The organism is Jatrophihabitans sp. (genome assembly GCF_035474675.1).
Classification (GTDB): Bacteria; Actinomycetota; Actinomycetes; order Mycobacteriales; family Jatrophihabitantaceae; genus Jatrophihabitans_A.
Genome location: NZ_DATINC010000140.1, coordinates 1 through 55,551 on the forward strand (window position 1 = coordinate 1; position 55,551 = coordinate 55,551).

Sequence of the window (55,551 nt, forward strand, 5' to 3'; positions counted from 1 at the left end):
CAGCAGGAGCGCGAGCTGGGCGTCTTCTTCGACACGATCATCGTGTGCTCGGTGACCTCGCGCAGGGCCAGCTCCCAGCTCTCCTTGAACCCGATCCCGAACCCGGCCCGCACCAGCCGTACGTCCGCGCCGGCCAGCCGGCTGAGCAGGATGTTGCCGACCCGGTCGTTGACCGAGTCGGGCCAGTCCACCCAGCTCTCCTGGACGAGCCGGGCCTGCAGCCCGAGCTTGGCCGCGACCGCCGCGACCTGGCGGGTGTGGTTGGACTGCACGCCGCCGATCGAGACCAGGTGGGTGGCGCCCTGGGCCAGCGCGTCGGGAACCAGGTACTCCAGCTTGCGGGTCTTGTTGCCGCCGAAGGCCAGGCCCGAGTTGCAGTCCTCCCGCTTGGCCCACACCTGCGCCCCGCCCAGGTGCGCAGACAGCCGCTCCAGCGGGTGCACCGGGCTCGGGCCGAACAGCAGCGGGTAACGGGGGAAGTCGGACAGGGCCATCGGACGGCCTCCTCGGATGCGGATTGCGGGCCGGGTCGCGCATCGGCGCTGACAGGGCACAGCCTAGGTGCCCCGCATGGGATGCTCAGCCGGTGGCTGAGATCGTGTTCTCCTCCGACCTGGACGACGTCGACTGGGCAGCGCTCAAAGACGCCCTGGTGGCCGACGACTTCGACAACCTGCGGACTCCCGACCAGTACCGGCGCTCGCACGAGAACTCGCACGCCGTGGTGTTCGGGCGCTGCGAGGGCCGGTTCGTGGCCAACGGCCGGATCCTGAGCGACGGGGTCTGCAACGCCTACCTGGTCGACATCTGGACCGCGACCCCGCACCGCCGCCAGGGAGTCGGGCGGGAGGTGGTCAACCGGCTGCTGGCCACCGTGCCCGGCCAGCATGTCGCGCTGTTCACCGACGACATGCCGGCCTTCTACCGGACGCTGGGCTTCGCACCGCAGGTCGGCGGCATGAGCCGGATCGTGGGGGAGTGGCTGGCCGGCGGCTGAGCGGCCGGGCGGTTGAGCAGCGGCCGGGCGGTCGAGCAGCCCGAGGCGGCGCCCGCGTGCCAAGCTGGGCACATGGCCCGCACCCCTGTCGACCTCGCCCGGAAGCTTTCCGCGTTCTCCGACCACTGGTCACCCAAGGTGGTCGCCCGGCTCAACGACTACGAGGTCAAGGTGGTCAAGCTGGCCGGCGAATTCGTCTGGCACGCCCACGACGACACCGACGAGCTGTTCCTGGTACTGGCCGGCACGCTCACCATCCGGCTCGAGGACGGCGAGGTGTCGCTGGGCCCGGGCCAGCTGTTCGTGGTGTCGCGCGGCGTCCGGCACTGCCCGGTGGCCGACGGCGAGGTGCACGCGGTGCTGATCGAGCCCACCGGCGTGGTCAACACCGGCGACGCCGGCGGCCCGTTGACCGCCCGGTACGACGACTCGCTGGCCTGAGCCGGTGCGCCGGCCGGTCGCCGCCACCCCGCTCGGGCACAACCGGGACTTCCTGATCCTGTGGACCGGCGAGGCGGTCTCAGCCCTGGGCACCTCGATGAGCGTGCTGGTGTTCCCGCTGATCGGCTATGCCATCACCGGCTCGCCCGCGCAGGCGGGCCTGGCCACCACCGCGGTGCTGCTCGGCGAGGTGGTCGCCCGGCTGCCGGCTGGCGCGCTGGTCGACCGCTGGCCACGCGGCCGGGTGCTGCTGCTGAGCTACCTGGTGGGCGCCGGCTGCTACGGCAGCCTCGCGGTGGCCACCCTGGCAGGCGCTCTCACCCTGGCGCACCTGGTGGGGATCGGTTTCGTCAGCGGGGTCACCGACTCGTTCGTGGCGCCGGCCGCGTCCGCGGCGGTACGCACGGTGGTAGCCGAGCCGGACCTGCCGGTCGCCTACACCCAGCTGCAGATCCGCGGGCACGCCGCCGACCTGGTGGGGCCACCGCTGGGCGGCGCGCTGTACTCGGTGGCTCGCGGGTTGCCGTTCCTGTTCGACACGGTCAGCTACCTCGTCGGCGCGCTGGCGATCACCCGGTTGCGCACCCCGCTGCCCGCGCCCGACCGGGTTCGCCGCCCGGTGCTCGCCGACGTCGCCGAGGGGCTGCGGTTCGTCTGGCGGCACGCGGTGGTCCGGGCGATCCTGCTGTGGGGCGCGGTCCTCAACTTCGCGGTGACGCTGGCGCTGGTGAGCGTGACGCTGCGGCTGGTGAGGGCCGGCGTGCACCCGTCGGCGATCGGCCTGGTGGACTCGATCGCGGCGGCGTCCGGCGTGCTCGGCGCCCTGGTGGCGCCGGCGATCATCAGCAGGTTCCGGACCAGTACCACCACCGCGGTGACCAGCCTGCTACTGGCCGCGGTGATGGTGCCGATGGCCTGGACGGACCGGGTCCCGGTCATCGGCGCCCTGCTGGCATTCGGGATCTTCCTGCTGCCGGCAGCCAATTCCGGGATCTCGGCCTACCTGGTGACGGTCACTCCGGACCGGCTGCAGGGCCGGGTGAACTCGGCCGGCGGCTTCATCGCCGGGGGAGTGGTACCACTCGCCCCGGTGCTGGCCGGCGTCCTGATCGGGTGGGCCGGCGGCCGGGTGGCGACCCTGGTCGGCGCGGCGTGCGTGGCCCTGAGCCTGGTGCCGTTGCTGTCCAGCAGCGCAATTCGCGGCCTCGGCCGGCCGGGATCCTGGTCGGCCACCGAGCTGCCCGCCGAGGAGCTGCCGGCTGAGGAACTGCCGGCCGAGCAGCCGGCCGGAGAGCGGCCCGGCGACTAGCGGCTCAGCGGCCCAGCGGCCGGCAACCCGGCGGCTGGCAACCCGAAAGGTGCGGCCGACGCACCGGACGGCCAGGCTGGGCAAGCCTCATGGCGGCGGCTCTCAGCGGGAGGTGAACTGCGGTGACCTCCGACGACCGGGCCGCCGAGCTGTGGGGGATGGCCCACCTGGGCACCCCGATGGCGATCCGGGTGGCGGCCACCCTCCGGCTCGCCGACCACCTGGCCGCGGGGCTCGGCACCGCGGCCGAGCTGGCCCAGGCCGCCGGTGCGCACCCCGACGCGCTGGACCGGTTGCTGCGCTACCTCACCGCCCGCGGGGTGTTCAGCCGCGACGAGGCCGGCCGGTACGACCTGACCGCGCTGGGCCAGGCGCTGCGCAGCGACCATCCGGGACGGATGCGGGCCGGGCTGGACTTGACGGGCATCGGCCGGATCGAGCTGGCCTTCACCGGGCTGCTGCACAGCGTCCGCACCGGCGAACCCGCTTATCAGCAGGTGTTCGGGCACGACTTCTGGCAGGACCTGGCGGCCGATCCGGAGCGCCGGGCCACCTTCGCCGCCTGGATGGCATCGGACCTGCCGTCCCGGTCGCGGCAGCTGCTGGCCGGCTACGACTGGGGCTCGCTCGGCTGGCTGGTCGACGTCGGCGGCGGCAACGGCACGATGCTGATCGCGCTGCTGACGCACTGCCCGACGCTACGCGGAACCGTGCTGGACCGGGAGGAGAACATCTCCGACGCGCGTTCGGCGCTGGCCGGAGCCGGGCTCGCCGAGCGCGGCGAGGCGGTGGCCGGCAGCTTCTTCGACCCGCTGCCGGCCGGCGCCGGCGGCTACCTGCTGTCGCTGGTGCTGCACGACTGGGCCGACGGACCGGCGCGCGCGATCCTGCGCCGGTGCGCCGAGGCGGCGGGGGAGTCCGGCAAGGTGCTGGTGGTGGAGCGGACCGGCGCGGACGGCGAGTCTCCGCACACCGGCATGGACCTGCGGATGCTGGCCGTGTACGGCGGCAAGGAGCGCCGGGTCGCCGAGCTCACCGCCCTCGCCGCGGACGCCGGCCTGGCGGTGGTCGCGGTGCACCCGGCCGGCGGGTACTCCATCGTCGAACTGCGATCGGCCCGGGCAGCCGGCTGACCCGGGCGCCGGAGGTCGATGCTGTCCGGATCATGGTTTTCCTGATGAGTTTCGGCATGTCGCCCGTTTTCGATCTAGGCTCGGAAGCGGGCTGGTGCTGCGGGCACCGGCCGGCTGAACCTGGACGGATGGACACGCTCATGGCCGTATTCAGCTCGAACCGTTCCCACCCGAGGCGAGCGGCGGCCGGTGCCGCTGCCGCCCTGCTGGCCGCCGGCCTGCTCGCCTGGACGCAGGCACCGGCGGCGACCGCCGCGGCCGCGTGCACCTCGCCCGCGGACTGCCTGTCGAAGATGACGTTGGCCGAGAAGGCCGGCCAGATGACCCAGGCGTCCTGGGACTCGCTCAAGAGCAAGGCCGACATCACCACCTACGGGCTGGGCTCGCTGCTCAGCGGCGGTGGCGGCGGCCCGAACGGCGCCGGCGGCACCGCCACCCAGTGGAAGACGATGGTCGACGACTTCCAGAGCTACGCGCTGAAATCCCGGCTCGGCATTCCGCTGCTGTACGGCATCGACGCCGTGCACGGCAACAACAACATCACCGGCGCGACGGTCTTTCCGCACAACATCGGGCTGGGCGCCACCCGGGACGCCGCGCTGGTCCAGCAGGTCGAGGACGTGACCCGGCAGGAGGTGCTGGGCAGCGGCATCCGGTGGGCGTTCGCGCCGTGCCTGTGCGTCGCCCGCGACGACCGGTGGGGCCGCAGCTACGAGAGCTTCGGCGAGGACCCGTCGGTCGGCAGCGCGCTGGCCGGCGCGGCGGTCACCGGGTTCCAGGGCAGCAGCCTTTCCTCGACGTCGGTGCTGGCGACGGCCAAGCACTGGGTGGGCGACGGCGCCACGACGTATGGCACCGGCAGCAGCGGCTACCTGATCGACCAGGGGGATGCCCGCATCTCCGAGACCGAGCTGGACGCGATCCACATCCCGCCCTACACCCAGGCGATCGCCGCCGGGGTCGGCTCGGCGATGGTCAGCTACTCCAGCTGGAACGGCGTCAAGGACCACGGCAACAAGTACCTGATCACCGACAAGCTCAAGGGCGCGCAGCACTTCTCCGGCTTCGTGGTCAGCGACTGGGCCGGGGTGAAGCAGTTGCCCGACTCGACCTACGCCGCCCAGGTGGCGCACGCGGTGAACGCCGGCATCGACATGATCATGGTGCCGGACATCTACGTCGACACCATCAACGCCATCGTGAACGGGGTGAACGGCGGGCAGATCCCGCTGTCGCGGGTGGACGACGCGGTGACGCGGATCCTGACCGCGAAGTTCGCGCTCGGCCTGTTCAGCACCCCGTACACCGACTCGAGCTACACCGCGAGCGTCGGCTCGGCCGCGCACCGGGCGGTGGCCCGGCAGGCGGTGCGGGAGTCGCAGGTGCTGCTGAAGAACGACGGGGTGCTGCCGCTGGCCAAGACCGGCAGCTACAAGATCGTGGTGGGCGGCAAGTCCGCCGACAACATCGGCAACCAGATGGGCGGCTGGTCGATCTCCTGGCAGGGCGCCAGCGGTGCGACCACCACCGGCGGCACCACGTTCTGGCAGGCGCTGCAACAGCAGGTGGCCGGTACCGGGATCACCGTCAGCAATGTCGGCACCCGGACCAAGGGGAACTACAAGGCCGACATCGGCATCTGGGTGGGCGGTGAGACGCCGTACGCCGAGGGCAAGGGGGACAGCTCGACGCTGGCGTTCGGCAGCGACAACTCCGCGGCGCTGTCCGACATCTGCGCGCGAGTCACCAAGTGCATCGCGATCCTGGAGTCCGGCCGGCCTGTCATCATCAAGGATCAACTGGCCAAGGCGAACGCGTTCGTCGCCGCCTGGCTGCCGGGTACCGAGGGCGGTGGGCTAGTCGACAACCTGTTCGGCAGCGGCTACACCGGCAAGCTGCCGATGAGCTGGCCGAACGCGGTCACCGACGAGCCGATCAACACCGGCGACGGCAAGACGCCGCTGTTCGCCTTCGGCTCCGGCCGCTCGCCGTACTGAACTCGCCGTACTGAACCGGGGGAACCGGCCCGCGTCGTCGTGGTGAGGACATCAACCCCTGAGTCAAGGCACCCGAGAGGCCTGTTTTAACAAGTCCTGCAGGGTTCTGGATACGGAGTGACCACCGCGGATGCTTGGATGGTTCTGCTCTGTCCTGACTGGGTCAGCCGCAGGGTTGCGACGTATGTCTTGGTCTGAAGGGCATCCTGCGTCAGGATGGTGCAGGTGCTCGACGTCGAAGTGCATCCGCTTTGGATACAGGGGGTCGTCGTCAGGGGGCTACAGCTGCTGGTGATGGGCGTACCGCTCGAGTAGGTGAGGGTCCACTGGTAGGAATACGTGCCGGACAGGTAGTGCGCCGAGAATTTCTCGTCGCCTCCCCCTATTCCGGAGCACTGATTGGCAGTCCAGGTAGAGCCGTAGTAGCCGCACCCGAGTACCTCACCTCCAAATGCCTGGGCAGCGGGTGTGCCTACTACGAAGAAAGCCAAGGTCAGCAGGGCCGTCAGGGCACCTGTCCATAATTTGCGCATTAGGGGATCCTTCCGGCGATAAAGTGCACCGACTGTAGAGCCGGGGCCGGTGCAGGTCAATCGTTGCCACCAAGTTCCCGCCGAATACGGCTGTCCTTGCAACAGCTGCTCGCAGGTAGGTGTCTAGAAGGTATGCAGCCGCACGGCCTGCGGTCCGCCCTCATCGCCGTCCCCGTCCTGCTGGCAACGGTGGCAGCGAGTGGCTGCGCTGCCCCGACCATGCCGACCGTGCCGACAGCGAATTCGGCAAGTCCCAGCCCGACGCTCCGGCCCGCCACCAGCCCTACGCCGCGGGAGGGCACCGACCGGAGCACGCCACCGCCGGAGTTCCTCGGTGAGATCGTCGGTCCGTGGTCGGCCACCTCGCTCACCGTCACCTCCATCGGACCGATCCTGGCCAGCGACGCGGATTCGGTGTACGGCCGGGAACGCGACCGCCTCGATCGCTTCGACCCGTCGAGCGGGCACATCACCGCGTGGGCCGAGGTGGACGAGCACACCGACTGGCCACCGCTGGTGACCTCGCACGCCCTGTGGCAGACACTCGCGGTGAACGGAACGGTCACCCTCCAGGCACTCGATCCGCGAACGTTGCGCGAGCTCCGCTCCGTTCGGATCGCCACCCCCACGCCGACCGTGACGCCGACCGGCCCGTGCGGATGCGCCAAGGTCCCGGCCGGGTCCCAGTGGAAGCCGTCGCTCGCCGCCGGTGCGGACGCCTCGACGCTCTTTCTCGCAAACGCCGATCGCGTCTACGCACTCGATCCGGCCAGCGGCGCCGTCGAGCACCAGGCAACCGTGGACGGCCTGGTCGGCGGACTGGCTGCCGCCGCCGACGGCAGCCGGCTGTACGTGGCCGTGAACGTCCCCGCCCGCAACACCGCTCGACTGCTGGTGCTGGACACCCGGCACGGGTTGTCGACGATCAGCGACCTCCCGCTGGCCGGCGGCACGGTCAGGCGCCTGCTGGTAACCGGTGGCGGGGTGTGGGCGACCACCAATACCGGGCACGAGGACAACATCCGGTTCGCGCCGCTGACCGATCTCGCCCACAGCCGGATCGTCAGCTATGTCGGCGCGCTGAGCGCGACCTCCGCCGGTGGCCTGGTGTGGGCCGGTGGTGACGGTGAGATCGTGTGCGCCGATGCCTCGACCGGCACGATTCGAGACCGTGCCAAGGTCTCGTCGGAGATGGGCCTGCCGTACTCCTTCGGCAGTGTCCAGCTCGTCGCCGGCCATTGGCTCGCCGCCTACCGGGCGCCGGATGTCCTCAACGGCGGCGAGAACACCGGGTTGGCCACCTTCACGCTGCCTCCGTCGTGCCGTTAGCTCACCGCGATAAGGCTCGGCCTCGCCGCCTGCAGGTACTGATCCGGTGCCGACCAGCTGTGGCCGATGTGGTTTAGCCTTGCGTGATGCGGGCGAAGATCGCGGTAGGCATCTGCGCGGCTGTGCTGATCGGCGGCTGCGGAAGTGCCGGCGATTCGGCCGCCGGCGACTCCAGGACCTCGGTGGCCAGCAGCGGCCCTTCCGTCGGGGCATCCTCGGTATCGGCCTCGACCACCCGCACTCCTGGTCCCTCCGGCACGGCACAGCCCGGCGCCGTCATCACCCTGGCGTCGAGCCGGTTCGGCCCGGTGCTGTTCGACGCCAGCGGACAGGCGATCTACCTGTTCGATGCTGACAAGGCCGGCGAGCCGACCTGCTACGACGACTGCGCCGGCGCCTGGCCGCCGGTCCTGACCAAGGGCCGGCCGGTTGCCCGCGGTGGCATCCACGCGCAGCTGTTGGGCACGACCACCCGCCGGGACGGCTCCGCCCAGGTCACCTACGGCGGCAAGCCGTTGTATTTCTATGCCCACGAGGGCAAAAACGTCGTGCTGTGCCACAACATCCGCGAGTTCGGCGGGCTGTGGCTGGCCGTCACCAGGACGGGAACTCCCGCCCCGACCTGACGCGAAAGCCCGCTACGTCAAGCAGCGTCCGGCTAGGGGCAGGGGCTGCACGGCGGATCCCCCCAGATCGTAGCTACGGCTTGGATGTTCCTGGTCCGTCCGGACTGGGTGAGGCGCAGGAGGGCGGTGAACTTACGGTCCGAGGAGCCGACCTTGCCCACGATGTTGCACGTGGCAGAGGAGGCAGTGCATCCGCTGGAGATGCAGAAGCTCGCCACGGTGCTACTGCAAGCCTTCGTGATAGTGGAGCCGGAAGGATCAGTGATGGTCCACTGCATGGAGTAGCTGCCAGACAGAGTGTGCACCGAGTAGTAGATCGGCAGGTTGTCCAGGTTGCCGCCCCCTCCGCTACATGAGTTGGCGGTCCACGGGGCACTCTGGACCGCACATCCGAGGACCTCGCTGCCGAATGCGTTCGCGGCGGGGCTTCCCATGATGAAGCAGGCCAGGGCCAACACCGGCGCGAGGATCATCGCCCACAGTCTGCGCATCGTGACTCCAGCAGAAGCCGTTCGAAGCCATGTCCGGCATACCGACAGTCGCTCCGATAGTGGATGTTCGGGCTAGGATGAGCCGTTCATCCTGAATAGTCAACAGGTACCCACCCATCCACTCCCGCGACGTGGCACCATTCGGCAGGTGACCAGCACGTCCGTCGAAGCGCAGCGGCTGCGCGATCTCGCGCGGCTGCGCCGGGTGCGCGACCGGATCGACCGCGAGTACGCCCAGCCGCTGGACGTCGAGGCGCTGGCCCGCGACGCGCACATGTCGGCCGGGCACCTCAGCCGCGAGTTCCGCCGCGCCTACGGGGAGTCGCCGTACTCCTACCTGATGACCCGGCGCATCGAGCGGGCGATGGCACTGTTGCGCCGGGGCGACCTGAGCGTCACCGATGTCTGCTTCGCGGTCGGCTGCTCGTCGCTGGGCACCTTCAGCACCCGCTTCACCGAACTGGTCGGCGTGCCACCCAGCACCTACCGGCGGGAGGCGGCGGCGACCGAGGGGATGCCGTCGTGCGTGGCCAAGCAGGTGACCAGACCGATCAGGAATCGAGAAGCGCCGGCCGGTGAACCGCAGCTAGCGTGACCGCCATGGACATCACCATTCACTCCAGTTTCCTCCCGCACGACGACCCGGACGCCTCGCTGGCCTTCTACCGCGACACCCTTGGCTTCGAGGTTCGCAACGATGTCGGCTACGGCGGCTTCCGCTGGATCACGGTCGGCCCGCCCGGCCAGCCCGGCACCTCCATCGTGCTGTACCCGCCGGCCGCAAACCCCGGCATCACCGACGACGAGCGCCGCACCATCGCCGAGATGATGGCCAAGGGCACCTACGGCATCCTGGTGCTGGCCAGCAAGGATCTCGACGGCACTTTCGAGAAGCTGCAGGCCAGCGACGCCGAGGTGGTCCAGGAACCCACCGACCAGCCGTACGGCATCCGCGACTGCGCCTTCCGCGACCCGGCCGGCAACCTGATCCGCATCAACCAGGTCAGCTGACCGGACGGGCGAGCGCAGCCCGGCGAATTCGAGACGGAGCCACCATGAGCACGGCCACCAGGTCGGACAGCCGTACCCAGGCGATGCACGTCGCCGACAGCCACGGCGTGATCCGGGTGCACGGCGCGCGGGAGAACAACCTCAGGGACATCAACGTCGAGCTGCCCAAGCGCCGGCTGACGGTGTTCACCGGCGTCTCCGGTTCGGGCAAGAGCTCCCTGGTGTTCGACACGATCGCCGCGGAATCGCAGCGGCTGATCAACGAGACCTACAGCACCTTCGTGCAGGGCTTCATGCCCACCCTGCCGCGGCCGGACGTCGACGTCCTGGACGGGCTGACCACCGCGATCATCGTCGACCAGCAACGGCTGGGCGCCGACCCCCGCTCCACCGTCGGCACCGCGACCGACGCCCACGCCATGCTGCGAATCCTGTTCAGCCGGCTGGGAGAACCGCACATCGGCCCGCCCACCGCCTTCAGCTTCAACGTCCCGACCCGGACGGCGAGCGGGGCGATGACCGTCGACAAGGGCCGGGGCGAGCGGATCGTGGTGCGCAACGTCGTCTACCAGGGCGGCATGTGCCCACGCTGCGAGGGCCGGGGCGCGGTCAACGACATCGACCTGAGTCAGCTCTACGACGAGAACAAGTCGCTCAACGGGGGAGCGCTGACCATTCCCGGCTACAGCATGGAAGGCTGGTACGGCCGGATCTTCAGCGGTTGCGGCTTCTTCGACCCGGACAAGCCGATCAAGAAGTTCACCAAGCGGGAGCTGGCCGACCTGCTCTACAAGGAACCCACCAAGATCAAGGTGGACGGCATCAACCTCACCTACGAGGGCCTGGTACCAAAGATCCAGAAGTCGATGCTGTCCAAGGACGTCGACTCCCTGCAGCCGCACGTGCGCGCCTTCGTCGAGCGGGCGGTCACCTTCGGCACCTGTCCGGACTGCGCCGGCACCCGGCTCAGCGAGGCGGCCCGGTCGGCGAAGATCGGGGGGATCAGCATCGCCGACGCGTGCGCGATGCAGATCAGCGACCTGGCCGGCTGGGTGCGCGGCCTGCACGAGCCCGCCGTCGCGCCGCTGCTGACGGCACTGGGAGAAACCCTGGACTCCTTCACCGAGATCGGCCTGGGTTACCTCTCGCTCGAGCGGCCGTCGGGCACCCTGTCCGGCGGCGAGGCGCAGCGGGTCAAGATGGTGCGGCAGCTCGGTTCGTCGCTCACCGACATCACCTACGTCTTCGACGAGCCGACGATCGGCCTGCACCCGCACGACATCCGGCGGATGAACGAGCTGCTGCTACGGCTGCGCGACAAGGGCAACACGGTGCTGGTGGTGGAGCACAAGCCGGAGACGATCCTGATCGCCGACCACGTCGTCGACCTCGGACCGGGTGCCGGCACGGCCGGCGGCGAAGTGGTCTTCGAGGGCACGGTGGCCGGGCTGCGGTCCAGCGGCACGTTGACCGGCCAGCACCTGGGCTACCGCGCCTCGGTCAAGCCCGCGGTACGGGCGCCGTCCGGTGCGTTGCAGGTGCGCGGTGCCGACACCCACAACCTGCGGGCCGTCGACCTCGACATCCCGCTGGGCGTCCTGGTGGTGGTGACCGGAGTGGCGGGCTCGGGCAAGAGCTCGCTGATCTCCGGATCGGTGGCCGGCCGGGACGGGGTGGTGTCGGTGGACCAGGCGCCGATCCGCGGCTCCCGGCGCAGCAACCCGGCGACCTACACCGGGCTGCTGGAGCCGATCCGCAAGGCGTTCGCCAAGGCCAACGGAGTGAAGCCGGCGCTGTTCAGCCCGAACTCCGAAGGTGCCTGCCCGGCCTGCAACGGCAACGGCGTGATCTACACCGACCTGGCGATCATGGCCGGGGTCGCCACCCCGTGCGAGGAGTGCGAAGGCCGCCGCTTCGATGCCTCGGTGCTGGAATACACCTTCGGGGGCAAGGACATCAGCCAGGTGCTGGCCATGCCGGTGGCGGACGCGGAACGGTTCTTCGGAGCCGGCGAGGCACGCACACCGGCCGCGCATGCCGTCCTCACCCGGCTGGTCGACGTCGGGCTCGGCTACCTCACCATCGGGCAGCCGTTGACCACGCTGTCCGGCGGCGAGCGGCAACGGCTCAAGCTCGCCACCCACATGGGGGAGCGGGGCGGCGTGCTGGTCCTGGACGAGCCGACCGCCGGCCTGCACCTGGCCGATGTCGAGCAGTTGCTGGCCCTGCTGGACCGGCTGGTCGACGGTGGCAAGTCGGTGATCGTCATCGAGCACCACCAGGCGGTCATGGCGCATGCCGACTGGATCATCGACCTGGGCCCAGGCGCCGGCCACGACGGCGGCCGGATCGTCTACCAGGGCACCCCGGCAGACCTGGTCGCCGCGCCCGCCACCCTCACCGGCGAGCACCTCGCGGCCTATGTCGGTGCGGCCGGCGCGACCGGCGCCTGAGCGGGATCAGCCGACCAGCCGGGACACCCGGCGCAGCATGTCCGGACTGGGGTAGCGCTGTGCGGCGATCTTGTCCAGCAGCAGGTTGACGATCCGCACCCGGTCGCGCACCGTCATGTGCGACTCCAGCAGGTCGAGCATCTGGTTGCTCGGGAACCGCTCCCGCTCCATCTCGTCCAGCACGATGGTGACGAACCGGTCGTGCAGCCCACCGAAGGTCCGCTCGACCTCGGCTCCGGACTCGTCGTCGAAATCTTCCTCAGCCATCTGCGTCGCTCTCCTCTCGACGGTCGGGCATCCCCGGTCGTCGGCAGTTCGAGGCCGTAGCCACCGTGCGGCTGACCGGCCGGTATCGGGAGTGGAATCGAGCTAGTCAGCTCGCTCGCCGGCGCGGGGCCGGCTCCTCCTCGTAGTCCTCGTCGGAGTCGGCGTAGTCCTCGTCGTCGGCGTAGTCGTCCTCGTCACCGAGATCGTCCTCGTCCTCGTCGTACTCGCCTTCTTCGTCCTCGTCGGCGTAGTCCTCGTCAGCCTCGGACTCCTCGTCACCGGCGTCCTCGTCGGCGTAGTCCTCGTCGGCCTCGGACTCTTCGTCACCGGCGTCCTCGTCGTAGTCCTCGGCCGAGTCCTGCTCCGAGCCGTCCTGCTCCTCCTCGGCCATTGCCTCGTCGTGGTCCCGGACGACCTCGCCGTCCCGGATCTCGCCGCGCCAGCCCTCGACCTCCTCGTTGGACATCATCACGAACCGGCGGTACAGCTTGAGGTCCAACCGCACCCGGCGGCCCTGGGCACGCCAGATGTTGCCGGTCTTTTCGAACAGGCCGGCGGGGTGGTACTCCAGCGCGAGCAGGATCCGGGTCAGGTTGGGCGCCAGCTCGTGGAAGGTCACCACGCCGTCCACGGTGCCCTTGGGGCCGTCCGAGGTCCAGGCGATCCGCTGGTCCGGCACCTGTTCGGTGATCTTGGCGTTCCAGTTGCGCTTGGACCAGAAGACCTTTGCGTTCCAGCCGGTCTTGGTCTCGTCCTCCTGGCTGACGCTCTGCACCCCCTTGGACCACTTGGGGAACTCGGTGTACTGGGTCCACCGGTTGTACGCCTGCCGCACCGGCACGCCGACGTCGATCGACTCCTCGATGTTCATCGACTTCTTGCCGCCGGATCCCTTGCCCTTGCCCTTGAAGGCGGACTTTACGGTGTCCTTCACCTTCTCGGTGACGCTGCCGGCCGCTCCCTTGAGCGCCGCCTTGGCAGGGGAGTCACCCTGCGCGACATTCTTGGCGGTCTTGCCGAGCAGGCTGCCTGGTTCGGCAGAACCGTTGGCCACGTCGGTCAACCGCCGCGTCGCGCCGGTGACCTTCTCGCCCAGCGAACCGACCAGCCGCTCGGACTGGGCCCCGAGGTAGCCCTCGGCGCTGTGCAACAGCTTCTCCGTAACCGGGTTGCGGGAGGCCGCCGATCGCAGGGTGCCGGTCAGGCCGTCGGAGCCGCCGCCTTGTCTTCCGTTCTCGCTCTCGCTCTGAGCCATGGTCATCGACCGTCCTTAGTGTTGTCCGGTGCCCTACTGGGCGCCACGGCTGGCTGTCTTCTTCGCCGGCCGAGCAGCCGTCTTGCGCGCGGTGGCTGCTGCCTTGCGCGGGGCGGCCTTGCGGGTCGTCTTGCGCGGGGTGGCCTTCTCCGCGGCGGGTGCTGCCTTGCGCGGGGTGGCCTTGCGGGTCGTCTTGCGCGGAGTGGCCTTCTCCGCGGCAGGTGCCGCCTTGCGCGGGGTGGCCTTGCGAGTCGTCTTGCGCGGAGCCGCCTTGCTCGGGGCGGAACCCGAGTCCTCGCTGTCATCGGAGGTGCGCGGCCGCCGCCGGCGCGGGGTGGAGCCTGAGTTCTCGCTGTCGTCGGAGCTGCGCGGCCGCCGCCGGCGCGGGGTGGGGCCCGAGTCCTCGCTGTCGTCGGAGGTGCGGGAGCGCCGCCGGCGCGGAGTCGGCTCCTCCTCGGCTGCCGCAGCGCGGGGCTGCCGCCGCCGCCGCGCGGCGGGACGCCGACCACCTTCGTCTTCGTCCTCGTCCGCCGAGGCGGCCGGCTCGGCCTCGCCCTCATCCTCGGCCTCGTCGCCGGTGTCCGTGCCGGCTCCGCCGTCTTCGTCCTCGTCGGAGGCGTCGGCCTCGTCTTCGAGGTCCTCGTCCGCCTCGTCCTCGGGACCGGCCTCGTCCTCGTCACCGAGATCGCCTTCGTCCTCGTCGGACTCGTCGTAGTCCTCGTCCTCGTCGGACTCGTCGTAGTCCTCGTCGGTGTCGGACTCGTCGTCGTAGTCCTCGTCCTCGTAGTCCTCGGCGTCGTACTCGTCGTCGGCGTAGTCCTCGTCGGACTCGTCGTCCTGGGAGTCCTTCCGGTGGCGCAGCCGTTCGGTGCGCGCTTCCAGTCCCTCGGCCAGCCGCTCGAGTCGCGAGTTCATCGCGGCGGTGGCGGCGGCCCGGCCGGCCTGCATCAACTCCCCGCGTACGTCCCCGGTCAGCTTGGCGACCTCCGGGCGCTGGGCCAGCTGGGCCAGCGCGCCCTTGCCGAGTTCCTTCGGATCCAGCTCCAGCCGCTTGCCCAGCAGCCAGGTGCCGAGGGTGATCGCAAGCTTCGCCTTCTTCGTCCTGCCCAACAGGTAGCCGCCGGCGACGGCGACGCCGACCTTTGCAGACTCATTCATGGCGTTTCTCCTTCAGCGAGTGGTACGGCATTTAGGTCGAGCGGTTACGTGCGGTGGCGTCCTGCAGCCGCTGCAGCAGCACGTCCTCGGCACGGTCGAATTCCTCTTCGCTGATGCGGCCCTCATCCAGGTCGGCTGCCAGCTCACGCAGCTCGGCATAGATCGCATCGACGTCGTAGAACTGCTCCTCGGCGACGGCGACGAGCTTGTCGGCGACCCAGGCCACCCCGCGTACCGGTGCCAGCGGCAGGGTGAGCAGTCCAGTGATCAGGCCCATAGTCAGTCCCCCACGAAGCTGTAGGGCGGCAGCGGGCCGGTCAACACCAGGTCGACGGCGGGGGAGAGCTGCGCGCGCAGCTCGTCCACGGCGTCGGTGAAGCCGTCCACCGCCGAGCGTTCGACCAGGAACGCCGCGTTGAGCACGTACTTGTCGCCGGCGGCGAGCGTGGCGGTACGCGAGGCGAGCGGGTGCAACCGGTCCAGCAGCTGCGCTCCGCACAGCTGCCGGCGTTGCGCCACGGCGGTGGCGACCGCCTGGCCCAGCTGCACCTGACGCTCGTGCGAACCGTCCCGCCGGGCCGCCTGCAGTGCGCTGCGGACGGCCGGATCGTTGCTCGCCGAGGCAATGAACTGCTGCTCGTCGGGCAGCGCCTTGACGTTCAGCTCCACCCGGCCGGCCAGCTCGCGCAGCAGCCGGGTGTAACGCTCGGCGTTGCCGCGCAGGCTCTCCAGCAGGGTCTGCTCGTCCGGTGCCACCACCCCGAAGCGCATCGGCAGCACCGGGCCGTGCTCGGCGAGCAGGTCGAGCACCCGCTGGTGGGCGAGCAGGTCCCGCCGCTTGCCACGCAGATCGTCCGGCGCGGGGCTGACCACCGCGCTCACCGGCAGGTCGGAGTCGGTGAGCCAGTCGATGGTGTCAGCCGGGGCGCCGCCGACCGCCTGACCGTCGGCCAGGCTGGCCGGGGGTCCGGTGTCGACGATCCCGTAGACGTACAGCGCGGACATGATCAGCGCGCGCCCGCCTCAGCCGGACGCCGGCGGCGGGGCCGGTCCTCCGCCGGTCGCCGGCGCGCCGGCTGCCGGCCGTTGTTGCTGTCGTCATCGTCGTCGTCGCCGCGCAGCCGGTGCACGCCCTCCGAGATCGCGTTGGTGACACCGCTGACCGCACCGCGGGTCTTGCCGCGGGCGCCCTTCTCGGTCATGCCGCCGATGAACTCGTCCAGCGGCTTGGCGTCGCCGGTCTGGGTGAGGTCGAGCCGGTTCACCGCCTCGGCGAAGTGCAGGTAGGTGTCGACGCTGGCCACCACGATGCGGGCGTCGATGGTGAGCAGCTCGATGCCGACCAGCCCGACCCGGACGTAGATGTCGATGACCAGACCCTTGTCCAGGATCAGCTCGAGTACGTCGTACAGGGTGCCGGACCGGTGCCGGTTCGAGTTCGAGGCGGGCTGGTTCGTCATGCTGGTCATTGCGGTCATGGATTCCTCCTAGTGGGCGGTGCCGGCAACGGTTGCCGGCAACGCGGGAGTGGAGCGCACTCCGAAGATCTCGATGAGCTGGTTGATGCGCTGGTCCAACAGCATCAGCGCCTGGCCGAGGCGTTCGACCTGGTCGCCGGTGAGCGAGCCGTGCTCCATCCGGTGGATGGCCTGCCGTTCCAGCAGCCGGTGCACGATCTCGATCACCGCGATCAGCAGGGCGCCGACGCCGAGATCAGCGCGGTCCGGACGGTCGAGCTGCAGCGCGGCCGGCGGTGCGGGTACCGCGGTGGCGCGGGGCGTATAGGGCACGGGCTCGGGCGGCCCGGCCGGAGTTGCGGGGTACCGCTCGGCGGGCGAGTCGGTGTTCCCGGTGTCCGGTGCGGCCGGGTGCGGTGCGCCGGACCGGACCGGGGGCGCCGGGCCGTCGTTGTCGGCCAGGGTGTCGACCGCGCCCAGCACCAGCTGCAGGTTGACGCGGATGAGGTCCACGTCGGCCAGCCCCAGCAGCAGGTCACCGGTTGCCGCCACCCCGGTCTCGACCAGCCGGTCCAGCAGCTCGATCAGCGAGCCGTCGCCGAGCGTGCGGGTGGACTGCGTCATGGCCGGACCTCCGGCTGGCCTGTCGGTGTGGTGACCGGCTCCAGCGCGTCGCCGCGGAGGAAGTGGTACGGCGGCCACGGACCGGTCAGCTCCAGCGTGCAGCCGGCTGGCGACCACCGTGCGCGCACCGGCTCCAGGGCGGCAGCCAACCGTTCGGCGTCATCGGCCAGCAGCCAGATGCGCACCGTGTCGGTGGCGCCGTCGAGCGGGCGGGACACCGCGATGTCGCGTACCTGCGGTGCGAGCTCGGCACGCACCTGCTCGACACATTCGGTCAGCCGGTCGGTGCGCTGGGAACGCGCCTGCAGCGCGGCCTGCCGGGCCAGCAACCACGCGGTGCCGGAGCCGGCTGCGGACGGCGCCTCGGCCGGCTGGTCGGTGGACTGCTCGATGCGTACCTTCAGGCTCCATTCGGTGGCACCGGCCAGCCTGTGCAACTCGGCGAGCAGCGCGGCATGTCGCCGTCGCAACATGTCCTGCACGTCCGCACCGCGCGCGTACACCGTGCCGAAGCGCATCGGCAGCACCGGTCCGCGGTCCAGCGCCTGCAATGCGACGCGTTCGTGCGCGCGCACCGCGTGCGCAAGCCAACTGGTCTCGGTCACCGCGGTTGCTTGCTGCACGGTGGAGAAGGAGTCCAGGTGCACCACGCTGGTCAGTGCGGACAGCTGCCCGTGCGTCACCGGGACCACTGCCGTGTCGTCGATTCCCGGTATCCCGTCCAGCTCGGCAAGCGCCTCGGCGTCACCGATGGCGTAGATGTAGTAACCGGTCCCGGTGGTCATTCTCGGGCCCCGCGCACGTCGTCCGGTTGAGTGTCACCGGCCGGCTGGGCAGTGCCTTCCAGCTCGTACACGCGCTGGCGTAGTTGCTGGTTCTCCTGCTGCAGCGCGCGGGCGTCCCGGGACAGGAACGGGTCGTCCTGCCACCAGTCGATGCCCATCTGCTTGGCGGTGTCGACCGAGGCGATCAGCAGCCGCAGTTTCAGGGTGAGCAACTCGATGTCGAGGATGTTCACGACCACGTCACCGGCTATCACGATGCCCTTGTCGAGGATGCGCTCGAGAAGGTCGGCAAGCGTGTCACCCGAGCGGCTCGCGCTCGGGTAGTTGCCGGAGTTGGGCAGGGTCATGAGTCGCCTGCCTGGTTGCGGTAGTACCGGTGCTCACGCTGGTAGGACTGCAGCGTTCCGTCGGTGTCGACTAGCACCCGGTAGCTGGCCATCACACTGGTCGAGTCCGGGATGCGCGCGACCTCGACCACCTCGACGCGCACCTGCCACCCGTCGTCGGTGCGCTCCAGGCCGGAGATGCCGTCGGCGCGCACACCCGAGATCTCGGTCAGCTGGTCGGCAGCGGCGCGTGCGATCTGCGCGGGTGACGGCGCACGGTTGCCGCCGTTGCGTGCAGCGGTGCTGCTCGCGGTGCGCTTGCGCGGTGCGGTGTCGTCGGATGACGTGGCGGTGCGCTTGCGTGGTGCGGTGTCGCCGGATGACGTGGCGGTGCGCTTGCGTGGTGCGCTGTCGCCGGACGGCGCGGCGGCGCGCTTGCGGGGTTGAGTCATCTCATCTCCAGCCGGTTGCGGACGGCGGCGGAACAAGACGGACTTGTTGTGTAGCTGCGGACCCTGTTTGCCGCGTTCCGCCCTGAGCGCCGGCTTCACTGGAGCCGGCAGCCTCCGGGATCGCTGCCACCGAGGGATCGGTGACGCGCAAGTTGACGCGCACGGCGCTGTTCGCCGATCTCTCAACTTGTGGTTTACAACGTAACTCGTCGTGACACTCGTTGTCCATGACGAGCGTTCGCAACCGCGCGAATTCCTACCCGCCACCAGACCTGTGACGTGGCTTTCGCGTGCACTTGGGACATGCATACCACCCGCGGTGGACCCCCGCTCGTTACGTCGCGGTGAGGGCACCGCACGCATGGGTCGAAATGCGCCGCCGAACGGCGTGTGACCGTGTCGTGCAACCCGGTCTGCCGCGGGGTGCGGGCACCCGCACGGGTGCGTTTCGGATGTCGTTCGACACGTTGTAATGCGTGCTCGATCCGAGGTGTGCGCAGGTCGCGCGATGCGCTGCACGCGGTACTGCACACCACGTTGTCGAGGCGTTGCAGCTGACGGTGTGCGGTGCGGATCGCAGGCGTCGGCACCGCTGCCGCGCAGCCTGTTTTCACGCTTCGCGGAGTCCTACCGGTGCACGTTCGACGCGTTCGTTTCCGATGCTCTTCGTCGGTGTCGCGACCGCTGTGCAACGCACTGACAACAGGGCAGTCAGCACCGCGTTACACGCGTCGAAAATGTCGCGCTCACCGTCGTCGGCGAAGGGCACAATGGGGGTTGTGCCGCCGCAGCCGATCTATGTCGAGACGGTGATCGACGCCGACCTCGACCGGGTCTGGCAGCTCACCCAGGACCCCGTCCTGCACGCACGGTGGGACCTTCGCTTCAGCAGCATCACACCCACCGGAACCACGCCGGACGGTGCGCAGCGGTTCCGTTACGAGTTGCGCATCCCGGGGCATCGTCTCGCCGGTACCGGAGTCTCGTTGGGGGAGCGGCGCCGCGCGGACGGAACACGTACCTCCGCGTTGCGCTTCACCACCACCGACCGGCTCTCACCGCTCGGCGACGGCCGCGGTTACTAGCGTTACGTGCCCACTCCGAGCGGTGTGCGATTCCTGACCGGCTACGACTACCACCCCGGCTGGGGAAGGCTCGCCGACGCGGCCGGCGTGCGGTGGCTGGTCGGCTGGCTGACCGCCTGGAGCTTCGACCGGTTGCGCATCTGGGCCGAGACCGGGCAGCCCCCGGAGGCGTGGCCGCTGCGTTCGGTGTTCGCGTGGTGGCGTCCGGACCGTCCGCGAGCCGCACGCTGCCGTCGCCGGCCGCTGCGCGGACACGCCATGGACGGCTCGCCGGCGAGCCTGGCAGAACTCCCGGCGCCATGACGTCGATCTTCGCCGAGGCGATGGGAGCCGACTTCGAGCGGTTGCACCCGATGCTGCAGCGCCGGTTCGGAGTGGGCCTGCACGCCGGCTACGCCTGCATCGGGACCGGTGTGATGACCTCGATCCGCCGTGGCCCGTGGTGGACGTTGCCGTTCCTCTACGTCGGCAAGCTGCGCAACATCCTGATCCCGTACGTGGGCGAGAACGTGCCGTTCGTCATCAAGAACTACCCCTACCGTGATCCGTACGGCCGCGAGACGATCACGTTCGTGCGCGAGTACTCCGTGCGCAGTCGGCCGAGCAGGTTCGACGCCACCATGGTCCTGACCGGCGGGCGGCTGGTCGACTACCTCGGCACCCACCAGCACCTCGCCGTCGACCTCGACCTGCAGGTGACCAGTGACGGTTCGCTGCTGCTCACCACCCATGGTCAGCGCTTCTACGAGGGGCGGGTGGGCTTCCGGTTTCCGCTGCTGTTCAGCGGCCGGGCCACGCTGCACGAAAGCTACGACGACGATGCCGAGGTCTACCGAATCGCGCTCGAAGTGCGGAACCGGGTCTTCGGGTTCCTGTTCGGCTACGAAGGTCACTTCCGGTGCGAGTTCGTACCGGCCAGCGATGCTCCCGACGAGCTCAAACCGGTCCGGCACGAACGCCGCACCTGAGGAACACGAGGTAGCGGGGCGGCTAGCTGGCCGGTACCGGCCGCCCGATCCGCACGTCGGAGATGCATGCGCCAGCCGCCCCGATGTCCAACCGCAGGCCGGTGAGTGTGGAGAGCCGCAGTGCGAAGGTCAGCTGACCGGAGCCGCTGACCAGGTAACCGCGCGAGAGCCCGGTCGCCTCGACCGGTGGTCCGGAGCCCGGATCGAGTGCGAAGCGCAGCGTGGTCGGAGTGGCCACCTGGTAGCTCAGCTGCACGTTCCACACACCCAACGGCAACCGCTTGCTGAGCCGCTGCAGGATCTGCTGCGGCCCGGTGCTGCACAGTCCCGGCACGCTGGCCAGCGTCCGGAACCGGGCCCGCCGCAGGTGCCCGCCGGCATCCACCACATACATCGGCTTACTCAGGTCGTCCGCGCTCACCGGGTGTCCGGTCACCAGTTCCGCGATCCTGGTCGTCTCGCTGTAGTTCCCGAAGCTGGCCGGCGCCACATCGAAGGGCACATAGGTGGTGTAGAGGCTCCACGGTCCCTGCCGGTCCAACTCGCCGACGCCGGCCCGCAGGCTGTTCACGTACCTGACGTTCAAGCCGTGCGTCCAGCGGTAGGACATCGGTATCGCTGTGACCAGATAGACCACGCACAGCGCGACCAGGGCGACAGCGGTGCCGAGCAGGTGCCGGCGGTCGACACCGAACAGGTCGCCAGCCAATGGATGCCGTCGGTTCGGGTGGGAGCCGCCGCCTGTGTGCCCGGGGACCGCCTCGGACGGCAACGCGGCCGGCCGCAGGATGGTGACGGCCAGGGTGAGCACCAGGAGCGGCAGCAGGTCCGCCACGTACCGGTACTCGTTGCCGACCTCAACGTGATAGATGGCCAGTCGGGCACTGGCAATGGTGTACTGCCCCGCCAGGAAGATGGCGAGGAAGACCAGCCAGGCGTTCACCGCGCGCAGGCGGTTGCGTACCAAGCCGAAGCAGACCAACGCCAGCAGCGCCAGTTGGCAGCCGGTCAGCCACCCCAGCGGCGGGTCCGCGAGGGATCTGACCACCTGCTGATGGGTCCGCAGCGAGCCGCCGAACAGGCCGGGAATCAAGGCATGGCTCCAGCAGACCCACAAGAAGTGCACCAGTTCGCCACGGGTGTAGCCAGGCTGCCTCGGCACCAGCTGGTGGGTCAGGTAGACCAGCAGGTATCCGGCCGTCACCCCGGCCAGCGCGAGATAGCCCGACCAGGCCTGGCGCAGCACCGCCAACACCTCTTTCGGCCGGGCCGAGCGGCAGGTAACCGCGGGTAGGAACCAGGCCGCGAATGCCGCGCCGAACAGGGTTCGCTCGTAGAAGGCGAGGCCAGCCAGCAGTGCGCTGCCGGCGAGGGCTCCCCAGAGCTGCCGGTACGGTCCGGAGTAGCAGCGCAGCATGGCGTACACGGTCAGCGCGCTGGCCAGGGCACAGCCGCTCATCTCCACCCCAGCGGCCCACCAGGCGGCCGCTGCTACCCATAGGCCGGTGGTGCTCACCATCGCGGTGAACACCAGATGCCAGGGGCTTGGTCGGAACGCCATTCGCAGGATCCGGTACACCAGCCAGGTCGTGACTCCGAAGCCCAGACATATCAGTGCCGCGGCGAGCGGGTAGTTCATCGGCGAGATCCGGTACAGCACCCAGGCGAGCACCCGTGTTCCCGGCTGCGGATGGCCGAAGATCGTGATCTCGAGGTACCGCAGGTTCAGCGGTGAGCGCTCGGCCAGCTCGAAGGCAAGGAAGTCGTCGACGTACCAGCCACCCCGGCCGATCATGGCGTAGAGCGCCAGCGCGGACACCAGGGACCAAGCCAGCGCCACCCGGTCCAGCAGCCACCACTCGCCGCGCGCCCCGGGCTGCGGAACGGCGGCCGGCTCGACCGACGTCACCGCGCTGGGCACGCGCGCAGTATGGCACTCCGGGCGCTGGGCGGAAGGGGTAATCGACGCATAGCATGCCGCACACCGTGGGCCGTACGACCGGAGCGCTGGGTCCCCGCACGCCGCGAGCCTTCGGCGCTAGGTTGACGACGTGAGGACAACCCGTTCCGAGGAGCTGCAGGAACTCGCCGAACTGGCGGTGCGGGCGCTGCCGGCCGGCGTCGAAGAAATCGTGCTGACTGGCAGCGTGTCGCGCGGAGTTGCCGACGAGCTGTCCGACGTCGAGATGCTGGTCGTTACCGGCCAGCTGCTCGACCGTGAGGAGTGCTTCGAGCACGCCCGTTCGATGGGCCTGACCGAGCTGGACTCGTGGGGCCCGCCACCGGCGCCTGCGCAGCATGTCTTCGGCTACCGCGCCGGCATCCCGTTCGAGCTGATCTGGTGGCCGCGTGCGTACGCCGAGGCACGCGTCGCGCAGGCGCGTGCCGGTGCGGAGGGAGCGACCGCGGACGCGCTGGTGCACGGGGTGCCACTGCGGACCTGCGGGCTGTTGGCCGGCTGGCAGGAACAGTTACGGATCTACCCACCGGAGGTCGCCGCGGCCCGCATCGAGACTGCCGCGTCGAGGTGGGGTGGCTTCGCGCCTGCCGGGGTGCTGACGCTGACCCGGGACGGTGACCGGGTGGCGCTGCAGGAGTGGCTGCTGGACGCCACGGCGCGGGTGCTGGCCATCGTCTTCGCCGTCAACGGGGTGTGGCAGCCGACGACCAAGCGGCTGGCAGCCCGGCTGGCGCCGCTCGCCGTGCAACCCGAGCGGTTGGCGGAGCGGCTCACGCTGACGCTGACAGAACCAGCTGCACGACGTGCGCTGCGGAGCATGACTGAGATCCAGCTGGAGACCGTGCTGCTCGCGCCGAGCGGTCCGAACATCGACCGCGCACGCGGCTGGTTGGCAGCGGCGTTAGAGCTACTTTGGTAGCGCGTCCGGTGCATGTCGTCGAATGGTAGGCACTTCGCCTGTCACTCTTTACACGAAATATGGATACGGAGGATGGTTGCCGGCACCAGCGGCAATGAGGAGTTCTCATGTCCGGGACCAGGCGCTTCATCAAGTGTGTTGCTCTAGGACTGGCCGTAGTGACGGCGACCATGTCATCTGCCGAGCCGGCAGGCGCCGCGGCTATCCGGCCGAGTCACGCGATCTACTGTGACCTATCGGCCGATGTGCCTTATCAGTATTACCGCGGCACCATAGTGTCGAGCATCGGCCGCGTGGTGTGCACTACGGCTCCCGATGTCATGCAGACCACCGTGATCATCTGGCGCTATGACGGCGGCGGCAGGTATACCGCGATCGCGCACAAGACCTCCAACCAGGTGGCGTCCGACCTGTACGTGATTGCGCAAGTGGGCTGTGACTACAACCGGGCCTTTCCGATGCACACGCAAGTGAAGTTCACTGCCTTCCACGGCAACTGGTGGAGTGACGAGGTCAACAGCCAAACGGTGACCATGTACTGCTGAGGCTGCAATCATGGAAAGCCAACTGCAGGAGGGTGCCTCGCCGGTTCCGCCCCAGAATGTGTTGCCGGCAATTCTGCCGCTGGCCGCGGTTCTTCACCGTCAGCCCGCGTTGGTCGTGAGCGTGACTCATGCCGAGGTGTACCCCTCGGGCTGTGCGCTGTTCGTATCGGTGCGGGCCAATGTCGTCACTCTCGATGAGCAGCGCTTCCTCGGCGGCCTGCTGGCGAACTATGCCCAGGACGTCGGCGAGTTCACGGTGGCGATCGTGAGAGACGGGCTGCGCCAGGTGGCGGAATTCATGACGATCGAGGAAGGCGGGTTGTTCTACCGAATCACGGCCGGCGGCAGCGGCCAGCATTACCGGATCTCCTATTGGCTGACTCCGTTGCCTGTCAAGTCCTGCACGCTGCTGGTCCACTCACCGCCACTGGGCATCGACATGGCCGAACTTGCGCTGGACCCTTCCCAGTTGGCAGCTGCTGCGCTGAGGGCAGAAGAACTATGGCCAGGACTGACCGGCGAGCATCAGATCCAGTCACCGGTGTGAGCAGCTCCGAGCGCCCGCACCTGTTCAGTCGAGGCAGAACTCGTTGCCCTCGGGATCTTGCATGACGATGCAGACGCCGTTGATGCCGTCGGCCTCCAACCGCTGCAGCCGGCGCGCGCCGAGCGCGACCAGCCGGCTGCACTCCGCCTCGAGCGCGTCCGAGCGTCCCTCCGGTGGCACGCCGGTGGCGGCACGCAGGTCGAGGTGCACCCGGTTCTTCGCCGTCTTCGGCTCCGGCACCTTCTGGAAGAACAGCCGCGGGCCGACGCCGTCGGGGTCGATGAGCGCCGCGCGGTCGTTGCGCTGCTCGGCCGGCACGCCCCAGGCGTCGAGCGCGGCGTCCCACGAGTCGAAGCCGGACGGTGGCGGCTGCTGGATGTAGCGCGTCGCCTCGGCCCAGAAGGCCGCATGCGCAGTCGGGTCGGCACTGTCGAAGGTCACCTGGAACTCGATCGCCATACGCCTACCTTGGCACAGGCCACCAAGGCGTATTTCGATTCGGGGCTACCTGCCACATTTCGTCCTACTCGGTTGTCATGCAGGTGTAACTGGTTGCGGGCCGGCTGTGCCTATCGGGTAGCCGGTGCCCTCGTTAGGGGTGTGCAATGCGCGTTGCTCTCGCGGCTCTGGCCGCCTGCCTGGTCCTTCCGGTGCTGGTCGTACCGGCCGAAGCGACAGCGCCTGCGCACCTTGCCACCGGAACAACGGCAAGCCATCCACCGGGTACCTACCAGCCGCTGAATCCGACCCGGGTCTTCGACACCCGCCCTTCGAGTCCGATCGCGGCGCGGACGACCGCTCGGCTACCGATCCAGGGCATGGCCGGCCTGCCGGCGTCGGGTATCTCGGCGGTGACGGTCACGCTGACCGTGCCGACTCCGGCCGCGGCGGGTTCGATCTCGGTGTTTCCGTCGGGCACCACCTGGTCGGGCGCGGCCACCATCACGTTCACCGCGGCCAGCACCCAGCAGAACACCGTCACCGCTGAACTCGGCGGCGACGGGGCGGTCTCGGTGCGCAACAACACCGCGGTCGCGCTGCACCTGGTGGCCGACGTGGTGGGCTACTACACCGTTGGCCCGGCCGTGTCCGGTGGGTACCAGCCGGTGCCCTTGCAACGCCTATTCGACACCCGGGCAGCCGGCTCGCAACCGGTGGCGGACCGCGCCACGGTCACCGTGCCGGTGGCCGGACGGGGCACCGTCCCGGCGTCGAACGTGAGCGCCGGCATGGTCAACCTCACCGTGCTGAGCCCGACCGTCAGCGGCTCGGTGTCGGTCTTCCCGGCCGGCACCTTGGGAGACGCCTCGACGACGGTCAGCTTCATCGCCGGCCAGACCGAGCAGAGCATGCTGCCCGCACAGCTCGGCAGCGACGGGGCGTTCTCGGTGCGCAACAACACCAGGGTCGCGCTGCAGCTGGTCATCGACATCGGGGGCTACTACGTCGCCGGATCGCCGCCCGCGCCCGGCGGCTATGTACCCGAAGCTCGGGACCGGGTCTTCGACAGCCGGAACTACGACCCGGACGGCGGGTGGTTCACCGCAGGCCAACTGCGGACGGTGCCGACCCTGGGCACCCCCCTCTACTACGACGACGGGTTCTCCACGCCGCACTGGGGGCTGCGGGCCGCGGCGATCCTGCTCACCGTGGTGTCGCCGAGCCGGGCCGGCTCGATCTCGGTACTCGCAGGTGACCGCGACTTCGACGGCAAAGCGACGGTCAGCTTTCCGGCCGGCCGGACCGTCCAGCGGCTGGTAACCGTCCGGATCCCCCCGGAGGGCACGATCCGGATCCGGAACAACACCTCGGTCACGCTGTCGGTGATAGCGGACATCGAGGGTTACTTCGCCGGCGTGCAGAACCGGTTGCACGTTGCGGACATCGCGACGGTCGACCCGCTCGAGGTCGCGGCCGATGTCTCCTGCACCTCGGCGAGCTTCTGCATGGCGGTGGCCGGCAGCGGCTCGGACGGCCTCGGCCGGGCCTTCCGCTACGACGGCAGCAGTTGGAGTGCCGAGTTCCACTCGTATGCCGCGCAGACCGCGGTGTCGTGCGCGAGCCCGACCTTCTGCGTAGGCGTGTCGCAGCAATCGGTGTCGACCTATGACGGCACGCGATGGTCGGCAGCGGTGGTCGTTGCGCCGGGGGAGAATCTCATCTCGGTCTCTTGCGCCAGTGCGAGCTTCTGCGTGACGGTGAGCCAGTACCACGGGCGGGCATATGTCTTCGACGGCACCGGTTGGGACACCGGCACAGTCCTCAACACGCAGGCGGAAACCTCCGCGGTGTCCTGCCCGACCGCATCGTTCTGCATGGCCTGGGCGGACGGCTGGTACCAGTGGAACGGCTCACACTGGTCCGGAACGGCCATCGATGCCGGCTCCGGCCACGTCTCGGTCTCCTGCGTGTCCGCGACGTTCTGCCAGTACGTGACCTTCGAGTACTCGGCCGTCTGGAACGGCACCAGCTGGCTGAGCACGCGAGCACCCGTCAACCATGATTTCGTCAGCATCTCGTGCCCGGCCGCCTACGCCTGCATCGTCAATGACGAACTCCAGCCCAGTGGTTGGGACGGCACCGAGTGGAGCATGCCGATCATCCGCATTCGCCAGCCGCTCTACATCCACGTGTCCTGCCCGACGGTGGACTTCTGCATGGTGATCGACCGCAAGAACGGCTACCGGCTCGACAGCTGACGCATCGAGATCTGCCGAGCGTTGGGGGCGGCACTGTTGAATGCGGTTGCCTGCCACATTCCGACCCAGCCGATTGTTATGTATGCAAACCGGTTGCGGGCCAAGGTTGCGCGCTTTCGCGTGGCTGGTGCCCTTTCTAGGGGGTGTGCGATGCGCGTTGCTCTCGCGGCTCTGGCCGTCTGCCTGGTCCTTCCGGTGCTGGTCGCACCGGGTGATGCGGTGGCCGCGGGGGACTCTGCCGCGACCGCCGTCGGCTCGCCCGGCGCGTACCAGGCGGTCAGCCGGGTCCGGGCACTGGACACCCGGAAGACCGGGGCGATCCCCGCCAAGGCCACCGCCAAGGTGCCGGTGACCGGTCTGGGCCAGGTGCCGGCCACCGGTGTGGTGGCCGTCTCGGTGAACCTTACGGTGCTGACACCGTCGGGGACGGGTTCGGTCACGGCGTTCGCCGACGGCACCAGCTGGTCCGGCGCGACCATGACCTTCCAGGCCGGGCAGACCGACCAGAACTTCGAGACGGTTCCGGTCACTGCGACCGGCCTGATCGACATCCGCAACAACACCGCGAACTCGCTGAACCTGATCGTCGACATCCTCGGCTACTACTACCCCTGGGGTTCCCCCGGTCGGTACCAGCCGATGACACCGACCCGGGTGCTGGACACCCGCACCGGCCAGCCGGTGGCCGCCGGCCAGACCCGCACCTTCCAGGTGGCCGGCCAGGGCGGCATCCCACCGCAGGGCGACTTCGCGCACCAGGTGGCGGTGGTCGCCAACGTCACCGTGCTGACGCCAAGCCGGTCGGGGTCGCTGACGGTGGGGGAGACCGACCTGAGGGTGAACACGGCCACCATGACCTTCGCCGCCGGGCAGACCGAGCAGGGCCAACTCGTGAACCTGCTGGACGATCACGGCGGGCTGTCCGTGCGCAACAACAGCGCGGCGGCCGTCCAGCTGATCGCCGACGTGGTGGGCTACTACGTCGAGGTCAACGTCACCGATCCTGGCACTTACCAGCACTTCAACGTGGGCGGGCACGACCGGGTCTATGACAGTCGGGCCACCGGGCAGGGGCCGGTAGCACCCGGCGGCACGGTAACGCTCCCCATCCAGGACCTGACCTTCCCGGACGGTGGTGACAGCGGCATCTGTGCACCCCTGCTGAACGTGACCATGCTGAGCCCGAGTACCGGTGGCTCGCTCTCGATCTGGCCGGACAGCGTTGCCTGGGACGGTGCCGCCACCGTCACCTTCGTGGCCCAGCAGACCAGGCAGCGCATGCTGATGATGAAGGTCGGGAGGAACTCCGGCGATGTCCAGGTCCGCAACAACAGCAGCGCCCCGATCACCCTGATCGTCGACGTCGACGGCTGGCGGACCTGCGTCTGATCCGTGATCCCCGACAAGTTCTAGTGGAGGTAGGCCGATGCGTACCGTCCTTGCCGCCCTGACCGCACCGTTGGCGCTGGTCACCGCGCTTGTTCCGCCGGCCGCCGCGACAGCGCCCGCACACCTCACCGCGGGGACGGCGGTAAGCCAGTCGCCGGGTACCTATCGGCCGCTGAACCCGACCCGGGTCTTCGACACCCGTCCCTCGCACCCGATAGCGGCGCGGACCACGGCCCGGATACCGATCCAGGGGGTAGCCGGCCTGCCGGCGTCCGGCATCTCGGCCGTGACGGTCACGCTGACACTGCCGACCCCCGCGGCGGCGGGTTCGGTCTCGGTGTTCCCGTCGGGCACCGCCTGGTCGGGTGCTGCCACCATCAGCTTCGCCGCGGCCAACACCCAGCAGAACACCGTCACCGCCCAGCTGGGCAGCGACGGCGCCATCTCGGTGCGCAACAACACCTCGGTCGCGCTGCAGCTGGTGGCCGACGTGGTGGGCTACTACACCACCGGCCCGGCGGTGCCCGGCGGCTACCGGCCGGTGCCGCTGCAGCGCCTCTACGACTCCCGGGCCGCCGGCTCGCAGCCGTTGCAGCCCGGCTACTCCGCCCTCGTGCAGGTGACCGGGCGTGGCGGCATCCCGGCCTCCGACGTGAGCGCCGCCGTGGTCAACCTCACCGTGCTGAACCCGGCCGCCACCGGCGCGGCCTCGATCTGGTCAGTCGGAACCTCCGAGGACGGCTCGACCTCGGTCAGCTTCGTCGCCGGACGGACCGAGCAGACCATGCTGACCACCAAGGTCGGCACGGACGGGGCATTCGGGGTACGCAACAACTCCAGGGCTCCGATGCAACTGGTCGTCGACATCGTCGGCTACTACGTCGCCGGGTCACCGGCTGCTCCGGGTGGCTACCTGCCGATGGTCCGTGACCGGATTCTCGACACCCGGAACCCCGACGGGGCCGGTGGGCCGTTCACCTCCGGCCAGCTGCGAACGGTGCCGACCCTGGGCGCCAACATCTCCCCGTACTCCGTCGTGCCGAAGACGCCGCACTGGGGACTACGCGCCGAGACGATCCTGCTCACCGTGATCTCGCCCAGCCGGTCCGGCTCGATCTCGGTGTTCGCCGGTGACCGCGGCTTCGACGGCAAGGCGACGGTCAGCTTTGCGGCCGGACCGACCGTGCAGCGGCAGGTCACCGTCCGGATCCCGCCGGAGGGCACCATCCGGATCCGGAACAACACCTCGGTGACGCTGTCGGTGGTGGCCGACATCCTGGGCTACTTCGCCGGCGGGCAGCACCGGTTGCACCTGACGTCCAGCTCGGTGATCGAACAGTTCGCCCTCGTCTCCGACGTCTCGTGCACCTCGGCCACCTTCTGCATGGCGGTCGGCACCGGCCGCGCCTTCCGCTACGACGGCAACAGCTGGAGCGCCGGCTCGCAGGGCGGAGGCAACGCGGTCTCGTGCGTGAGCCCGACCTTCTGCGTGGGCGTCGGGTCAGGAGCGGCCTGGACCTATGACGGCTCGCAGTGGTCGGAGGGGGTCCTGGTCACGCCGAACAGCGACCTCATCTCGATCTCTTGCGCCAGCACGAGCTTCTGCGTGGCGACGACCCAGTCCCACGGTTGGGTCTACACCTTCGACGGCACCAGCTGGGACTCCGGCAGCCAGCTCAACCCGTATGCGCAGAAGTCGGCGGTGTCCTGCCCGGCCAGCACGTTCTGCCTGGCCTGGGCGGACGGCTGGTACCGGTGGAACGGCTCGACGTGGTCGGCTACCTCCGACAGTCCCGGCGCCACCCAGGTCAACGGCGTGTCCTGTGTGTCCCCGACCTTCTGCCAGGACGCCAGGTTCGGGAGCTCGTCCGTCTGGAACGGCACCAGCTGGCTGAGTGCGCGAGCACCCGTCAACCACTCCCTGCTCAGCGTGTCGTGTCCGGCCGCCTTCGCGTGCGTCGCGGCCGACGACCGGGAGCTCAGCGGATGGGACGGCACCGAGTGGAGCATGCCGATCGCCACCACCACGGAGCGTGGCTCGGTTCCGTTCCGGGTCTCCTGTCCCACGGTGGACTTCTGCATGGCGGTGGACAGGGAAACCGGCTACCGGCTCGACAGCTGAGACCTCTCTCCGGCAGCCGCCGCGGGGAGTCGCCGGTCGAAGGGCCGGAGTTCTCTGACCCCTGGCGCTCGCTACCGGTAGATGGTGACGAAGCCGCTGAGGGTGTTGCCGGACGGCCAGGCGTCGTGGCAGACCCCGTCACTGCTGCGGTAGGAGCGGTTGGTCACCGTTCGCAGGATGGTGCCTGCGTTGCCGAAGCCGTCCCAGGACCGGCGGATGCCGTCGTTGCTGAAGTACGGGGTGTAGTAGCTCTCGGTGCCGGTGCAACCGGCCCCGGTGAAGTGGCTGATGTAGGCGGCCCTGACCTGCTTGCACGAGGCCTCACCACAGGGGAACCGGTAGATGGTGACGAACCCGCTGAGGGTGTTGCCGGACGGCCAGGCGTCGTGGCAGACCCCGTCACTGCTGCGGTAGGAGCGGTTGGTGACGGTACGCAGGGTGGTGCCCGCGTAGCCGTCGCCGTCCCAGGACCGGCGGATGCCGTCGGAGTTGAAGTACGGGGTGTAGTAGCTCTCGGTACCGCTGCAACCAGCCCCGGTGAAGTGACTGATGTAGGTGGCCTCGACCGGCGTGCACGAGACATCACCACAGACCGGTCCGCCGTTGGTGCAGGTCGGGTCGGCGGTCTGGGCCGGGACGCTGACCGCGTTCCAGGCTGCCTTGACCTTGTTGAAGTTGGTGCAGTCGCCGGGGGTGAGGTTCTTGGCGGCGTTCAGGGTGGCGGTGCGGTACTTCAGATAGCTCATCCCGGTGGTCTTGAGGAGCATGGCGTTGTAGAAGATCTTGCCGGCCGCCGGCACGCCGATGCCAGTCAGGGTGCTGCTGTTGCAGGTGGGGCTTGCCGGTTGGCCGTTGGTCGGGCTGGTGCCTTCGGCGAGCAGATAGAACCAGTGGTTGCCGGGACCGGCCGCGGAGTGGGTCTCCATGCCGGGCACGGTGGAGGAGTAGCAGTTCGGGTCGCCAGCCAGCGACGGGTTGTACATGTAGCGGATCGGGCCGGAGCCGGTCAGGTTGATCTCCTCGCCCACGGTGAAGTCAGGCGGGTCATAGGCCGATGACTCGTTGGCGTACCACTCGGTGAGGGCACCGAAGACGTCACCGGTGAACTCGGCCACCGCACTGGAGCCGATGCCGCCGGGGGTGTAGGTGTCGATGGCGTGGCCGAACTCGTGACCGATCACGTCCAGGGAGGAGATCCAGTCGCCGGCGGTGTTGTGCCCGACCGAGACCCGGCCGGTGCTGCTATCCCAGAAGGCGTTGACGGCGTCCAGGCCCACATACATCGGGAAGCCGGCGCCACCGCCGTCGATGCCGTTGCGGCCCAGCCAGGACGACAGCATGACCCACTCGTGCTCGACGTCGAACTTGGCGTCCACGCAACCGGTCTCGATGCTGCTGCCCACCCCGTTGCCCCACACGTCATCACTGCCGGAAAGGATCGCGCCGGTTGTGTAGTTGCGGCAGTTGAGGCCCGGGCGGGCCGGGTCGATCATGTTCCAGGTGGTGCTGGTCGGGTGGCTGGTGGCGATGCTCAACGGACTCGGACCGTTCCACTTGCCGGTGCCGGTGCCCTCGCGAACCTCGTCGTAGGAGTAGGCCACCGCGCCGGTGCTGGCATCGGTGAACACGTGCAATGTGCTCGGGAGCGCGCCGGTGTGGCTGGCCACTACCGTCTCGTACGCCAGCCGCGGGGTGCCCAGGGCCAGCACCACCTTGCGGGCGGCCGACACCGAGTCCACGGTCTTGCCGGTGGCGTGCGTCCGGGCGCTGGCTGCAGCTTGCGCGGGCGTCCTGGCCGCGGTGGTGGCCAGGTTGATCACGCTGTCCTGCGCGGCGGCGGTCGAGAGCACCCGGCCGGTGGCGTCGGTGACGACCACGAAGTCACCGCCGTAGACCGGCAGGCCCTTGTAGGTCCGGTTGTAGGGCACGTACTGCAGGCCCTCGCGGGTCGAGATCACCGACCCGGCGAGGTAGGCGTCGTCCTTGCTGGCATGGATCGAGGTGGGCCGGCCAGCGACCAGCCGGGCCGCCGCCTGCGCCGCCAACGCACTTGGAGATGCCTGCGGAGCGGGCGCGGCCGCGGCCGGGCCGGTGGTGAGCGCGAGACCGGTGACAGCGAAGGCGGCCATGCCGAGCAGGGCGGCCAGGGTCACGGTGCGACGAGGGGGAGAGGCGGCACTCAACATCTGGACCTCCGCGGCCATCAATAGAGTGACTGCACCCTAGACCCTTAATTGAACAAATCCTAGGAGCAAATTGAATTTCCAGATTGCATCTGGAGTTCAAGATTATGTCAAGCAAAAGAGAATTATTCGCCGGTGCAAACGGAGGGGGAGCGTTCACCTGCCCGGAGCATGCTCCGAACGCAGGATTCCCATCAGCACGATGTCCTCGTACCCGCCCCGGACCCACGCATGCTGACGCCGCCGCCCCTCGATTTCGAACCCGACCTTCTGGTAGGCGCGAATGGCGCCGACGTTCGACGCGATCGCCTGCAGATGGATTCGGCGCAGGTTGCGGCGTACGAATCCGAATTCGACGAGCTGAGTGATGGCAGCCGTTCCTATGCCGCGACCCCGGGCGTCGGGCACCAGAGCGATCCCGGCCTCTGCGTGGCCAGCGAACAAGTCGAACTCGAACAGCGACGCGCTGCCGACGGCCGTTCCGTCGACCTCGACCACGAAGGTCACGGTGTCCTCGCCTGCGCGTGCCGCAAGCCGCTCGTCGAACTGCTTCCTGGTCAGCGGAGCCGGCGCCCAGGGGTTGCGCTCCTCCCAGGTATCCAGGTCAGCGGCGATGCTGTAGAGGACATCGAGGTCGTCGTCGGTGCGCGTCCGCAGCGTCACCGTGGGCAGGCCGGGCATGGCTAGCACGGTAGCCGTCCTGGAGCGGCGACCTCGGCAGCGGCTCCACATCCTCGACGGCAACCTCCCCGGGGGGTCTCGCATTATGTCAACTGGTAAACCCCGTGCCCGCACCCTGCGGATGTCCTTGCGCCATACCATTACCTGACTATGAGCGAATTCGAGGAGCGCCTACAGAAGGCCCGCGCTGATGAGCGCGAAAGGCAAGCAGCTCGCCATCAGGCTGCGGAAATTGAGCGCGAACGCCGAGCTGCCCAAACGCAGCGTGCGCTCGCGTTAGCGTCGGAGATACATAAGGCGGCGGCGGTCTTGCAGCGCACGCCCCCTCCGCGGTCCAGAGGGTCGGCAGGGTATCGCAGCGGGCCGGTACGGTACCTGGATGGAGCGGTGAATGGGAGTGGCCTAGTTCGCCGGCTATTCGGGAGTCCAGGCCCTTACGGCTGGTCGGTCTATAACTATGTGTTCGTGCCGGTCGCTGGTACTCCTGTCGTCCGTATCGGGGACGAGCGCTTCTCCCTTGAAGAATTTGCTCAGCGCGGTTCAGTGTCATACACCCAGGAGAGCTACGGATATGTATCGAACTCAACAGTAGTGGTACACGCGGACACTGAGCTCGACCGAGTTCTTCAGGCCATCGTCGAGTATCTCAAATAGACAGTTGGACTTGGGTACTGCCAGTGCAAGGGCATGAATACGGACACACTTTCCGCGGCCTTGCTGCGTTGAATCAGAACTACCACTAAGCCAGGCGTTGTTATGTCAAGTAGCGGGCATAGCTCGCTAGGTGGCGCAAGGGGGATGCGCGACGGGCAGCTGCGATGGTGCGGCGACCTGAAGAGCATGCCTGGACGGACATCAAAATACGGACTGCCGAACGACGAACTCGCACCCGCATCGAGTTCGCGCGGCCCGGAGTTCCTTGAGACGGATCAAGCTGCCGGAAAGATCCTGGCCAGGTATCGGGTTATCGCACCACGGGAAACGCGCGGAATCCGGTCTCAGATGCCCCGCTCGGTCACCGTCGTAGATCCGATAATCGACATTATGTCAATTCACTTCTGGACCGGTACCCCCTACCTGTCGAGCACCGGTTCACCTCCAACCGACCTACTCGGCGATGCCTCGGGTGAGCAGCACCAGGGTGACGAAAGTGCGGTAGAGCCGGATCGGATCGTCGTCCGCGAGGTGCACGACGGTCGGCTCGTCCCGGTCCGGCTCGACCCGTTCCAGCCAGGTCGCCATCTCGGCCAGGTCCGGATTGCGCAGCCGGATGGTGAGCGTGGCTGGCAGCTCGATCCGCGCGGTCGGTTTCGGCGTGGCGCCGCCCAGCGCCTCGACGGCTTCTCGCGCCCGCTGAGCGATCAGTCGGGTGGCCTGCGCCGGGTGCAGGCTCTCGGCGGCGAACCGGGACACCGACTGCTTCACCACGGCCGCGCGAGCCTCGGGCCAGAACGGGCGGAGCTCCGACGCCGTGGTCTGGTCGCCCGTCACCAGCACCACCGGCACGCCATGACCGAGTGCCACCAGCGAGTTGATACCGGACTCGCCGGCCAGCGTGCCGTTGAGCCGGACCTCCGCGATCGCCGCCGGGTTGTAGGTGTGCGACAGGGTTGCCGGTCCGGCCGAGGCCGAGCCGTGATAGGAGAGGAAGAAGATGGCGTCGAAGGACTCGTCGAGGCCCTGCATCATGTACAGCGGCTTGTGCCGTCCGGACAGGTATGCGGCTTCCCCGTTCAACCGCTCCGGATGCAGGTTCGCCATCTTGCCGTGCGAGTCGTTGACGAGGAACTCGTGCGGCCCGCCGGCCTGGTTCGCCCCGTCGATCGCCGCGTTCACCTCGTCCTGCAGCAATCTCCGGTAGAGCTCGTAGTCCTGCTGGCCCGGACGGCACTGCTCCCAGTCCACCACCCCGGCGGTGCCTTCCATGTCGGAGGAGATGAAGATCTTCACCCGTGCTCCCCTTCCCGGTGTGAGGTCCGTCCGGACACGTCATGGGTGACGGTAACGGTTGGCGGAACGCTACGCGGAGCGGGTCGCGTTGGGCGAGAAGGTCGTCCGTCGACAGCTCGGCCGGGCCGGAGCGGGACGATGCGGAAAGGAGATCTCTCCTTCCACTTCAACATATAGCGCCCCCCGGGTCTTGCGGCAAGACCCCGGTCATGGCGCAGAATCGCCGACCGGACTGAAAGACCCCAGGAGTTGATGCCGTGACCCCGCCACCCACCAGCGTGTTCGACCTTCCCGACCGGCTGGCCGCCAAGGCCGACCCGGCACTGATCGCCAGCGACGAGCGGCACTTCGCGGCACTGGCCGCGAGCCTGGAGGAGACGATCGCCGACCTGTCCGAGCGTCTCGCCGTCGAGCGCAGGTCCCCCGGCCGCGGCGGCCAGGCGGCGATGGACCGGGATTTCGAGATCCACCGGTTGACCGCCCGGTTGCGTGCACTGCGCCGCTACGGCCTGGACCTGTGCCTCGGCCGGATCGTCGGCGCGGACGAGGAGGAGCCGGTGTACATCGGCCGGTTCGGCCTGACCGACCGCACCGGCCGGCACGTGCTGCTGGACTGGCGCTCCCCCGCCGCCGAGCCGTTCTTCGGCGCCACCCACGCCAATCCGATGGGCCTGGCAAGCCGGCGCAGGTACCGCTGGACACGCGGGCGGATCAGCGACTACTGGGACGAGGTGTTCGCCGCGGAGCAGTTGGCCGGCCTGGCGGGGCACGCGGCGCTGGACGACCAGTCCGCCTTCATCGCCAGCCTGGGCAGTTCCCGCTCGCCGCGGATGCGCGACGTGCTCGGCACCATCCAGGCCGACCAGGACGCCATCATCCGGGCCGGCTCCCGCGGCACCCTGGTGGTCGACGGCGGTCCCGGGACCGGCAAGACCGTGGTGGCGTTGCACCGTTCGGCCTACCTGCTCTACTCCGACCCCCGGCTCGGCCACCGCAGTGGCGGTGTGCTGTTCGTCGGCCCGCACCGGCCCTACCTGGCCTACGTCTCCGACGTGCTGCCCAGCCTCGGCGAGGAGGGCGTGCAGACCTGCACCCTGCGCGACCTCGTTCCTGAGGGAGCAACCGCAGCGGTCGAGACGAATCCTGAGGTGGCCCGGTTGAAGTCGTCGGCGGAACTGGTGCGGGCGATCGAGGCAGCGGTCCGGTTCTACGAGGAACCGCCGACCAAAAGCATGATCGTCAGCACCGAGACCACCGACATCCGGCTGACCGCGGACGACTGGGCCGAGGCGTTCGACGCGGCAGAAACCGGTGCCCTGCACAACGAGGCCCGCGAGCAGGTGTGGGAGGCGTTGCTCGCCATCCTGGTGGACAACTGTGACGACGGCACCTCCCCTCCCCTGCTGCGGAAAGCCCTGCAACACAACGACGAACTGCTTGCCGCCTTCACCCGCGCCTGGCCGTTGCTGGAAGCCACCGACCTGGTGGGCGATCTCTGGTCGGTGCCCGCCTACCTGCGCAGGTGCGCGCCCTGGCTGAGCCCCGACGAGGTACGCATGCTGCAGCGAGCAGACCCGCAGGCCTGGACCGTCTCGGATCTCCCCTACCTGGACGCGGCCCGGCAGCGCCTCGGCGATTCCGAGGCGTGGCGGCGTGAGCGCCGGCGGCAGGCCACCATCGCCGCCGAACAGCAGGAGATGGCCAAGGTCGTCGAGCACCTCGTCGCCAGCGACGACTCCGAGATGCAGGTGATGTCCATGCTGCGCAGGCCGGACCTGCAGGCCGCCCTGGTCAACGAGGCGGCGCTGCCGAGCGCCGACCCCGACCTGCTGGCCGGCCCGTTCGCGCACGTCGTGGTGGACGAGGCCCAGGAGCTCACTGACGCGGAATGGCAGATGCTGCTGCTGCGCTGCCCGTCCCGCAGCTTCACCGTCGTCGGCGACCGGGCCCAGGCCAGGCACGGGTTCGCCGAGTCCTGGCAGGAACGGCTGGAGCGGATCGGGCTGGCGCAGATCAGCCAGGCACACCTGCGGATCAACTACCGGACGCCGACCGAGGTGATGGCCGAGGCGGAACCGGTGATCCGGGCGGTGCTGCCGGATGCCAACGTACCGACCTCGATCCGCAGCAGCGGCCTTCCTGTCGTGCACGACTCGATCGCGGAGCTGGACCCGATCCTCGACAGCTGGCTCGCCACTCATGCCGAAGGAATCGCCTGCGTCATCGGGGAACAAGCGTTGGCCGGCGACCGGCCACGCGTCCGGTGCCTGACCCCGGAGCTGTCGAAGGGACTCGAGTTCGATCTGGTCATCCTCATCGACGCCGTCAGGTCAGGCGGCGAAGCGTCCGGCAGCTCCGTCAGCGGCATCGAGGAAGCGGTCGACCGCTACGTCGCAATGACCCGAGCCACCCAGCAACTCGTGCTTCTCAGCTCTTGATCGGCAGCAAGCGGTACGGCAACCCAGGTTTGTCTAACGCGCGATTCTGAGCCTGGTGCTGACCCGTCCGGTCAGTCGGCGCCTGCGGACAGGTGCCGACTGACCGGGTTCATGGCGTTCTACCTCAGGCGTAATCCCGCAAGTAGCCGGTGCAGGAAACCTCCGTGCCAGCGTCGGTGTTGCAGATGCGCCAGTTCACCGCATGACCCTCGGCGATGCTGGCGTTGTAGGTCGCACAGTCACCGTTGGCACCGTTGACGTCGCGGAGCGAGCCATGGTTGCCGGGGTTGACAACCTCGTACCAGTCGATCTGCACGCCGTATCCGTCGACGCGGAGGTCGCAGGCGTAGAAGTGCTCGCCGAGATCATCGAACTCGCCGTAGCCGGAATCCGGCTGGCCTTTCGGATTTGAGATGTAGTACCCACTCGATGTTCCCGCGCTCGCAGGAGCGGCGCTCACCACGCCTGCACCGGCCATTACAGCGGCCGCAGTTCCCGCTAGTGCAATACGCTTCCACATGAGAACTCCCGTATGTCGTGACTGCCACCGAGCGGTAGCTCGGCGACGAGTGTGCGCACAAGCGGAAGGAGCCCTAACGTGGTCAAAAAGTACACAAATCGACAAACCTGTTTAAGTTCATCCCTTCCAAATCATTCTCCAACGGAGACCTATAGGGGCGACGGCGACATGGGCAACCCACGACGGCAGGGCCGGGACTCCGAATGCCCCGGCCCTTCGTCCGAGCTTCGGTGCCGGGCCAGGAGGGCCTATCAGCAGCAGGCGGCCGCACCGTCGGCGGAACCGGTGGTCGAGCAGGTGCCGTCCGGGCTGGTACCGCACCCGAACGTCTGGGAGTCGGCGAGCACCGTGTAGACCTCCCACTGCTCGCCGTTCGGCGTGCCCTGCACCCAGAACTTGTCCTGCTCGGCGTAGCAGCAGGTGGTGCCGCGCTGGTCGACCGAGGCCAGCCCGGCCTCGGCCAGCCGGGTCTGGGCGGCATTGACGGCGGCGACGTCCTCGACCTCGACCCCCAGGTGGTTGATCGAGCCGCCGTGCCCCGGGTTCTCCAGCAGCACCAGCTTGAGTGGCGGCTCGGTGACGGCGAAATTGGCGTACCCCTCGCGGACCTTGGCGGGCTCGACGCCGAACAGCTTGCTGTAGAAGGCGATCGAGGAGGTCAGGTCATCGACGTTGAGAGCGAGCTGGACACGGCTCATGGGTTCCTCCCGGAAACAGGACATCGACGGTTGTCTATGTCTTAGTGCGTGTCAGGTTGCCACTAGCATTGACATCTGTCAATATAGACGCATGTCGAAGTCTTCCGTGTTGACGCTCACCCCGGTCCAGGCGGTCGCCTGCTGCTCGCCGTTGAGCCGGGAACCGTTGAGCGCCGATGCCGCCGAGCGGATCGCCCCGCTGCTCAAGGCACTCGCCGATCCGGTCCGGCTCCGCCTGCTGTCGCTGGTGGCGTCGCACGAGGGTGGCGAGGCGTGCGTGTGCGACCTGAACGACGCCTTCGAACTGTCCCAACCGACCATCAGCCATCACCTGAAGGTGCTGCACGATGCCGGCCTGCTGACGCGGGAGCGGCGCGGCGTCTGGGTCTACTACCAGGTGCGCAGCGACGCCCTGGCCGGGCTCGCCACCCTGATCGGCACCGCCGCGCCGTGAGCTTGCTGGCCCGCCGGGTGCTGGCCGAGTTCGTCGGCACCGCGTTCCTCGTCGCGGCCGTCCTCGGCTCGGGGATCGCCGCCGTGCGGCTCTCCCCCGGCCAGGCCGGCCTGCAACTGCTGGAGAACTCCCTCGTCACCGCCGGTGCGCTGGTCGCGTTGATCCTGGCGCTCCAACCGGTGTCAGCGGCCTTCAACCCGGTGGTGACCGTGATCGAGCGAGTGCTCGGCAGCATCACCACCGCGGATGCGGCGGCACTGATCCTGGCGCAGTTCGGCGGGGGTTTCGCCGGCGCGGTGCTGGCCAACCTGATGTTCGACCTGACAGCCGTCACGCTGTCCGGCCACCACCGTTCGGGCAGCGGGCTGTGGCTCGGCGAGCTGGTCGCCACCCTCGGGCTGCTGCTGGTGGTGTTCGGCACGCTGCGGTCCGGCCGGACCGACCGCGTCGCCTTCGCGGTCGGCGGTTACCTGCTCGCCGCCTACTGGTTCACCAGTTCGACCTCGTTCGCCAATCCGGCCGTCACCGTTTCCCGCATGTTCTCCGACACGTTCGCCGGCATTGCGCCGTCCTCGGTGCCGGTTTTCGTCCTTGCCCAACTCGCCGGCGGCGTGCTCGGCTACGGCCTGATCCGCGGCCTCTACCCGGAGGTGCTGGCATGAGCGACCATCCGCCTACCGTGCTGTTCGTCTGCGTGCACAACGCGGGCCGTTCCCAGATGGCTGCCGGCTGGCTGACGTCGATCGCCGGGAACCGGATCGACGTCCGGTCGGCCGGCTCCGAACCCGCCGACCGGATCAACCCGGTCGCGGTCCAGGCCATGCGCGAGGTCGGCATCGACATCGCCGCCGAGCAGCCCAAGCTGCTCACCGACGGCGCGGTGTCCGATGCCGACGTGGTGGTCACCATGGGGTGCGGCGACAGCTGCCCCTACTACCCGGGCACCCGCTACGAGGACTGGCAGCTTCCGGACCCCGCCGGCCAGCCGATCGAGATGGTCCGCCAGGTCCGCGACGAGATCCGGGCCCGCGTCGAGAACCTCGTCCGGGAACTGCTCGGCACCGGTTAGCCAGCGGGCCGGCGCCGCGTCCGGTCCGCCGCCGCAGCAGCTAAATCGTTTGGGAGAACGCGCCCGAACCGCGAGGATGCCAGGTATGCCTGAGGATTTCTTCGGTGAGCGGGTTGCCGAGCACTACGACGACCCGCAGGACGAGATGTTCAGCCCGGCGGCCGTGGAACCAGCCGTCGAGGTGCTGGCCGAACTGGCCGGCGACGGGGCCGCGCTGGAGCTCGGCATCGGCACCGGGCGCCTCGCGCTGCCGCTGAGCCGGCGCGGGGTGCCGGTACACGGCATCGACCTGTCCCCCGCGATGCTCGCCCAGCTGGCGAAGAAGCCCGGCGCCGAGCGGATCGGCGTCACCGTCGGGGATTTCGCGCACACCCGGGTGCCGGGCAGCTTCACGCTCGGCTACCTGGTGTTCAACACCATCATGAACCTGACCAGCCAGGACGAGCAGGCCGCCTGCTTCGCCAACGTCGCCGAGCACCTGTCCCCCGGCGGGTGGTTCGTGATCGAGGTGATGGTGCCGGACCTGCAGCGGCTGCCGCCCGGCGAGACCGTCCGGCCGTTCGAGGTCAGCGAGACCCGGCTCGGCTTCGACTCCTACGACATCGCCAACCAGGGGCTGGTCTCGCACCACTACTGGCAGGAGGACGGCCGGTTGACCAGCGGTTCCATACCGTTCCGCTATGTCTGGCCGGCCGAACTGGACCTGATGGCGCGGCTGGCGGGAATGACGCTACGGCACCGCTGGAGCGACTGGCAGCGCACCCCGTTCACCAGCGACAGCCGCAAGCACGTCTCGGTGTGGCAGAAGCTGACCGGTTGAGAACCCGGCTCGGGTGGCCACTCGACCACCCGAGCCGGGTCTTGCGGGATCAGCCGCCCGACTCGGTCCCCGAGCCGTTGTTCGGACCGCCCCCGTGGCCCCTGCCCGGACCGCCGGCGCCCATGCCTTCCTCGACCTTGGTGACGGCGTAGTTCTTGTCGAACTTCACGGTCACGAAGCTTCCGTCGGCCTTGGTCATGTGCGCCTCGTAGGCGTCACCGTCGGCGTCGGTCTCGACCCGGAACACCGTCCCGCCGGGCACCGCCTTCAGCGCGGCCGCCTTGAGCTTGGCCGCCACGTCGGCGCTGACCGCCTTCTCGTCCGGACGGACCGGGGTGGCCTGCTTGTTCGCCCCCGGCGCGTTGTTCGCCCCCGGCGCGTTGTTGGTTCCCGGCGCCTCACTGCTGCTGGACGAACTCGGTGCGGACGGCGTGGTGGTCGCGGCGCTGGACAGCACCGTGCCACCGATGATTGCGCCGGCTACCGCACCGGTTGCGAGCAGGCCGCCGCCGACGAGCAGGCCCCGCCGCTTGCGTTCCGGCTGACTGGTCGGACCGTACGCCGGTGGCGGCACCGGCGGCGGCGACCATTCGTTCGGGTTCATGGAAACACCTCCTGACACCGGCCGGGCCCGGGTGGTCCAGCCGTGCCGCCATGGTGTGGAGCCAGCCTGGCGCGACGTCGTGCCGAAGCTGTGAGCAGCATGTGGATCGCGAAGCCGGGTACGCCTTCCCGCGGCTTCAGGGTCAGGCCGGCACCTCGTCCCAGGTGGTCAGGCAGAACGGGTGCCCGGCCGGGTCGGCGTAGACCAGGCAGTGATCGGCGTTCGGCTGCAGGGCGTACTTGCGGGCGCCGGCCGCCAGCACCCGGGCCTCGGCCGCCGGCAGGTCCTCGACGAAGAAGTCCAGATGCATCTGCATCGACGCGCGCGGGTCCGGCCAGCTCGGCGGCAGGTGTCCCGGAGCGGTCTGGAAGTCGATCCGGCCGCCCGGGCCGTTCACGGTTGCCCACTCGTCGTTGGCGAAGGTCACCCGGCCCCCGGTGATTTCGGCGTAGAACGCCGCCAGCCGGCGGGCGTCCGGGCATTCCAACGCCACCGAGCTGAGCCGGATCGCATCCGACATGACGCTGTTCCCCTCCCCTGTTGGCATCCGGTCAGCCGGCCGCGTACCGCCAGAACTCGCGCATCAGGTCCGGTGGCGTCGGGCTGGACATCTGCAACTGGCTGAGCAGGATCGCGATGGTCCTGGTCGCGGGGGTGATGTGCGCCGTGGTTCCGGTGCCGCCGACCCAGCCGTACCGGCCGGGCACGTTCCAGGGCTCGATGGCCTCGATGTCCACCGAGCCGCCGTAGCCCCAGCCCTGTCCCTCCAGGAACAGCCGGCCGGCCTCGCGCTGCCCGGCGGTCAGCTGGTCGGTGGTCATCTGACGGACCGACTCCGGGGACAGCACCCGGCGGTCTCGGAAGGTTCCCTGACCGAGCAGCATTCCGGCGAAGGCGAACCAGTCGTCGGCGGTGGACACCAGACCACCGGCACCGGACGGAAAGGCCGGCGGCCTGCTCCACCAGCCGTCCGGCGGATCGAGCAGCCGCAGGCTGCCGTCCGGGTCGGCCTGGTAGTAGCTGGTGAACCGGTGCAGTTTGTCCGCCGGCACCTCGAAGCCGGTGTCGAACATGTAGAGCGGTTCGAACAGCCGCTCGGTGAGGAACTGCGGCAACGGGCAGCCCGCGACCCGGGCGATCAGCACGCCGAGGATGTCGTAGCAGGTGTTGTACAGCCAGGCCTCGCCGGGCTGGTACAGCAGCGGAATGCCGGCCAGCCGAGCCAGCCACTTGTCCGGCGCCGGCAGCAGGTCCGGGCGCGGGCCCGGCTGCAGGTAGAGCAGCAGCCGCACCACGGGCCAGGAGAAGTCCGACGGAAAGCCGTATCCGGCGCGCGAGTCGAGCAGGTGCCGCACGGTGATCGGCCGGACGGCCGGCACCACGTCCTCCACCGGGCCGTCCGGCCGGCGCAGCACCATCGGCTCGGCCAGCTCCGGCAACCACTGCCGCACCGGGTCGTCGAGGGCCATCCGGCCGTCCTCCACCAGCACCATCGCGGCCGCGGCGATGATCGGCTTGGTGATCGAGGCGATCCGGAAGATCAGGTCCGGGTTCATCGGCATCCCACGCTGGAGGTCGGCGCACCCGACCGCGTGTTCTTCCAGGTGGTTCGGCCGGGACACCAGCGCCACCGCGCCAGGGATCGAGCCGGCGTCGACCTGGGCGTGCAGCAGGATCTGCAGCGGGTTCTGCTCGCTTGTCACCGGATCAGGATCACACGGATCATCGGCCTGTTCCTGTCAGGGCCGGTTCGGGTCCGGGTGCAGCACCAGGAACAGCGACCAGGCGGGTGCGGTAGGGTCGTCCGGCAGCGCGGCGAACTCCTCGAGCAGGTCGCGCAGCCGGTCGCGGAACTCGTCCAGCTGGGCGGTTGCCAGCCGCAGGCCGAGCCGCGCGGTGTCCACCTCCTCCCCCGGCACCAGGGCGAGCTCTTCCAGGAAGGCGTCCAGCATCGACCGGTCCATGGCCGGGACGCTGAGCCGCCAGGACTTCTTGGTGGCCAGGTATGGGATCTCCCGGGCGCCCCGCGCGCCCCGCCGCTCGGCCTGCGGCTGCAGGAAGCCGGTCCGCACCAGCGTCCGGGTGTGGTGCAGGATGCTCGCCGGATCCCGGCCGAGCACCTCGGCGATCTCCTTGTTGGTATGGGCCTCCCCCAGGCAGATCCGCAGGATCCGCAACCGCAGCGCCGAGGCCAACGCCCGGGCCTCGGAGTCGCTGGCCGGGCTCCGCTGATCCATGGCACCAGCTTAGCGGAAGTGATTGACAAACCTCAATCACTTCGCTGAGGATGGCCCGGTGACCGCCGACCTCCCTGGGACCGCTGACCTTTCCCGCACCCGGCGCGGCGGCCTGTGGCACCACCTGGATTTCCGGCGGCTGTGGATCGGCGAGACGGTCAGCCAGTTCGGCTCCAACATCAGCCAGTTGGCGCTGCCGCTGATCGCCATCCTGATCCTGCGGGCCAGCACCTTCGAGGTCGGGCTACTGGTCACCTGCCAGCTGGCGGCGTTCCTGGTGGTGGGGCTGCCGGCCGGCGCCTGGGTGGACCGGATGCGGTTCCGCAGCGTGCTGATCGTCAACGACCTGCTGCGGGCGGCGGCGCTGGCCTCGATCCCGGTCGCGCACTGGCTGGGCGTGCTCAGCATCGGCCAGCTGTACGCGGTGGCGCTGCTGACCGGGATCTGCACGGTGTTCTTCGACGTGGCCTACCAGTCCTACCTGCCCCAACTGGTGCAGCGGCAGGAGCTGGTGGAGGCGAACGCCAAGCTGCAGGCCAGCGAGTCGGTCGCCCAGATCGGCGGCCCCAGCCTCGGCGGCGCGCTGATCCAGGTGCTGACCGCGCCGTACGCGATCCTGCTGGACGGGCTGAGCTTCCTGTGGTCGGCGGCCTGGGTGCACGCCATCCGCGCCCGGCCGCCGCGGCCGGAGCGGGCACCCGACCGCAACCTGCGCCGCGAGATCGGCGAGGGGCTGCGGTTCGTGCTGGGCAACCGGTTGCTGCGCGCGATCGCGATGTGCACCGGCCTGTCGAACCTGTTCGCGGCGATGGCGAGCGCGGTGTTCTACGTGCTGCTCGCCCGCGAGCTGCGGCTGTCGGCCGGCTGGATCGGCCTGATCGAGTCGACCTCGGCCATCGGCGGGCTGGTGGGCTCGTTGCTCGCCCGCCGGGTCGCCGACTGGCTGGGGCAAGGCCCGGCGATCTGGGTCGCGGCGCTGGCGATGGGTCCGGGCGGCTTCGTCGCGCCGTTCGTGCAGCGCGACTGGACGCTGGGGCTGCTGGCCCTCGCCCAGGCGGTCATGTGGGTGGCCGTGGTGGTCTACAACATCACCCAGGTCAGCTTCCGGCAGGGCCTGTGCCCGCCGGCGCTGCTGGGCCGCATGAACGCGACCATGCGGTTCCTGGTCTGGGGCGCCATGCCGGTCGGCGGCGTGCTCGGCGGCCTGCTCGGCTCGGCGATCGGTGTCCGGCAGACCCTGTTCGTGGTCGCGGTGGGCAGCGCGCTGACCTTCCTGCCGGTGTTCCTCTCCCCGCTGCGGGACCTGAAGGAACTGCCGTCGGCCGCCGCTACGGTGTGACCATGACGGCACCTCGCGTGACCCTCGGTAGCTGGCCCACCGCGCTGGAGCCGGCGCCCCGGCTGGCGGCCGCGCTGGGGCTGGGTTCCGAGGACTTGTGGATCAAGCGGGAGGACCTCGGTGGCCTCGGTGCCGGCGGCAACAAGTTGCGCAAACTCGAATTCACGGTCGGGGCCGCGCTGGCCGACGGCGCGGACACGCTGGTCACCCTGGGCGGCGCGCAGAGCAACCACGCGCGGCTGACCGCCGCGGTCGGCGCCCGGCTCGGGCTGCGGGTGGTGCTGGTCTTTCCCGGCCGGTACGCAGGAATCCGGAACGGCAACGTCGCACTGGCGGGCCTGTTCGGCGCCCAGGTGCACTGGGCCGGCGACGTGGATTTCGTGGGGTTGGCCGAGGTCGCTCACGGGATCACCGAGCGGCTGCGCGCCGACGGTGCCCGGCCGGTGCTGCTCCCGCTGGGCGGCTCCAGCGCTACCGGGGCGCTCGGGTATGAAGAGGCCGGCCGCGAGCTGCTCGGCCAGCTGCCGGACCTGCACACCGCGGTCGTCGCGCTCGGCTCCGGCGGCACCATGGCCGGGCTGGTGGCCGCACTCGGCCCGGACCGGGTGCTCGGGGTGGACGTGGGTGCGGTGGCTGACCCGGCCGGGGTGGTGGCCGAGTTCGCCAGCCAGGTCGGGCCGCGGGCGGTTGCCGGCGAGCAGCTGCGGATCGACCGCGACCAGGTGGGGGCCGGTTATGCCACGGTGGGCGAGCCGGTGGTCGAGGCGATGCGGCTGGTCGCGCGCACCGAGGCGCTGGTGCTGGACCCGATCTACACCGGCCGGGCGATGGCCGCCCTGGTGGCGGCGGTCCGGGCCGGGACGGTCACCGCCGGTGTTCCGACGGTGTTCCTGCACACCGGTGGCCTGCCCGGGCTGTTCGGGTACCCGGACGCGGTCGGCGCGGCCGAGCAGATGCTGGACAGCTATCCGGAGTAGACCGGGCGCTCGCGTCGCGGAGTGCGCAATACTTCGCCGCATGACCGAGACCCTCAACCACCGCGCCATCGGGATCGAGCTGTTCAACCAGACCTGGGCGCTGATGGACAAGCCGGACCGCTCCGTCGAGGAGAACGACGCCATGCTGCACATGGCACATGCCTCGGCGCACCACTGGCGGGCTGAGGGATCCGGGGCGACGCCCAACAACCTGGCCCGCAGCGAGTGGCAGGTGTCGCGGGTCTACACGGTGCTGGGTCGTGCCGAGCCCGCCGGCTACCACGCCCGGCGGTGCCTGGAGATCTGCCAGGCCAACGGCATCGGCGACTGGGATCTCGGCTATGCCTACGAGGCACTGGCCCGCGCGGCCAGCGTTGCCGGCGACGCGGCTGCCGCTGCGAGGTACGTCGAACAGGCCCGCGCGGTCGACATCGCCGAGGACGAGGACCGCGACCTGCTCGCGTCCGATCTGGCCACCATTCCCGGCTTGAGCGGCGGCAACGCCGGCTGAGCCGCCGGTTATCCGCCGGTGCCGGCGTACAGGATTCGCCTGGCGGACTTGGGGGTTCCGGGTTTGTAGTACGGCTCCAGCCAGCTGTCGTCCTCGGTCAGGTAGTCGTGCGCCTCGGGCGCCCGCTTGCGCAGTCGCTGCGCCCACCAGCGGGCGTAGAAGTGGTCGAAGATCCGCTGGAACTCGGCGAAGTAGACGTCGGCCACCTCGGTATCCCCCGTGATCACCAGCATATTCTCGTCGTTGGAGATGGTGGAGGCGCTGGAGAAGTTCGCCGAGCCGGACACGGTGACCGGCACTTGGCCGAGCGGGTCGACCAGCAGGATCTTGGTGTGCAGGTAGCGGGCGTGCAGGTTGAACCCGGTCAGCTGCTCGGCGGCCCAGCTGCTCAGCGCTTGTGGGCTGCCGGTGGCGCCCACGGCGACCTGCACCATCCGGTCGGTCGACCAGATGTCCTGGTGGTTGTCCCGTGAGTCCAGCAGCACGAAGCGCAGCACCCCGGGGGTGTGTGCGGCGGCCAGCTGGGCTTCGAAGTGGGCGTCGTCCAGCCCGAACGGCAGCGTGATGGAGGTGCTGGCCGGCGAGGTGGCGAAGCCGGTCGCGTACCAGTTCAGCGGGTCCAGCGCGGTACGCGGGCTGAACAGCGGGTGCACGCCGGGATCGCCGAGGCTGCCTGCGTCGAACGGGCTGTGCTCGTCCGTCCAGGCCCGCAGCAGGGGCTTCACCGGGTCGCCGGCCACCTGGCCCCAGTAGTCCAGGTAGGCCTGTGCCACCGAGGCATCCCGCACCACGTGCCCGACGTTGGAGTGGCCGAAGATGCCGCCCTGGCTGAGGTTCGTCGAACCGGTCCACACCTGTGCCGGGCTCAGCGTGCCGTCCGCGGCCTTGTCGGCGCGGACGATGAACTTGTTGTGCGCGATCGTCGCGTGGGTGCGTGGGATGACCGCGGCACGGTCGAAGCCGGCGGAGTCGACGGCGGCCTGGATGGCCACCTCGTTGGCCTGGCCCTCGTCGCCGTCGGCGTGGTAGATCACCTGAACGTCGGCGCCGGCGGCCTGCGCCTGGGCGAACGCCGCCAGCACGCTCGGCTCGGTGAACTGGTACACCGCGGCCCGCAGCGCCAGCGACGGCCCCGCGCCGTCGGTGATGTAGGCGATCAGCGCCTCGTGCAGGCCGCGGGACAGCCAGCGCATCGCCGCGGCACGCCGAGCCGGCGGCAGCTGGTCCGGCGGGGCACCGAACTTGGTGGCGTAGGCCTGGCTGGCCGCCACCCCGCGGTTGAAGTAGATGCCGTGGGTGCCGGTGTCCGGGTCGTCGGTGGTGACCTCGACCTGTGCGGTGACCGAGTCCTTGCCGGTCAGGTCGTCGGGCGTGCCGTACTGGGGCAGCACGGTGTAGTGGTAGCGGTGCCCCGGCGTGGTGGTGTAGTCGCCCCACCACATGGCTTGGATGGGCTGGCGCTGGGTCGAGTAGATCGTGGTCAGCGCCGGCGTCGGCACCTGAGACTTGAAGGTCTTGAACCCCGACAGCCACTTCGACCTGTGGCTGGTGAGGTCCTGCCGGTGGATCGCGAACCCCAGGCAGCCGGCGCGGGCAGCGTCGGTGAGGTCGAAGCCGAGGAAGACCGCATGGTTCCCGGCGATCGCGTTGACCGTCAGCCCACCGTTGTCGACACGTACTCGCATAGCGGCCCCCGCGCTCTGAGTCGATGCCGCACGATAGCCCGCCGCACGGCCTTCCGGTGGCTGGATGGCACAAAACCGATGACAGGTCTGTGGCCTCGGACTGATTCCATCCGTAGTTCTGGCTCTCAACAGGGAGAGGGAGCGACACTGCCCTGACACTCAGCGGCATCGAAATCACTTCGTGCGCCTGAAGCAGTTGGGTCGCATGCGGCAGGAAGCGGTCCTTTTGCCGTTCGATCGCCTAGAGGTGAATCGGCCCGTGTTCGGGGTTGACTACTAACCCATACGAATAACGGGCTGAATCCGTAGTGCTGCGAGCCTCGTGCTGTCAGACCATCTACCATCTTAAACGATCGGATTCGATGCCACTACTGCTGGTGACCCAATGACGAGGGTGATCTCCTGAAAAACAAAGGGTAGCCTCACGGACGCGTCCGGCGCCATCGATGGTGAAGGTCTGGCTCCAAAAGCCACCCGGATCGATTGAATCGCGGCAGGTCAGCGTGACCCGACTACCAGGCTTGAATCCTGTCAAATAAACGTCGTACCAGTAACCGAAGGTAGCCGACCCACCTTGTGTCAGCTGGATACTCGCTGTTGGAGGTAGCGATTCACAGGTTTCATCATACGGACTACCGCTGTAATCCCCGTTAGGGCAATAATCCTGGGAGGGGGTACCGCAAGTACCGTCGGCGCTCGATTCACTGAAGTCACCGCTCGGACAGTTATCGAGCGATGGCGGCGGGGATCCGCTTGCTCCCCAGTTACTTAGTCTGCGAACGGCAGAATAGACAATACTCGCCTCATCCTGGCAGGCAACCCAGTTAATATATTTCTTCCACCCGGGATATTTGTTATTACAGAGTCTAAACATTTCAGCCTTGAATCGGTCGTCGATCGCAAGACGCATGGATTCATTACGATACAGAGTCAAACCCTTACCAAAATTTCGGTACCCGAAATCATGAAGGCGACAGGGTTGATTAAATAAAGTTCTGTAAAAGCTCGAAATTGATCCGATCTGATCTGCACCACTGCAACCGTCGTCACTCCAGTCGAAAGAGTTATAAGGTGCCGGTTTGCGACAACCCTCGGACCCACTCATACAGCCAACAGCCCGGAATCCTGATTGGCGTGTCACATACTGATAGTAAGTCAGGTGTATTGTCTCGAGAGCATACCGATATTGTTCATATCGATCCGAATCGGCGTCCGCAGAAGCGCGAGATGGCCATGAAAGTACGCTGACGATCAGCGCAATCATGACTGCTATGTGTCTGTAACGACCACGCTGATATTTCATTGGTTCCCCCTGAAACGGTCGGGTAACCGTTGAAGGACGGTAGCACGCTTAGATACGTCGTTAGCGCTCCTTGAGAACTATTACCCCGCCTGGGTGTGACGGCTTCGAGCGGGACTTGGCGGCCTGCGACAGTCCTCTGAATAGCTGTCGATGCGTTGCTGTCCGCCCCGCGGCGTTCGTTGTCAAAGATAACGCACCGAGGGGCGGTCAGCCGGCCGCGACCAGCGTGCGCAGGTCCTCGATCTGGGTGCCGGGGTCGATGTCGTGGCCGCCGTCGGGGTTCACCACCACCTTGGCGTTGGGGATGCGGGTGCCCAGCCACGCGCTGTGCCGCGCGGAGATCCGGGCATCCCGGGCGCCGTAGCGAACCGTGACCGGTACCGCGATCTCGTCGAAGGAGTAGCCCCAGCCCTGCAGGCACGACAGGGCGTCGTCGACCCGACCCCAGACCCCGGCGGTGTACGCGCCGTGCATCGCGGCCACGAACGCCCGCTCGTCGTCGGAGACCGCCGGCGCGTCCCGGTCGGCGGCGGGCACCCCCGCCCTTTCCCGGGCCAGCCGCACCAGGTCGTGCTCCGCCTGCCGGAGCAGGTTGTCGTGCAGCACCTGCTCGCCCTCCAGCGCCCAGCCGAACTCCCGGGTGGTCTCCGGACCCATGTCCGCCCACCAGTCCAGGCCCTCGGCGTCGTAGGGAGCGAGGCTGGCCTGGCACTCGACAGCCGTCACCCGGTCAGCCAGCCTGGCGGCCACCGCCAGCGCGTGCGGCCCGCCGCCGGACCAGCCGCTCACCGCGAACCGGTCGATTCCCAGCGCGTCGGCGATGGCGGCCACGTCCTGGGCGCAGTCGACCACCCGCCGGCCCGGCCGGCGGTCCGAGGCGCCGTAGCCCGGCCGGTCGTAGGTCACCACCCGCAGCCCGGCCGCTGCCAGCGCGGCCTCGTCCGGGCGAGCCAGCCGGGAGCCCGGGGTGCCGTGCAGGAAGAAGACCGGAACGCCGTCGGCAGCGCCCCACTGCGCAACGCCGAGCGCCCGGCCGTCGGGTGCCGTCACGGTGTTCAGCCGGTGCCTCATCCTTCGGATTCTGCCCAACCGCGGCCGAATGCCAGTATCAGTGAGTGCGCATCGCGACCTGGAACGTCAATTCCGTCAAGGCCCGGCTGCCGCGGCTGCTGAGCTGGCTCGCCGACCGGCAGCCGGACGTGCTGCTGGTGCAGGAGACCAAGGTGCCCGAGCAGGGCTGGCCGGCCGGGCCGCTGGCCGAGCTCGGCTACGACTCGGTGCACCTGGGCAGCGGCCGGTGGAACGGGGTCGGCATCCTGTCCCGGGTGGGCCTGGCCGACGTCACCTACGGGCTGCCCGGGCAGCCGGACTTCGACGACGCGGCGGAGGACCGGGCCGTCGGCGCCACCTGCGGTGGAATCCGGCTGTGGTCGCTGTACGTGCCGAACGGCCGGCAGGTCGGCCACCTGCACTTCGACTACAAACTGCGCTTCTTAGACGCCGTCCGGGCGCAGGCGGCCGCAGAGCGGGCCGCGCTGGGGGCGGACGCGCCGTACGGGCTGCTCGGCGACTTCAACGTGGCGCCGCTGGACGCCGACGTCTGGGACATCGCGGCCTTCGACGGCGCCACCCATGTCAGCGCGCCGGAACGGGCCGCGCTGACCGCCATCCGCGAGGCCGACCCGGACGCCCCGCTGCTGGACCTGATGCCGCGCGCCTCGGCCGACCCCGCGGACCGCCGGCATCCCTACACCTTCTGGGAGATGCGGATGCTCGGCTTCCAGAAGGGCCGCGGCATGCGGATCGACCTGGCGCTGGTCAACGAGCCGCTGGCCCGCTCGGTGCGCTCGGCCTGGGTGGACCGCGACGCCCGGCGCGGCGAGGGCCCGTCCGACCACGCGCCTTTGGTGCTGGATCTCGAGTGACCACCGCCTAGGCCGGATTACCAGCCTTCCATCCGGACCTGGCCGAGCCGGCCGTGCAGGTCGCGCATCGCCGCCCACACCTGGTCGCTGGGCCGGACCGAGCTGCCCGGCGGGTCGAGCAGGATCGGGGCGTCCACCCCGAGCAGGGCGCGCAGCCGGTCGGCTTCGACCGGGCTGCTGGTCGCGAAGGCGATCGCGGTGGACAGCAGCGCCCCGCCGCTGGCCAGTTGCCCGACGGTGTCGGCGTTCTCGGCCGACAGGCCCACCGCGGCGTTCTGCTGCCGCGCGGTTCGCACGATCCGGCCCAGCCGGGCGGCGAACGGGGCCGGCACGGTCATGCCGGCCGGCAGGTCGACGTGCAGGAGCCGCGGGAAGTCCGCCCGGGTCGCGAACTGGCCGAGCAGCTGGATCACCGGCAGCGCCGCCCCGAGCTGGCCGGCCTCGGCCAGGCTGATGACGGTGACGTAGCCGGGCTCGATCCGCTCCTCCCCCGGGTTGGCGAACAGCTGGGTCAGCCCGGCGCCCTTGGACAGCCCCGCCACCGTGTCCCACAGCCCGCCCAGGCCCACCGCGCCCTGCACCAGGTCCTCCAGCCGCGGCACCGCCTGCGGCCGGCGCACGATCCGGACGTTCTTGCCCAGCCCCGGGGCCCGCGACACCAGCTGGCCGGACAGGTCCACCAGCACCACGCCGCTGCCGCGAGCCGCGGCGTCCTGCGCGACGCTCAGCACCAGCCGGGCCCGCTCGTCGGCGTGGCCCAGCACCGCGAACAGCGGGCTCTTGCCGTCCCGCAGTGCTGCGTGCGGGTCGAAGCAGACCCGGTGCCCGTCCAGCGTCATGCCGATCTGGCAGCCCGAGTCGTCACCCAGCTCGACCGGGCGGGCGACCGGGCTGTCACCGGCGGGCTCGTCCTGCTCCGGGGTTTCCGCCGCCTCGCTGTCGGGGGCCTTGCTGTCGGTGGCCTTGCTGTCGGTGGCCTTGGTCAGGGACGGACCGGCTGGCTGCTCGACCGCCGGCTGCGGCAGCCGCACTCCTGCCCGGGCCGCCTCGGCGAAACCCGCCTCCCAGGCCAGCGCCTGGTCCTGGGTGAGGGAGTACAGGTCGGCCGGCAGCAGCTCGGCCGGGATCTCCTCCAGCCGCTGGTCGCGCAACAGGGTGAGCAGCGCCTCGGGCGCCGCCTGCTCGGTCCAGCGCACCCCGGCCTGCCAGCCGCGCTGGAACTGCTCGCCGATCTCCGGCCCGAACGGGTGGCCGGACCCCTCGGCCGCTTCCACGGCGGCCAGCAGGGCGCGCTGGCACACCTCCGAGATGGGGATCCGGGCGGCCTTCACCCGGCGTTCCAGGTCGTCCGGCAGGTAGACGTTCGCTCGGCCCACGGCTCTTCTCCGTCCTATGCGTAGTACTACCCACAGTACGCGCATATCCAATTGGTTCACGAGCCCGTGCGGCTATCCCATCCGCATCGCGGCGTTGACCTCGGCCAGGGTCTGGTCGGCGATCTCGCGGGCCCGGTCCGCGCCGCGGCGCAGGATCGCCTCGGCGTCGGCGCGCCCCAGCCCGGCCCGTCGGGCCCGGATCGGGGCCAGCAGCCCGTTCACCGCGTCGATCACCACCCGCTTGAGCTCGGCAGCGCCGGCGGTGCCGATCCGCTCGGCTACCGCCGCCGGGTCCTCCCCCAGGCAGAGCCCGGCCAGGGTGAGCAGGGTGGCCACCTCGGGCCGGATGTCGGGTGCGTAGCTGATCCGGCGCTCGGAGTCGGTACGGGCCGCCCGGACCTTGGCGGCCACCTGGTCCGGGGAGTCGGACAACGCGATGCCGTTGCCCAGGCTCTTCGACATCTTCCGGCCGTCCAGCCCGAGCAGCGTGCCGGTGGCGCCGAGCAGCTCCTCCGGCAGCCCGAACACCGGCCCGTAGCGCTCGTTGAACCGGCGGGCGATGGCCCGGGTCAGCTCCAGGTGCGGCAGCTGGTCCTTGCCGACCGGCACCAGTTCGGCCTTGCAGAACAGGATGTCGGCGGCTTGGTGCACCGGGTAGGTCAGCATCAGCGCGCTCACCGACGACCGGCCGGCGGTGCGGATCTCCTCCTTCACGGTCGGGTTGCGGTCCAGCTCGCCGGTGCTGACCAGCGACAGGAACGGCAGCAGCAGCTGGTTGAGTGCGGGTACCGCGCTGTGCGCGAAGATCGTGCTGGCGTCCGGGTCGATGCCGCAGGCCAGGTAGTCCAGCACCATCGCGGTGCGCAGCTCCGGCAGGTCTACCGGGCGGTCCCGGTCGGTGACCACCTGGTAGTCGGCCACCACCACGAACAGCTCGCAGCCCTGCCGCTGCAGCCGGACTCGGTTGGCCAGGGTGCCGAAGTAGTGCCCGAGGTGCAGGCCGCCGGTCGGGCGGTCGCCGGTGAGCACCCGGCCGGCCACCGTGCGGCCGGTTGCCGGCGCGACAGCCCGGCCGGGTGCGGTTGTCGTTGCGGTCATGGATTTCCTCCTGGGAGTCAGGAGGGGTTGCCTGCCGAACGCGACAAAACAAAGGGCCGTCCGGCAGGACGGCCCCTCGGAAAGCAGCTGGGGTTACTGGAACGGGCCGTCCGTCATTCGGACGGCCGCCAGCTGCGCAGCACGGAGGCCGGGCAGCTGGACATGGCAGTCACGGTAGCAGGAAATCTCTGCGCCCGGCTGGGCTCAGGCGCTCTTGCTGGCTGCCTTCTTGGCCGGCGCGGCCTTCTTGGCGGCCGGCGCCTTCTTCGCCGGGGCGGTCTTCTTGGCGGGCGCCTTCTTGGCCGGGGCCGACTTCTTCGCGGCGGTCTTGGCGGGCTTGGCAGGCTCCTCCTCGGCCGGCGCGGCGCCGTCGGCCGACGAGCCGGAGTCCACTCCCCTGGCCCGGTCGACGCTGCGCTGCAGGGCGGTGAGCAGGTCGATGACCTCGCTGGTCTTGTCGTCCTTGGCGTCGTCCTTGGCCGGCAGCTGGGCCGACTCGCCACGCTCGAGCTTGGCGTCGATCAGCTCGACGACCGCCTCGCGGTAGCTGTCGGAGAACTGCTCCGGCTCGAAGTCGGCGGCCATGCTCTCGACCAGCGAGGCCGCCATCTTCAGCTCCTGCGGCCGCAGCTCCACGTCGGAGTCGAGGATCTGGAAGTCCGGCTTGCGGACCTCGTCGGGCCACAGCATGGTCTGCAGCAGGATCACCCGGTCGCGAACTCGCAGCACCGCCAGGGTTTCCTTCTGGCGCAACGCCACCTTGACGATGGCCATCCGCTCGGTCTCGATCAGCGCCTCGCGCAGC

The 55,551-nt window shown here is 69.3% G+C and carries 56 protein-coding genes (1 of these 56 only partly in view); 28 read left to right on the top strand and 28 right to left on the bottom strand.

The window, feature by feature from the left end; genetic code table 11:
* The coding region (locus VLJ82_RS15980; protein ID WP_408664359.1) for a pyridoxal-phosphate dependent enzyme at positions 1-494 on the bottom strand (494 nt) is incomplete at its 3' end.
* A 92-nt stretch (positions 495-586) separates the two neighbouring features.
* On the opposite strand from VLJ82_RS15980, the gene VLJ82_RS15985 reads away from it, so the two are divergent.
* From VLJ82_RS15985 to VLJ82_RS16030, 10 genes are all read left to right on the top strand, one after another.
* Entirely contained in the window at positions 587-997 is a 411-nt protein-coding gene (locus VLJ82_RS15985; protein ID WP_408664360.1) for a GNAT family N-acetyltransferase, read from the top strand.
* Between the two features lie 72 nt (positions 998-1,069).
* Positions 1,070-1,438 (top strand): cupin domain-containing protein, encoded by a 369-nt coding sequence (locus tag VLJ82_RS15990; RefSeq protein WP_408664361.1) that lies wholly within the window; start codon positions 1,070-1,072, stop codon positions 1,436-1,438.
* Between the two features lie 4 nt (positions 1,439-1,442).
* Positions 1,443-2,747 carry an MFS transporter gene (locus VLJ82_RS15995; protein ID WP_408664362.1) on the top strand — a complete coding sequence of 435 codons (1,305 nt, stop codon included), beginning with the start codon at positions 1,443-1,445 and terminating at the stop codon, positions 2,745-2,747.
* Positions 2,748-2,905: 158 nt separating this feature from the next.
* Complete coding sequence (locus VLJ82_RS16000) at positions 2,906-3,880, top strand: methyltransferase (protein ID WP_408664442.1); 975 nt, start codon at positions 2,906-2,908, stop codon at positions 3,878-3,880.
* A gap of 140 nt (positions 3,881-4,020) precedes the next feature.
* Positions 4,021-5,877: a glycoside hydrolase family 3 protein gene (locus VLJ82_RS16005; RefSeq protein WP_408664363.1), complete on the top strand. Its 1,857-nt coding sequence runs from the start codon at positions 4,021-4,023 to the stop codon at positions 5,875-5,877.
* 761 nt (positions 5,878-6,638) lie between these two features.
* Positions 6,639-7,739 carry a hypothetical protein gene (locus VLJ82_RS16010; protein ID WP_408664364.1) on the top strand — a complete coding sequence of 367 codons (1,101 nt, stop codon included), beginning with the start codon at positions 6,639-6,641 and terminating at the stop codon, positions 7,737-7,739.
* An 86-nt stretch (positions 7,740-7,825) separates the two neighbouring features.
* Positions 7,826-8,365, top strand: coding sequence for a hypothetical protein (locus VLJ82_RS16015; RefSeq protein ID WP_408664365.1), 540 nt, complete (start codon positions 7,826-7,828; stop codon positions 8,363-8,365).
* Positions 8,366-9,004: 639 nt separating this feature from the next.
* A complete protein-coding gene (locus tag VLJ82_RS16020) occupies positions 9,005-9,451 on the top strand; it encodes a helix-turn-helix transcriptional regulator (protein WP_408664366.1) in 447 nt (148 codons plus the stop codon).
* Between the two features lie 5 nt (positions 9,452-9,456).
* Entirely contained in the window at positions 9,457-9,867 is a 411-nt protein-coding gene (locus tag VLJ82_RS16025; protein ID WP_408664367.1) for a VOC family protein, read from the top strand.
* Positions 9,868-9,911: 44 nt separating this feature from the next.
* Entirely contained in the window at positions 9,912-12,320 is a 2,409-nt protein-coding gene (locus VLJ82_RS16030; RefSeq protein WP_408664368.1) for an ATP-binding cassette domain-containing protein, read from the top strand.
* A gap of 6 nt (positions 12,321-12,326) precedes the next feature.
* On the opposite strand, the gene VLJ82_RS16035 is transcribed toward VLJ82_RS16030, so the two are convergent.
* The 10 genes from VLJ82_RS16035 to gvpO form a co-directional block, all read right to left on the bottom strand.
* Positions 12,327-12,587 carry a hypothetical protein gene (locus VLJ82_RS16035; protein WP_408664369.1) on the bottom strand — a complete coding sequence of 87 codons (261 nt, stop codon included), beginning with the start codon at positions 12,585-12,587 and terminating at the stop codon, positions 12,327-12,329.
* 106 nt (positions 12,588-12,693) lie between these two features.
* A complete protein-coding gene (locus tag VLJ82_RS16040) occupies positions 12,694-13,848 on the bottom strand; it encodes an SRPBCC family protein (protein ID WP_408664370.1) in 1,155 nt (384 codons plus the stop codon).
* Positions 13,849-13,875: 27 nt separating this feature from the next.
* On the bottom strand, positions 13,876-15,000 hold the full coding sequence (locus VLJ82_RS16045; RefSeq protein ID WP_408664371.1) for a hypothetical protein: 1,125 nt from the start codon (positions 14,998-15,000) through the stop codon (positions 13,876-13,878).
* 31 nt (positions 15,001-15,031) lie between these two features.
* Positions 15,032-15,277, bottom strand: a complete 246-nt coding sequence (locus tag VLJ82_RS16050; protein ID WP_408664372.1) for a gas vesicle protein GvpG — start codon at positions 15,275-15,277, stop codon at positions 15,032-15,034.
* A gap of 2 nt (positions 15,278-15,279) precedes the next feature.
* A complete protein-coding gene (locus VLJ82_RS16055; RefSeq protein ID WP_408664373.1) occupies positions 15,280-16,005 on the bottom strand; it encodes a GvpL/GvpF family gas vesicle protein in 726 nt (241 codons plus the stop codon).
* 2 nt (positions 16,006-16,007) lie between these two features.
* A complete protein-coding gene (gvpJ, locus tag VLJ82_RS16060; RefSeq protein ID WP_408664374.1) occupies positions 16,008-16,478 on the bottom strand; it encodes a gas vesicle protein GvpJ in 471 nt (156 codons plus the stop codon).
* Positions 16,479-16,487: 9 nt separating this feature from the next.
* Positions 16,488-17,081 (bottom strand): gas vesicle protein GvpJ, encoded by a 594-nt coding sequence (gene gvpJ, locus VLJ82_RS16065; protein ID WP_408664375.1) that lies wholly within the window; start codon positions 17,079-17,081, stop codon positions 16,488-16,490.
* Positions 17,078-17,866 (bottom strand): GvpL/GvpF family gas vesicle protein, encoded by a 789-nt coding sequence (locus tag VLJ82_RS16070; protein WP_408664376.1) that lies wholly within the window; start codon positions 17,864-17,866, stop codon positions 17,078-17,080. The genes gvpJ (VLJ82_RS16065) and VLJ82_RS16070 overlap by 4 nt, the downstream gene beginning before the upstream one ends.
* Positions 17,863-18,213 carry a gas vesicle protein gene (locus VLJ82_RS16075; protein ID WP_408664377.1) on the bottom strand — a complete coding sequence of 117 codons (351 nt, stop codon included), beginning with the start codon at positions 18,211-18,213 and terminating at the stop codon, positions 17,863-17,865. The genes VLJ82_RS16070 and VLJ82_RS16075 overlap by 4 nt, the downstream gene beginning before the upstream one ends.
* Positions 18,210-18,644, bottom strand: a complete 435-nt coding sequence (gene gvpO, locus VLJ82_RS16080) for a gas vesicle protein GvpO (RefSeq protein WP_408664378.1) — start codon at positions 18,642-18,644, stop codon at positions 18,210-18,212. The genes VLJ82_RS16075 and gvpO overlap by 4 nt, the downstream gene beginning before the upstream one ends.
* Positions 18,645-19,423: 779 nt before the next feature.
* Here gvpO and VLJ82_RS16085 point away from each other — a divergent pair.
* From VLJ82_RS16085 to VLJ82_RS16095, 3 genes are read left to right on the top strand one after another with little or no spacing between them, the layout of a single operon-like run.
* On the top strand, positions 19,424-19,729 hold the full coding sequence (locus tag VLJ82_RS16085) for a hypothetical protein (RefSeq protein ID WP_408664379.1): 306 nt from the start codon (positions 19,424-19,426) through the stop codon (positions 19,727-19,729).
* A gap of 6 nt (positions 19,730-19,735) precedes the next feature.
* Positions 19,736-20,032 (top strand): hypothetical protein, encoded by a 297-nt coding sequence (locus tag VLJ82_RS16090; RefSeq protein ID WP_408664380.1) that lies wholly within the window; start codon positions 19,736-19,738, stop codon positions 20,030-20,032.
* A complete protein-coding gene (locus VLJ82_RS16095; RefSeq protein WP_408664381.1) occupies positions 20,029-20,697 on the top strand; it encodes a DUF4166 domain-containing protein in 669 nt (222 codons plus the stop codon). Before VLJ82_RS16090 ends, VLJ82_RS16095 begins: the two co-directional genes overlap by 4 nt.
* Positions 20,698-20,719: 22 nt before the next feature.
* Here the strand turns inward: VLJ82_RS16095 and VLJ82_RS16100 are convergent, their stop codons facing one another.
* A complete protein-coding gene (locus VLJ82_RS16100) occupies positions 20,720-22,618 on the bottom strand; it encodes a hypothetical protein (protein ID WP_408664382.1) in 1,899 nt (632 codons plus the stop codon).
* A gap of 130 nt (positions 22,619-22,748) precedes the next feature.
* Between VLJ82_RS16100 and VLJ82_RS16105 the strand changes: the two genes are divergently transcribed.
* The 3 genes from VLJ82_RS16105 (at position 22,749) to VLJ82_RS16115 (ending at position 24,668) form a co-directional block, all read left to right on the top strand.
* Complete coding sequence (locus tag VLJ82_RS16105; RefSeq protein ID WP_408664383.1) at positions 22,749-23,576, top strand: hypothetical protein; 828 nt, start codon at positions 22,749-22,751, stop codon at positions 23,574-23,576.
* A 158-nt stretch (positions 23,577-23,734) separates the two neighbouring features.
* The gene (locus VLJ82_RS16110; protein WP_408664384.1) at positions 23,735-24,121 is read left to right on the top strand and encodes a hypothetical protein; all 387 of its coding nucleotides are present in this window, start codon (positions 23,735-23,737) and stop codon (positions 24,119-24,121) included.
* A 10-nt stretch (positions 24,122-24,131) separates the two neighbouring features.
* Positions 24,132-24,668 carry a hypothetical protein gene (locus tag VLJ82_RS16115; RefSeq protein ID WP_408664385.1) on the top strand — a complete coding sequence of 179 codons (537 nt, stop codon included), beginning with the start codon at positions 24,132-24,134 and terminating at the stop codon, positions 24,666-24,668.
* A gap of 24 nt (positions 24,669-24,692) precedes the next feature.
* On the opposite strand, the gene VLJ82_RS16120 is transcribed toward VLJ82_RS16115, so the two are convergent.
* On the bottom strand, positions 24,693-25,127 hold the full coding sequence (locus VLJ82_RS16120; protein WP_408664386.1) for a VOC family protein: 435 nt from the start codon (positions 25,125-25,127) through the stop codon (positions 24,693-24,695).
* A 359-nt stretch (positions 25,128-25,486) separates the two neighbouring features.
* Here VLJ82_RS16120 and VLJ82_RS16125 point away from each other — a divergent pair, with 359 nt between their 5' ends.
* The 3 genes from VLJ82_RS16125 to VLJ82_RS16135 all read left to right on the top strand — a co-directional run bounded on the left by VLJ82_RS16125 (position 25,487) and on the right by VLJ82_RS16135 (position 30,878).
* Positions 25,487-27,367: a hypothetical protein gene (locus VLJ82_RS16125; RefSeq protein ID WP_408664387.1), complete on the top strand. Its 1,881-nt coding sequence runs from the start codon at positions 25,487-25,489 to the stop codon at positions 27,365-27,367.
* A gap of 150 nt (positions 27,368-27,517) precedes the next feature.
* Positions 27,518-28,756 carry a hypothetical protein gene (locus VLJ82_RS16130; protein ID WP_408664388.1) on the top strand — a complete coding sequence of 413 codons (1,239 nt, stop codon included), beginning with the start codon at positions 27,518-27,520 and terminating at the stop codon, positions 28,754-28,756.
* A 37-nt stretch (positions 28,757-28,793) separates the two neighbouring features.
* On the top strand, positions 28,794-30,878 hold the full coding sequence (locus VLJ82_RS16135; protein WP_408664389.1) for a hypothetical protein: 2,085 nt from the start codon (positions 28,794-28,796) through the stop codon (positions 30,876-30,878).
* Positions 30,879-30,949: 71 nt separating this feature from the next.
* Here VLJ82_RS16135 and VLJ82_RS16140 read toward each other — a convergent pair whose 3' ends face one another.
* From VLJ82_RS16140 to VLJ82_RS16150, 3 genes are all read right to left on the bottom strand, one after another.
* The gene (locus tag VLJ82_RS16140; protein WP_408664390.1) at positions 30,950-33,031 is read right to left on the bottom strand and encodes a M4 family metallopeptidase; all 2,082 of its coding nucleotides are present in this window, start codon (positions 33,029-33,031) and stop codon (positions 30,950-30,952) included.
* Between the two features lie 186 nt (positions 33,032-33,217).
* Positions 33,218-33,742: a GNAT family N-acetyltransferase gene (locus VLJ82_RS16145; protein ID WP_408664391.1), complete on the bottom strand. Its 525-nt coding sequence runs from the start codon at positions 33,740-33,742 to the stop codon at positions 33,218-33,220.
* A 1,107-nt stretch (positions 33,743-34,849) separates the two neighbouring features.
* The gene (locus VLJ82_RS16150; RefSeq protein WP_408664392.1) at positions 34,850-35,692 is read right to left on the bottom strand and encodes a M55 family metallopeptidase; all 843 of its coding nucleotides are present in this window, start codon (positions 35,690-35,692) and stop codon (positions 34,850-34,852) included.
* A 257-nt stretch (positions 35,693-35,949) separates the two neighbouring features.
* Between VLJ82_RS16150 and helR the strand changes: the two genes are divergently transcribed.
* Positions 35,950-38,130, top strand: a complete 2,181-nt coding sequence (helR, locus tag VLJ82_RS16155; RefSeq protein WP_408664393.1) for an RNA polymerase recycling motor ATPase HelR — start codon at positions 35,950-35,952, stop codon at positions 38,128-38,130.
* A 124-nt stretch (positions 38,131-38,254) separates the two neighbouring features.
* Here the strand turns inward: helR and VLJ82_RS16160 are convergent, their stop codons facing one another.
* Together VLJ82_RS16160 and VLJ82_RS16165 are read right to left on the bottom strand one after the other, a co-directional pair.
* A complete protein-coding gene (locus tag VLJ82_RS16160) occupies positions 38,255-38,650 on the bottom strand; it encodes a hypothetical protein (RefSeq protein WP_408664394.1) in 396 nt (131 codons plus the stop codon).
* 251 nt (positions 38,651-38,901) lie between these two features.
* The gene (locus VLJ82_RS16165; RefSeq protein WP_408664395.1) at positions 38,902-39,348 is read right to left on the bottom strand and encodes an ArsI/CadI family heavy metal resistance metalloenzyme; all 447 of its coding nucleotides are present in this window, start codon (positions 39,346-39,348) and stop codon (positions 38,902-38,904) included.
* A gap of 91 nt (positions 39,349-39,439) precedes the next feature.
* On the opposite strand from VLJ82_RS16165, the gene VLJ82_RS16170 reads away from it, so the two are divergent.
* The 4 genes from VLJ82_RS16170 (at position 39,440) to VLJ82_RS16185 (ending at position 41,691) form a co-directional block, all read left to right on the top strand.
* A complete protein-coding gene (locus VLJ82_RS16170; RefSeq protein ID WP_408664396.1) occupies positions 39,440-39,802 on the top strand; it encodes a metalloregulator ArsR/SmtB family transcription factor in 363 nt (120 codons plus the stop codon).
* On the top strand, positions 39,799-40,464 hold the full coding sequence (locus tag VLJ82_RS16175; RefSeq protein WP_408664397.1) for an aquaporin: 666 nt from the start codon (positions 39,799-39,801) through the stop codon (positions 40,462-40,464). Before VLJ82_RS16170 ends, VLJ82_RS16175 begins: the two co-directional genes overlap by 4 nt.
* A complete protein-coding gene (locus tag VLJ82_RS16180) occupies positions 40,461-40,871 on the top strand; it encodes an arsenate reductase ArsC (RefSeq protein WP_408664398.1) in 411 nt (136 codons plus the stop codon). The genes VLJ82_RS16175 and VLJ82_RS16180 overlap by 4 nt, the downstream gene beginning before the upstream one ends.
* Before the next feature lie 85 nt (positions 40,872-40,956).
* Positions 40,957-41,691 carry a class I SAM-dependent DNA methyltransferase gene (locus VLJ82_RS16185; RefSeq protein ID WP_408664399.1) on the top strand — a complete coding sequence of 245 codons (735 nt, stop codon included), beginning with the start codon at positions 40,957-40,959 and terminating at the stop codon, positions 41,689-41,691.
* A gap of 49 nt (positions 41,692-41,740) precedes the next feature.
* Here VLJ82_RS16185 and VLJ82_RS16190 read toward each other — a convergent pair whose 3' ends face one another.
* The 4 genes from VLJ82_RS16190 to VLJ82_RS16205 all read right to left on the bottom strand — a co-directional run bounded on the left by VLJ82_RS16190 (position 41,741) and on the right by VLJ82_RS16205 (position 44,532).
* Entirely contained in the window at positions 41,741-42,295 is a 555-nt protein-coding gene (locus tag VLJ82_RS16190) for a hypothetical protein (protein ID WP_408664400.1), read from the bottom strand.
* A 142-nt stretch (positions 42,296-42,437) separates the two neighbouring features.
* Complete coding sequence (locus VLJ82_RS16195; protein ID WP_408664401.1) at positions 42,438-42,815, bottom strand: VOC family protein; 378 nt, start codon at positions 42,813-42,815, stop codon at positions 42,438-42,440.
* Positions 42,816-42,846: 31 nt separating this feature from the next.
* On the bottom strand, positions 42,847-43,998 hold the full coding sequence (locus VLJ82_RS16200; RefSeq protein WP_408664402.1) for a serine hydrolase domain-containing protein: 1,152 nt from the start codon (positions 43,996-43,998) through the stop codon (positions 42,847-42,849).
* Between the two features lie 36 nt (positions 43,999-44,034).
* Positions 44,035-44,532 carry an ArsR/SmtB family transcription factor gene (locus tag VLJ82_RS16205; protein WP_408664403.1) on the bottom strand — a complete coding sequence of 166 codons (498 nt, stop codon included), beginning with the start codon at positions 44,530-44,532 and terminating at the stop codon, positions 44,035-44,037.
* Between the two features lie 58 nt (positions 44,533-44,590).
* Between VLJ82_RS16205 and VLJ82_RS16210 the strand changes: the two genes are divergently transcribed.
* Genes VLJ82_RS16210 through VLJ82_RS16220 form a run of 3 tightly spaced genes read left to right on the top strand, consistent with a single transcriptional unit; the run spans position 44,591 to position 47,359 of the window.
* Entirely contained in the window at positions 44,591-45,871 is a 1,281-nt protein-coding gene (locus tag VLJ82_RS16210) for an MFS transporter (protein WP_408664404.1), read from the top strand.
* A gap of 2 nt (positions 45,872-45,873) precedes the next feature.
* Positions 45,874-46,848, top strand: a complete 975-nt coding sequence (locus tag VLJ82_RS16215; RefSeq protein WP_408664405.1) for a D-cysteine desulfhydrase family protein — start codon at positions 45,874-45,876, stop codon at positions 46,846-46,848.
* Positions 46,849-46,888: 40 nt separating this feature from the next.
* Positions 46,889-47,359: a hypothetical protein gene (locus VLJ82_RS16220; protein ID WP_408664406.1), complete on the top strand. Its 471-nt coding sequence runs from the start codon at positions 46,889-46,891 to the stop codon at positions 47,357-47,359.
* 8 nt (positions 47,360-47,367) lie between these two features.
* Here VLJ82_RS16220 and VLJ82_RS16225 read toward each other — a convergent pair whose 3' ends face one another.
* The 3 genes from VLJ82_RS16225 to VLJ82_RS16235 all read right to left on the bottom strand — a co-directional run bounded on the left by VLJ82_RS16225 (position 47,368) and on the right by VLJ82_RS16235 (position 51,418).
* A complete protein-coding gene (locus tag VLJ82_RS16225; RefSeq protein WP_408664407.1) occupies positions 47,368-49,044 on the bottom strand; it encodes a phospholipase D-like domain-containing protein in 1,677 nt (558 codons plus the stop codon).
* Positions 49,045-49,381: 337 nt separating this feature from the next.
* A complete protein-coding gene (locus tag VLJ82_RS16230; RefSeq protein WP_408664408.1) occupies positions 49,382-50,308 on the bottom strand; it encodes a phospholipase A2 in 927 nt (308 codons plus the stop codon).
* A 246-nt stretch (positions 50,309-50,554) separates the two neighbouring features.
* A complete protein-coding gene (locus VLJ82_RS16235; RefSeq protein ID WP_408664409.1) occupies positions 50,555-51,418 on the bottom strand; it encodes an alpha/beta fold hydrolase in 864 nt (287 codons plus the stop codon).
* 44 nt (positions 51,419-51,462) lie between these two features.
* Between VLJ82_RS16235 and VLJ82_RS16240 the strand changes: the two genes are divergently transcribed.
* Entirely contained in the window at positions 51,463-52,272 is an 810-nt protein-coding gene (locus VLJ82_RS16240) for an exodeoxyribonuclease III (protein ID WP_408664410.1), read from the top strand.
* 17 nt (positions 52,273-52,289) lie between these two features.
* Here VLJ82_RS16240 and VLJ82_RS16245 read toward each other — a convergent pair whose 3' ends face one another.
* From VLJ82_RS16245 to VLJ82_RS16255, 3 genes are all read right to left on the bottom strand, one after another.
* A complete protein-coding gene (locus VLJ82_RS16245) occupies positions 52,290-53,648 on the bottom strand; it encodes a hypothetical protein (RefSeq protein ID WP_408664411.1) in 1,359 nt (452 codons plus the stop codon).
* Between the two features lie 72 nt (positions 53,649-53,720).
* On the bottom strand, positions 53,721-54,746 hold the full coding sequence (gene trpS, locus VLJ82_RS16250; protein ID WP_408664412.1) for a tryptophan--tRNA ligase: 1,026 nt from the start codon (positions 54,744-54,746) through the stop codon (positions 53,721-53,723).
* A 204-nt stretch (positions 54,747-54,950) separates the two neighbouring features.
* On the bottom strand, positions 54,951-55,551 hold the 3' portion of the coding sequence (locus VLJ82_RS16255) for a Ku protein (protein ID WP_408664413.1). It continues 371 nt past the right edge of the window; 601 of the gene's 972 nt are visible here — the last part of the coding sequence; its start codon lies off the right edge, out of view; it ends in the stop codon at positions 54,951-54,953.

Excerpts from the sequence above, each read along its gene's own strand:
- VLJ82_RS16195 (WP_408664401.1), bottom strand. The coding sequence starts at position 42,815 with ATGTCGGATGCGATCCGGCTCAGCTCGGTGGCGTTGGAATGCCCGGAC.
- gvpO (WP_408664378.1), bottom strand. The coding sequence starts at position 18,644 with ATGACTCAACCCCGCAAGCGCGCCGCCGCGCCGTCCGGCGACAGCGCA.
- VLJ82_RS16055 (WP_408664373.1), bottom strand. The coding sequence starts at position 16,005 with ATGTCCGCGCTGTACGTCTACGGGATCGTCGACACCGGACCCCCGGCC.
- VLJ82_RS16000 (WP_408664442.1), top strand. The coding sequence starts at position 2,906 with ATGGCCCACCTGGGCACCCCGATGGCGATCCGGGTGGCGGCCACCCTC.
- VLJ82_RS16160 (WP_408664394.1), bottom strand. The coding sequence starts at position 38,650 with ATGTGGAAGCGTATTGCACTAGCGGGAACTGCGGCCGCTGTAATGGCC.
- VLJ82_RS16215 (WP_408664405.1), top strand. The coding sequence starts at position 45,874 with ATGACGGCACCTCGCGTGACCCTCGGTAGCTGGCCCACCGCGCTGGAG.
- VLJ82_RS16185 (WP_408664399.1), top strand. The coding sequence starts at position 40,957 with ATGCCTGAGGATTTCTTCGGTGAGCGGGTTGCCGAGCACTACGACGAC.
- VLJ82_RS16190 (WP_408664400.1), bottom strand. The coding sequence starts at position 42,295 with ATGAACCCGAACGAATGGTCGCCGCCGCCGGTGCCGCCACCGGCGTAC.
- VLJ82_RS16230 (WP_408664408.1), bottom strand. The coding sequence starts at position 50,308 with ATGATTGCGCTGATCGTCAGCGTACTTTCATGGCCATCTCGCGCTTCT.
- VLJ82_RS16015 (WP_408664365.1), top strand. The coding sequence starts at position 7,826 with ATGCGGGCGAAGATCGCGGTAGGCATCTGCGCGGCTGTGCTGATCGGC.
- VLJ82_RS16040 (WP_408664370.1), bottom strand. The coding sequence starts at position 13,848 with ATGACCATGGCTCAGAGCGAGAGCGAGAACGGAAGACAAGGCGGCGGC.
- VLJ82_RS16180 (WP_408664398.1), top strand. The coding sequence starts at position 40,461 with ATGAGCGACCATCCGCCTACCGTGCTGTTCGTCTGCGTGCACAACGCG.
- gvpJ (WP_408664374.1), bottom strand. The coding sequence starts at position 16,478 with ATGACCGCAATGACCAGCATGACGAACCAGCCCGCCTCGAACTCGAAC.
- VLJ82_RS16135 (WP_408664389.1), top strand. The coding sequence starts at position 28,794 with ATGCGTACCGTCCTTGCCGCCCTGACCGCACCGTTGGCGCTGGTCACC.
- VLJ82_RS16050 (WP_408664372.1), bottom strand. The coding sequence starts at position 15,277 with ATGGGCCTGATCACTGGACTGCTCACCCTGCCGCTGGCACCGGTACGC.
- VLJ82_RS16115 (WP_408664385.1), top strand. The coding sequence starts at position 24,132 with ATGGAAAGCCAACTGCAGGAGGGTGCCTCGCCGGTTCCGCCCCAGAAT.
- VLJ82_RS16030 (WP_408664368.1), top strand. The coding sequence starts at position 9,912 with ATGAGCACGGCCACCAGGTCGGACAGCCGTACCCAGGCGATGCACGTC.
- VLJ82_RS16035 (WP_408664369.1), bottom strand. The coding sequence starts at position 12,587 with ATGGCTGAGGAAGATTTCGACGACGAGTCCGGAGCCGAGGTCGAGCGG.
- VLJ82_RS15990 (WP_408664361.1), top strand. The coding sequence starts at position 1,070 with ATGGCCCGCACCCCTGTCGACCTCGCCCGGAAGCTTTCCGCGTTCTCC.
- VLJ82_RS16205 (WP_408664403.1), bottom strand. The coding sequence starts at position 44,532 with ATGGATCAGCGGAGCCCGGCCAGCGACTCCGAGGCCCGGGCGTTGGCC.
- VLJ82_RS16130 (WP_408664388.1), top strand. The coding sequence starts at position 27,518 with ATGCGCGTTGCTCTCGCGGCTCTGGCCGTCTGCCTGGTCCTTCCGGTG.
- VLJ82_RS16170 (WP_408664396.1), top strand. The coding sequence starts at position 39,440 with ATGTCGAAGTCTTCCGTGTTGACGCTCACCCCGGTCCAGGCGGTCGCC.
- VLJ82_RS16070 (WP_408664376.1), bottom strand. The coding sequence starts at position 17,866 with ATGACCACCGGGACCGGTTACTACATCTACGCCATCGGTGACGCCGAG.
- VLJ82_RS16075 (WP_408664377.1), bottom strand. The coding sequence starts at position 18,213 with ATGACCCTGCCCAACTCCGGCAACTACCCGAGCGCGAGCCGCTCGGGT.
- VLJ82_RS16220 (WP_408664406.1), top strand. The coding sequence starts at position 46,889 with ATGACCGAGACCCTCAACCACCGCGCCATCGGGATCGAGCTGTTCAAC.
- VLJ82_RS16225 (WP_408664407.1), bottom strand. The coding sequence starts at position 49,044 with ATGCGAGTACGTGTCGACAACGGTGGGCTGACGGTCAACGCGATCGCC.
- VLJ82_RS16045 (WP_408664371.1), bottom strand. The coding sequence starts at position 15,000 with ATGAATGAGTCTGCAAAGGTCGGCGTCGCCGTCGCCGGCGGCTACCTG.
- VLJ82_RS16025 (WP_408664367.1), top strand. The coding sequence starts at position 9,457 with ATGGACATCACCATTCACTCCAGTTTCCTCCCGCACGACGACCCGGAC.
- VLJ82_RS16095 (WP_408664381.1), top strand. The coding sequence starts at position 20,029 with ATGACGTCGATCTTCGCCGAGGCGATGGGAGCCGACTTCGAGCGGTTG.
- VLJ82_RS16165 (WP_408664395.1), bottom strand. The coding sequence starts at position 39,348 with ATGAGCCGTGTCCAGCTCGCTCTCAACGTCGATGACCTGACCTCCTCG.
- gvpJ (WP_408664375.1), bottom strand. The coding sequence starts at position 17,081 with ATGACGCAGTCCACCCGCACGCTCGGCGACGGCTCGCTGATCGAGCTG.
- VLJ82_RS16005 (WP_408664363.1), top strand. The coding sequence starts at position 4,021 with ATGGCCGTATTCAGCTCGAACCGTTCCCACCCGAGGCGAGCGGCGGCC.
- trpS (WP_408664412.1), bottom strand. The coding sequence starts at position 54,746 with ATGACCGCAACGACAACCGCACCCGGCCGGGCTGTCGCGCCGGCAACC.
- VLJ82_RS16145 (WP_408664391.1), bottom strand. The coding sequence starts at position 33,742 with ATGCCCGGCCTGCCCACGGTGACGCTGCGGACGCGCACCGACGACGAC.
- VLJ82_RS16120 (WP_408664386.1), bottom strand. The coding sequence starts at position 25,127 with ATGGCGATCGAGTTCCAGGTGACCTTCGACAGTGCCGACCCGACTGCG.
- VLJ82_RS16125 (WP_408664387.1), top strand. The coding sequence starts at position 25,487 with ATGGCCGGCCTGCCGGCGTCGGGTATCTCGGCGGTGACGGTCACGCTG.
- VLJ82_RS16235 (WP_408664409.1), bottom strand. The coding sequence starts at position 51,418 with ATGAGGCACCGGCTGAACACCGTGACGGCACCCGACGGCCGGGCGCTC.